The organism is Caballeronia glebae, assembly GCF_001545035.1.
GTDB classification, from domain to species: Bacteria; Pseudomonadota; Gammaproteobacteria; order Burkholderiales; family Burkholderiaceae; genus Caballeronia; species Caballeronia glebae.
The window spans coordinates 112710-170380 of sequence record NZ_FCOJ02000005.1; the positions used below are offsets into that span (position 1 = coordinate 112710).

Annotated in this window: 50 protein-coding genes and 1 tRNA gene (2 of these 51 cut by a window edge); 23 read left to right on the forward strand and 28 right to left on the reverse strand. The window is 63.8% G+C overall.

Annotation, left to right across the window (positions count from 1 at the left end):
* The 5 genes from AWB82_RS05265 to AWB82_RS05285 form a co-directional block, all read left to right on the forward strand.
* Positions 1-765, forward strand: partial view of a LacI family DNA-binding transcriptional regulator gene (locus tag AWB82_RS05265; protein WP_086966099.1) — the 3' portion only. 255 nt of this gene lie to the left of the window's left edge; only the last 765 of its 1020 coding nucleotides appear in the window; its start codon lies beyond the left edge, outside the window; it ends in the stop codon at positions 763-765.
* The gene (locus AWB82_RS05270) at positions 762-2039 is read left to right on the forward strand and encodes an AGE family epimerase/isomerase (protein ID WP_086966100.1); all 1278 of its coding nucleotides are present in this window, start codon (positions 762-764) and stop codon (positions 2037-2039) included. Before AWB82_RS05265 ends, AWB82_RS05270 begins: the two co-directional genes overlap by 4 nt.
* 5 nt (positions 2040-2044) lie before the next feature.
* Positions 2045-2956, forward strand: a complete 912-nt coding sequence (locus tag AWB82_RS05275; RefSeq protein WP_086966101.1) for a carbohydrate kinase family protein — start codon at positions 2045-2047, stop codon at positions 2954-2956.
* A 64-nt stretch (positions 2957-3020) separates the two neighbouring features.
* On the forward strand, positions 3021-3242 hold the full coding sequence (locus AWB82_RS05280; RefSeq protein WP_086966102.1) for a hypothetical protein: 222 nt from the start codon (positions 3021-3023) through the stop codon (positions 3240-3242).
* 58 nt (positions 3243-3300) lie between these two features.
* Positions 3301-3546 (forward strand): hypothetical protein, encoded by a 246-nt coding sequence (locus tag AWB82_RS05285; protein ID WP_086966103.1) that lies wholly within the window; start codon positions 3301-3303, stop codon positions 3544-3546.
* Here the strand turns inward: AWB82_RS05285 and AWB82_RS05290 are convergent.
* Entirely contained in the window at positions 3543-4193 is a 651-nt protein-coding gene (locus tag AWB82_RS05290; RefSeq protein WP_086966104.1) for a glutathione S-transferase family protein, read from the reverse strand. The genes AWB82_RS05285 and AWB82_RS05290 overlap by 4 nt on opposite strands.
* Before the next feature lie 245 nt (positions 4194-4438).
* Between AWB82_RS05290 and AWB82_RS05295 the strand changes: the two genes are divergently transcribed.
* On the forward strand, positions 4439-8008 hold the full coding sequence (locus AWB82_RS05295) for an indolepyruvate ferredoxin oxidoreductase family protein (protein ID WP_086966105.1): 3570 nt from the start codon (positions 4439-4441) through the stop codon (positions 8006-8008).
* A gap of 10 nt (positions 8009-8018) precedes the next feature.
* Here the strand turns inward: AWB82_RS05295 and AWB82_RS05300 are convergent, their stop codons facing one another.
* A complete protein-coding gene (locus AWB82_RS05300) occupies positions 8019-9338 on the reverse strand; it encodes an EAL domain-containing protein (protein WP_086966167.1) in 1320 nt (439 codons plus the stop codon).
* A gap of 380 nt (positions 9339-9718) precedes the next feature.
* Between AWB82_RS05300 and AWB82_RS05305 the strand changes: the two genes are divergently transcribed.
* Complete coding sequence (locus tag AWB82_RS05305) at positions 9719-11368, forward strand: Na+/H+ antiporter (RefSeq protein ID WP_086966106.1); 1650 nt, start codon at positions 9719-9721, stop codon at positions 11366-11368.
* Positions 11369-11428: 60 nt separating this feature from the next.
* Here the strand turns inward: AWB82_RS05305 and AWB82_RS05310 are convergent, their stop codons facing one another.
* From AWB82_RS05310 to AWB82_RS05335, 6 genes are all read right to left on the reverse strand, one after another.
* Positions 11429-13192 carry a YadA family autotransporter adhesin gene (locus AWB82_RS05310; RefSeq protein WP_159462556.1) on the reverse strand — a complete coding sequence of 588 codons (1764 nt, stop codon included), beginning with the start codon at positions 13190-13192 and terminating at the stop codon, positions 11429-11431.
* A gap of 693 nt (positions 13193-13885) precedes the next feature.
* The gene (locus AWB82_RS05315) at positions 13886-15187 is read right to left on the reverse strand and encodes a solute carrier family 23 protein (RefSeq protein ID WP_086966108.1); all 1302 of its coding nucleotides are present in this window, start codon (positions 15185-15187) and stop codon (positions 13886-13888) included.
* Positions 15188-15350: 163 nt separating this feature from the next.
* The gene (locus AWB82_RS05320; RefSeq protein WP_086966109.1) at positions 15351-16910 is read right to left on the reverse strand and encodes a methyl-accepting chemotaxis protein; all 1560 of its coding nucleotides are present in this window, start codon (positions 16908-16910) and stop codon (positions 15351-15353) included.
* A gap of 460 nt (positions 16911-17370) precedes the next feature.
* Positions 17371-17913, reverse strand: a complete 543-nt coding sequence (locus AWB82_RS05325) for a response regulator transcription factor (protein WP_086966110.1) — start codon at positions 17911-17913, stop codon at positions 17371-17373.
* A 46-nt stretch (positions 17914-17959) separates the two neighbouring features.
* On the reverse strand, positions 17960-19258 hold the full coding sequence (locus tag AWB82_RS05330; RefSeq protein ID WP_086966168.1) for an ATP-binding protein: 1299 nt from the start codon (positions 19256-19258) through the stop codon (positions 17960-17962).
* 131 nt (positions 19259-19389) lie between these two features.
* Positions 19390-19602, reverse strand: coding sequence for a cysteine-rich CWC family protein (locus tag AWB82_RS05335; protein ID WP_086966169.1), 213 nt, complete (start codon positions 19600-19602; stop codon positions 19390-19392).
* 144 nt (positions 19603-19746) lie between these two features.
* Here AWB82_RS05335 and argB point away from each other — a divergent pair, with 144 nt between their 5' ends.
* The 7 genes from argB (at position 19747) to AWB82_RS05370 (ending at position 26543) form a co-directional block, all read left to right on the forward strand.
* Positions 19747-20646 carry an acetylglutamate kinase gene (argB, locus tag AWB82_RS05340; RefSeq protein WP_014190130.1) on the forward strand — a complete coding sequence of 300 codons (900 nt, stop codon included), beginning with the start codon at positions 19747-19749 and terminating at the stop codon, positions 20644-20646.
* A 49-nt stretch (positions 20647-20695) separates the two neighbouring features.
* Positions 20696-21451: a pyrimidine 5'-nucleotidase gene (locus AWB82_RS05345; RefSeq protein WP_086966111.1), complete on the forward strand. Its 756-nt coding sequence runs from the start codon at positions 20696-20698 to the stop codon at positions 21449-21451.
* 265 nt (positions 21452-21716) lie between these two features.
* Positions 21717-22283 carry an HdeD family acid-resistance protein gene (locus AWB82_RS05350; RefSeq protein WP_159462557.1) on the forward strand — a complete coding sequence of 189 codons (567 nt, stop codon included), beginning with the start codon at positions 21717-21719 and terminating at the stop codon, positions 22281-22283.
* Between the two features lie 259 nt (positions 22284-22542).
* On the forward strand, positions 22543-23688 hold the full coding sequence (gene metX, locus AWB82_RS05355) for a homoserine O-succinyltransferase MetX (RefSeq protein ID WP_086966113.1): 1146 nt from the start codon (positions 22543-22545) through the stop codon (positions 23686-23688).
* The gene (gene metW / locus AWB82_RS05360; RefSeq protein WP_086966114.1) at positions 23685-24293 is read left to right on the forward strand and encodes a methionine biosynthesis protein MetW; all 609 of its coding nucleotides are present in this window, start codon (positions 23685-23687) and stop codon (positions 24291-24293) included. Before metX ends, metW begins: the two co-directional genes overlap by 4 nt.
* A gap of 43 nt (positions 24294-24336) precedes the next feature.
* Positions 24337-25623: an AmpG family muropeptide MFS transporter gene (locus AWB82_RS05365; protein ID WP_086966115.1), complete on the forward strand. Its 1287-nt coding sequence runs from the start codon at positions 24337-24339 to the stop codon at positions 25621-25623.
* Positions 25620-26543: a M48 family metallopeptidase gene (locus tag AWB82_RS05370; RefSeq protein ID WP_086966116.1), complete on the forward strand. Its 924-nt coding sequence runs from the start codon at positions 25620-25622 to the stop codon at positions 26541-26543. Before AWB82_RS05365 ends, AWB82_RS05370 begins: the two co-directional genes overlap by 4 nt.
* 1 nt (position 26544) lies before the next feature.
* On the opposite strand, the gene AWB82_RS05375 is transcribed toward AWB82_RS05370, so the two are convergent.
* From AWB82_RS05375 to gatC, 5 genes are all read right to left on the reverse strand, one after another.
* A complete protein-coding gene (locus tag AWB82_RS05375) occupies positions 26545-27333 on the reverse strand; it encodes an exodeoxyribonuclease III (protein WP_086966117.1) in 789 nt (262 codons plus the stop codon).
* A gap of 27 nt (positions 27334-27360) precedes the next feature.
* A complete protein-coding gene (locus tag AWB82_RS05380) occupies positions 27361-28200 on the reverse strand; it encodes a PPK2 family polyphosphate kinase (RefSeq protein WP_086966118.1) in 840 nt (279 codons plus the stop codon).
* An 88-nt stretch (positions 28201-28288) separates the two neighbouring features.
* Positions 28289-29758 (reverse strand): Asp-tRNA(Asn)/Glu-tRNA(Gln) amidotransferase subunit GatB, encoded by a 1470-nt coding sequence (gatB, locus tag AWB82_RS05385; protein ID WP_086966119.1) that lies wholly within the window; start codon positions 29756-29758, stop codon positions 28289-28291.
* Between the two features lie 2 nt (positions 29759-29760).
* Entirely contained in the window at positions 29761-31257 is a 1497-nt protein-coding gene (gene gatA / locus AWB82_RS05390; RefSeq protein WP_086966120.1) for an Asp-tRNA(Asn)/Glu-tRNA(Gln) amidotransferase subunit GatA, read from the reverse strand.
* 56 nt (positions 31258-31313) lie between these two features.
* Entirely contained in the window at positions 31314-31613 is a 300-nt protein-coding gene (gene gatC / locus AWB82_RS05395) for an Asp-tRNA(Asn)/Glu-tRNA(Gln) amidotransferase subunit GatC (protein ID WP_086966121.1), read from the reverse strand.
* Positions 31614-31989: 376 nt separating this feature from the next.
* On the opposite strand from gatC, the gene AWB82_RS05400 reads away from it, so the two are divergent.
* The 5 genes from AWB82_RS05400 (at position 31990) to rodA (ending at position 38404) form a co-directional block, all read left to right on the forward strand.
* On the forward strand, positions 31990-33033 hold the full coding sequence (locus AWB82_RS05400) for a rod shape-determining protein (protein ID WP_004189550.1): 1044 nt from the start codon (positions 31990-31992) through the stop codon (positions 33031-33033).
* Positions 33034-33226: 193 nt separating this feature from the next.
* Positions 33227-34348 (forward strand): rod shape-determining protein MreC, encoded by a 1122-nt coding sequence (mreC, locus tag AWB82_RS05405; protein ID WP_086966122.1) that lies wholly within the window; start codon positions 33227-33229, stop codon positions 34346-34348.
* Entirely contained in the window at positions 34345-34857 is a 513-nt protein-coding gene (mreD, locus tag AWB82_RS05410; protein ID WP_086966123.1) for a rod shape-determining protein MreD, read from the forward strand. Before mreC ends, mreD begins: the two co-directional genes overlap by 4 nt.
* An 80-nt stretch (positions 34858-34937) precedes the next feature.
* Positions 34938-37232: a penicillin-binding protein 2 gene (gene mrdA / locus AWB82_RS05415; RefSeq protein WP_086966124.1), complete on the forward strand. Its 2295-nt coding sequence runs from the start codon at positions 34938-34940 to the stop codon at positions 37230-37232.
* A gap of 23 nt (positions 37233-37255) precedes the next feature.
* Positions 37256-38404 (forward strand): rod shape-determining protein RodA, encoded by a 1149-nt coding sequence (gene rodA, locus AWB82_RS05420; RefSeq protein WP_086966170.1) that lies wholly within the window; start codon positions 37256-37258, stop codon positions 38402-38404.
* A gap of 63 nt (positions 38405-38467) precedes the next feature.
* On the opposite strand, the gene AWB82_RS05425 is transcribed toward rodA, so the two are convergent.
* The 5 genes from AWB82_RS05425 to queC form a co-directional block, all read right to left on the reverse strand.
* Complete coding sequence (locus AWB82_RS05425; protein WP_086966125.1) at positions 38468-39160, reverse strand: tetratricopeptide repeat protein; 693 nt, start codon at positions 39158-39160, stop codon at positions 38468-38470.
* Positions 39157-39939 carry an HpcH/HpaI aldolase family protein gene (locus tag AWB82_RS05430; protein WP_086966126.1) on the reverse strand — a complete coding sequence of 261 codons (783 nt, stop codon included), beginning with the start codon at positions 39937-39939 and terminating at the stop codon, positions 39157-39159. Before AWB82_RS05430 ends, AWB82_RS05425 begins: the two co-directional genes overlap by 4 nt.
* A gap of 181 nt (positions 39940-40120) precedes the next feature.
* On the reverse strand, positions 40121-40567 hold the full coding sequence (queD, locus tag AWB82_RS05435) for a 6-carboxytetrahydropterin synthase QueD (protein WP_086966127.1): 447 nt from the start codon (positions 40565-40567) through the stop codon (positions 40121-40123).
* A gap of 20 nt (positions 40568-40587) precedes the next feature.
* Positions 40588-41220 carry a 7-carboxy-7-deazaguanine synthase gene (queE, locus tag AWB82_RS05440; RefSeq protein WP_086966128.1) on the reverse strand — a complete coding sequence of 211 codons (633 nt, stop codon included), beginning with the start codon at positions 41218-41220 and terminating at the stop codon, positions 40588-40590.
* 37 nt (positions 41221-41257) lie between these two features.
* The gene (queC, locus tag AWB82_RS05445; RefSeq protein WP_086966129.1) at positions 41258-41992 is read right to left on the reverse strand and encodes a 7-cyano-7-deazaguanine synthase QueC; all 735 of its coding nucleotides are present in this window, start codon (positions 41990-41992) and stop codon (positions 41258-41260) included.
* Positions 41993-42704: 712 nt separating this feature from the next.
* Here queC and AWB82_RS05450 point away from each other — a divergent pair.
* Complete coding sequence (locus tag AWB82_RS05450; RefSeq protein WP_235023186.1) at positions 42705-43817, forward strand: lipopolysaccharide biosynthesis protein; 1113 nt, start codon at positions 42705-42707, stop codon at positions 43815-43817.
* 110 nt (positions 43818-43927) lie between these two features.
* Here AWB82_RS05450 and AWB82_RS05455 read toward each other — a convergent pair.
* From AWB82_RS05455 to def, 9 genes are all read right to left on the reverse strand, one after another.
* Positions 43928-44003, reverse strand: a tRNA-Phe gene (locus tag AWB82_RS05455).
* Between the two features lie 83 nt (positions 44004-44086).
* Complete coding sequence (gene esaR, locus AWB82_RS05460; RefSeq protein ID WP_086966130.1) at positions 44087-44797, reverse strand: response regulator transcription factor EsaR; 711 nt, start codon at positions 44795-44797, stop codon at positions 44087-44089.
* The gene (locus tag AWB82_RS05465) at positions 44798-47212 is read right to left on the reverse strand and encodes a sensor histidine kinase (RefSeq protein ID WP_086966131.1); all 2415 of its coding nucleotides are present in this window, start codon (positions 47210-47212) and stop codon (positions 44798-44800) included.
* A 22-nt stretch (positions 47213-47234) separates the two neighbouring features.
* The gene (locus AWB82_RS05470) at positions 47235-47831 is read right to left on the reverse strand and encodes a DUF4390 domain-containing protein (protein ID WP_086966132.1); all 597 of its coding nucleotides are present in this window, start codon (positions 47829-47831) and stop codon (positions 47235-47237) included.
* On the reverse strand, positions 47828-49246 hold the full coding sequence (gene rsmB, locus AWB82_RS05475) for a 16S rRNA (cytosine(967)-C(5))-methyltransferase RsmB (protein ID WP_086966172.1): 1419 nt from the start codon (positions 49244-49246) through the stop codon (positions 47828-47830). Before rsmB ends, AWB82_RS05470 begins: the two co-directional genes overlap by 4 nt.
* A gap of 151 nt (positions 49247-49397) precedes the next feature.
* Entirely contained in the window at positions 49398-50252 is an 855-nt protein-coding gene (gene htpX, locus AWB82_RS05480; protein ID WP_086966133.1) for a zinc metalloprotease HtpX, read from the reverse strand.
* Positions 50253-50363: 111 nt separating this feature from the next.
* Positions 50364-51011, reverse strand: a complete 648-nt coding sequence (locus AWB82_RS05485) for a LysE family translocator (protein ID WP_086966134.1) — start codon at positions 51009-51011, stop codon at positions 50364-50366.
* A 69-nt stretch (positions 51012-51080) separates the two neighbouring features.
* The gene (fmt, locus tag AWB82_RS05490; protein ID WP_086966135.1) at positions 51081-52055 is read right to left on the reverse strand and encodes a methionyl-tRNA formyltransferase; all 975 of its coding nucleotides are present in this window, start codon (positions 52053-52055) and stop codon (positions 51081-51083) included.
* A 3-nt stretch (positions 52056-52058) separates the two neighbouring features.
* Complete coding sequence (def, locus tag AWB82_RS05495) at positions 52059-52562, reverse strand: peptide deformylase (protein WP_086966136.1); 504 nt, start codon at positions 52560-52562, stop codon at positions 52059-52061.
* Between the two features lie 201 nt (positions 52563-52763).
* Here def and dprA point away from each other — a divergent pair, with 201 nt between their 5' ends.
* The 3 genes from dprA to AWB82_RS05510 all read left to right on the forward strand — a co-directional run bounded on the left by dprA (position 52764) and on the right by AWB82_RS05510 (position 57241).
* Positions 52764-53975, forward strand: a complete 1212-nt coding sequence (dprA, locus tag AWB82_RS05500) for a DNA-processing protein DprA (RefSeq protein ID WP_086966137.1) — start codon at positions 52764-52766, stop codon at positions 53973-53975.
* 74 nt (positions 53976-54049) lie between these two features.
* A complete protein-coding gene (locus AWB82_RS05505; RefSeq protein ID WP_086966138.1) occupies positions 54050-54427 on the forward strand; it encodes a thioredoxin family protein in 378 nt (125 codons plus the stop codon).
* A 171-nt stretch (positions 54428-54598) separates the two neighbouring features.
* The gene (locus AWB82_RS05510; protein ID WP_086966139.1) at positions 54599-57241 is read left to right on the forward strand and encodes a DNA topoisomerase III; all 2643 of its coding nucleotides are present in this window, start codon (positions 54599-54601) and stop codon (positions 57239-57241) included.
* 81 nt (positions 57242-57322) lie between these two features.
* On the opposite strand, the gene AWB82_RS05515 is transcribed toward AWB82_RS05510, so the two are convergent.
* On the reverse strand, positions 57323-57671 hold the final stretch of the coding sequence (locus tag AWB82_RS05515; RefSeq protein WP_086966140.1) for a LysR family transcriptional regulator. Its footprint extends 731 nt past the window's final position; 349 of the gene's 1080 nt are visible here — the last part of the coding sequence; the start codon falls outside the window, past its right edge; the stop codon is at positions 57323-57325.

The window sequence follows — 57671 nt, forward strand, 5'->3', positions numbered from 1 at the left end:
TGCCGCGAGCGGCGGCTCGTGCCGTCCGTGCTCACCGCCGGCCCGACACACGATCTCGCGCAGCAGATGCGCCTGCACGCGCCCGACGCCATCGCGGTTGCGGGCTTCGTCGAACCGGAACTGCTCGCGCATCTGCATTCGCTCGCGCGGCCCACCGTGCTGATCGATCTGCGCGCGCCGGGATTTCGCTCGGTCAATATCGACAACGTGAAAGGCGCGTCGCTCGCGATGCAGCATCTGTTCGCGCAAGGACGGCGGCGCATCGCGTTCATCGGTGGATCGCTTGCGCATTACAGCATCGCGCAACGGGCGCTCGGCTATCGGAAAGCGTATTTCGATGCCGGCCAGCTTTTCGATCCGACGCTCGAAATCACGACGCAGCCGGGCCTCTCCGCCGATCTCGCCGCCGCCGACGCGATGGAACGCCTGATCGCCGACGCCCGCGCGCAATCCAGTCCCCTGCCCGACGCCGTTTTCGCCTATAACGATGCAGCGGCCCTTGCCGCGATGCGCGTCTGTCTCGCGCACGGATTGCGCGTGCCGGACGACATCGCGTTCGTCGGTTTCGACGACATTCCGGCCGCCGCGCAAAGCACGCCGCCGCTCTCGACCGTGACCGTCGACAAGGAAGCGCTCGGTCGCCGCGGCGTCGAGTTGCTGTTGGAAGATCAATCGAGCCCGCCGAGCCAGGCCGACACGCTCGTCGCCGTCAATTTCGTTGCTCGCGCGAGCTCGGGCACGAAACAGGACATCAGCACGCCATGAACATGACTGCCTCACCTGCCATCGCGGAACCGGCGCCAGCCGAACGCGCGATCGATTTCCGCAGCCGCGACTTCCTGCTCGCCCACGTGCGCGACACGCTCGCGTTCTACGCGCCCAACGCGCGCGATCCGTCCGGCGGTTTCTTTCATTTCTTCAAGGACGACGGCAGCGTCTATGACCGCACGACGCGCCATCTCGTCAGCAGCACGCGCTTCGTCTTCAATTACGCGATGGCGTTCCGCCACTTCGGCGACGCCCGTTTTCAGGACGACGCGCGCCACGCTTTTCTGTTCCTGCGCGACGCGCACTGGGACGCCGTGAACCAGGGTTATGACTGGGAAATCGAGTGGCGCGACGGCCAGAAGCGCACGCTCGACGGCACGCGTCACTGCTACGGGCTGGCTTTCGTGCTGCTCGCGTGCGCTCACGCGGCCATGGCGGGCATCGACGAAGCCCGGCCGATGATCGACGAAACCTTTGCGCTGCTGGAAAAGCGTTTCTGGGATGCCGACGCCGGTCTCTACGCCGACGAAGCCACGCCCGACTGGCAGCTTTCGGACTATCGCGGGCAGAACGCGAACATGCACGCGACCGAAGCGCTGCTCGCGGCGTACGAGGCGACGGGTCACGTCATCTATCTGGATCGCGCGGAAAAGATCGCGGGCAACATCACGCTGCGGCAGGCGAAGCTGTCGCACGCAATGGTGTGGGAGCATTTTCATCGCGACTGGTCGGTCGACTGGCACTACAACGAATCGGACAGTTCGAACATCTTCCGCCCGTGGGGATTTCAGCCCGGCCATCAGACCGAATGGGCGAAGCTGCTGCTGATTCTAGAACGGCATCGCGCGCTGCCGTGGCTCGCGCCGCGCGCCGCCGAACTGTTCGACGCCGGTTTCAACCGCGCGTGGGACAGCCGTCACGGCGGCCTCTACTACGGTTTCGGACCGGACGGCACCATCTGCGACCACGACAAATACTTCTGGGTGCAGGCGGAAAGCTTCGCGGCGGCGGCGCTCCTCGGCGCGCGCACGGGGCGCGAGCGTTTCTGGGACTGCTACGACGAACTCTGGCGCTATAGCTGGGAACACTTCGTCGATCACGAATACGGCGCGTGGTATCGCATTCTCACGTGCGACAACCGCAAGTACGGCGACGAGAAAAGTCCCGCCGGCAAGACCGACTATCACACGATGGGCGCGTGCTACGAAGTGCTGAATGCCCTGGCCCCGAACCCGAATTCGACCTCGAATTCGACCTCGACTCAACGGTGACGCGAATGGCAAGCGTGCAAACTCCCTTCCCGCAATTCGTTTCGGCGGGCGACATTCTCACCGACATGATCCGCACGGACGTGTCGAGCTGGCTCTCGCGTCCGGGCGGCGCGGGCTGGAACGTCGCGCGCGCGGTCGCGCGGCTCGGCCTGCCGACGGCGTGCGCCGGTTCGCTCGGCACGGACAATTTCTCGGATGACCTGTGGAACGCGAGCGTCGCGTCGGGTCTCGACATGCGCTTCATGCAGCGCGTGGAGCGTCCGCCCTTGCTCGCGATCGTCCACAAGACGCAGCCGCCCACTTACTACTTCATGGGCGAGAACGGCGCGGATCTCGCGTTCGATCCGTCGCGGCTGCCGCAAGGCTGGATGGAGCGCGTGAAGTGGGCGCATTTCGGCTGCATCAGTCTCGTGCGTCAGCCGCTCGGGGCGACGCTCGCCGCGCTCGCCCGGCAATTGCGCGAGCACGGCGTGAAGATCAGCTTCGATCCGAACTATCGCAATCTGATGGAGCACGGCTACGAGCCGATCCTGCGCAACATGGCGAGCCTCGCCGATCTCATCAAGGTGTCGGACGAAGACCTGCACATGCTCTTCAAGGGCATGCCCGAAGCGGACGCGCTCGCGAAAATCCGCGCGATGAACACGCAGGCCACCGTGCTCGTCACGCGCGGCTCCTCGGAGGCCACGCTCTACGCCGGCGACGAGCAATACAGCGCGCGCCCGCCGAGCGTCGAAGTGGCGGATACGGTCGGCGCGGGCGATGCGTCCATCGGCGGATTGCTCTATAGCCTGATGGCGCGTCACGGCGAATGGCCCGATCATCTGAAGTTTGCGCTCGCGGCGGGCGCGGCGGCGTGCCGTCATTCGGGCGCGCATTCGCCTTCGCTGGAAGAGGTCGAGGCGTTGCTCGCGTAAGCGTCGCACGCGTTACATATCAGCGTGCTAGCATGGGTTCGTCCTTGCCTGGAGGCGAATCCACATGGAAGACACCACCTACACGAAAGGCATTTATACCGCGACGATCGGCGTGCGCGCCATCGACGGCGGGCAGTTCCAGGGCCTCGTCTCGCTCACACGCGACGACGGCGAGGATACCGAAGCGACGCTCTACGAAGTCGAAGCCGCGTCGGGCAACGAAGAAGAAGCGCTCAACGAGGCGCGCGCGCTCGCGCACCGCATCCTCGGGGAAATCGAACTATAGCCAGGCGGCGCTTGGCGTTCGGGTTGCGCGACGCCTTTCGGCTGCATCGGAGGACATCATGCCGGAGCAGATCTTCCTATACGGCGTCTACGCCATCCACGTGAGGCCCGTCGAGCTTCAGGGCGCGCGCTGGGACGCGGAGTACGAGATCCGTCATCACGACAAGGCGGTGCAGGCGTGGACGACCGTCGGCGGCGATGACGGTCTCGCCGACAAGGCCGAAGCCGTCGAGCTGGCGCATCGGCGCGCGGTATCCGACATCGAAGCCGGCGCGGGCATTCCGAAGCCGCGCGCCTTTCCTTAATGCTCTCTCGCTGAATGCGCGACGCCCGCGTGCGCATTCAGCGCCAGCCGCTCGGCCTCGCGACGATCGATCGCTGACGCGCGTTCGTAGCCCTCGCGCGCGAGCGAGCGCTCGACGTAATCGAAGAGCACGCCCTGCGGCTCGATCAGCTTCGCCTTGAACGCGATCTGCAGCGTGCTCGCCGCGAGAATGTCGGCGGCGGTGAACTGCTCGCCCAGCAGCCACTCGCCTTCTTCCAGCGCGTTTTCGATCGCGTGTTCGACGCGCGAAAGATCGCCCCATCCGAAACTCACCGTGTTGCCTTGCGCGCAGGTCACGCGCTCGGCCATCGCGGGTTCGAGACACGATCCGGTGAAAAACATCCATTGCAGGAAGCGGCCGCGCGAAGGATCGGAGAGCGGCACGCCGAGCGCGGTTTCCGGATAGCGATCCGCGAGATACAGCAGCACCGCGCCCGATTCGGCGACGCGCACGCTGCCGTCTTCCAGCGCGGGCAGCTTCGACATCGGATTGACGCGGCGAAAGTTCGGGTCGTTCTGTGCGCCCGCGCGAATGTTCACGAACGCCAGTTCATACGGCACGCGCATTTCTTCGAGCATCCACAGCGCGCGGAAGGCGCGCGTCTTCGGCCAGTAGAAGAGCTTCATCGGCGGGAATTTCGGTGGCTTTCGAGGCATTCAGGTTAGTCCCAAATCGACGCGGATCGCGCGGTGCATCGCCCCGGGGTTTACGCGTAGGCGCGCCGGATCGAGAAAATTCCTCTCGATCATCTCGAAATCAAGGCGGTTGTTTCTGGATGCGCGCGGAATCCGCACGAGTGCGCAAAAACATTCCGCATTTGTCGGCAAAGAATGTCGCATTGCCTCACATACAAAAATTGACCGGAGATTCCATGAACGCGCGCGTTCCCGCCGATGCATTTTTTCCTCCCGTGCTGTCCGACTATCAACTCGGCGACAACCTGAGCGCCACCAAGGGCCGAATCTTTCTCACGGGCACGCAGGCGCTCGTGCGCCTCGTATTGATGCAGCGCGAACTGGATCGCGCCGCGAAGCTGAACACCGCCGGCTTCGTAAGCGGCTATCGCGGCTCGCCGCTCGGCATGGTCGATCAGCAATTGTGGAAGGCGAAGAAACTGCTCGCGTCGCACGATGTGCGCTTCTTGCCCGCGATCAACGAGGAACTCGGCGGCACCGCCGTGCTCGGCACGCAGCGCGTGGAGTCGGACGCGGAACGCACCGTCGATGGCGTGTTCGCGATGTGGTACGGCAAAGGCCCGGGCGTGGATCGCGCGGGCGATGCGCTCAAGCACGGCAATGCCTACGGCTCGTCGCCGCACGGCGGCGTGCTGGTCGTCGCGGGCGATGACCACGGCTGCGTGTCCTCGTCGATGCCGCATCAGAGCGACCAGACGATGATCTCGTGGCACATGCCGGTGGTGAATCCGTCGAACGTCGCGGACATGCTGGAGTTCGGTATCTACGGCTGGGCGCTGTCGCGCTTTTCGGGCGCGTGGATCGGCTTCAAGGCGATTTCCGAGACCGTCGAATCCGGTTCGACCGTCGATCTCGACGCCATTCGCACGAACTGGCAAGCGCCCGACGAAGGGTTCACGCCGCCGGCGGGCGGCCTGCACAACCGCTGGCCCGATCTGCCGAGCCTCACGATCGAAGCGCGTCTCGCCGCGAAGATCGACGCCGTGCGCCACTTCGCGCGCGTGAACAGCATCGACAAATGGATCGCGCCGAGCCCGCGCGCGAACGTCGGCATCGTGACGTGCGGCAAGGCGCATCTCGATTTGATGGAAGCGCTGCGCCGCCTCGATCTCACCGTCGCCGATCTCGATGCCGCCGGCGTGCGCATCTACAAGGTCGGGCTGTCGTATCCGCTCGAAACGACGCGGCTGGAAACGTTCGTCGATGGCCTCTCCGAAGTGCTCGTGATCGAGGAAAAAGGGCCGGTCATCGAGCAGCAGATCAAAGATCATTTGTACAACCGCGTCGACGGCGCGCGTCCGATCGTGATCGGCAAGAACGCCCGCGACGGCGCGCAGCTACTTTCCGCGCTCGGCGAATTGCGTCCGTCGCGCGTGCTGCCGGTGTTCGCGGACTGGCTCGCGCGTCACAAGCCGGCGCTCGATCGCCGCGACAAGGTGGTCGATCTCGTCGCGCCGCGCATCCTCTCGAATGTCGCCGATGCCGTGAAGCGCACGCCCTATTTCTGCTCGGGCTGCCCGCACAATACGTCGACGAAAGTGCCGGAAGGTTCCGTCGCGCAGGCGGGCATCGGCTGTCACTTCATGGCGTCGTGGATGGAGCGCGACACCACCGGTTTGATCCAGATGGGCGGCGAAGGCGTCGACTGGGCTTCCCATTCGATGTTCACGAAAACGCCGCACGTCTTCCAGAATCTCGGCGACGGCACGTACTTTCATTCGGGCATTCTCGCGATTCGTCAGGCGGTCGCCGCGAAGACGAACATCACGTACAAGATTCTGTATAACGACGCCGTCGCGATGACGGGCGGCCAGCCCGTCGACGGCAGTATTTCCGTGCCGCAGATCGCGCGGCAGGTTGAAGCGGAAGGCATCGCGCTGCTCGTGGTCGTGAGCGACGAGCCGGAGAAATACATCGGTCACGAAGATCAGTTTCCGCGCGGCACGACGTTTCATCATCGCGGCGAACTGGACGACGTGCAGCGCCGTCTGCGCGATACGCCGGGCGTCACCGTGCTGATCTACGATCAGACGTGCGCCGCCGAGAAGCGCCGTCGCCGCAAGAAAGGCGAGTTTCCCGATCCGGACAAGCGTCTCTTCATCAACGAAGCCGTGTGCGAAGGCTGCGGCGATTGCGGCGTGCAGTCGAATTGCCTGTCCGTCGAGCCGGTCGAAACGGAACTGGGACGCAAGCGCCGCATCGATCAGTCGTCGTGCAACAAGGATTATTCCTGCGTGAACGGCTTCTGTCCGAGCTTCGTCACGGTCGAAGGCGCGAAGCTCAAGAAGGCCGAAGGCCACGCGTTCGATCCCGCCGAACTCGCGCGCCGCGTCGATGCGCTGCCGCCGCCGCAAGGTCGGCTCGACAACGCGCCGTACGACATCCTCGTGACGGGCGTCGGCGGCACGGGCGTCGTGACGGTCGGCGCGCTCATCAGCATGGCGGCGCATCTGGAAGGCAAAAGCGCGTCGGTGCTCGATTTCATGGGCTTCGCGCAGAAAGGCGGCTCGGTGCTGTCGTTCGTGCGTTTCGCCGCAACGGACGCGCTGCTCAATCAGGTGCGCATCGACACGCAGCAGGCGGATTTGCTGCTCGCGTGCGACATGGTCGTCGGCGCGAGCCCGGAAGCGCTGCAAACGGTGCGGCACGATCGCACGAAGATCGTCGTGAACACGCACGCGATTCCGAACGCGAGTTTCGTGCAGAACCCCGAGGCGAATCTTCATGCGGATGCGTTGCTCGACAAAATGCGTCACGCGGCCGGCCCCGGCGCGCACGACGCCATGCGCAGTTGCGACGCGCAGGCGCTGGCGCAGCGTTTTCTCGGCGATACCATCGGCGCGAACATTCTGATGCTCGGCTTCGCGTGGCAACTCGGCCTCGTGCCGCTGTCGCTCGCGGCGCTGATGCGGGCGATCGAGCTGAACAACGTCGCGGTCGCGGCGAACAAGCTGGCGTTTTCCATCGGCCGTCTCGCGGCGGTTGACATGGCCGCACTCGAAGCGCTGACGGCCCAGGTACTGGCCAAGCGCGTCACGATGGATCAGATGTCGTTGCCGGAACTGATCCGCGATCGCGAGGAACGTCTGCTCGCGTATGGCGGCGCGAAGTATGTCGCGCGTTATCGCAAGCTGGTGAACGCGGCGGCGGGCAACGAGGCCATCGCGCGCGCCATCGCGATTTCGTTCTACAAGCTGCTCGCCGTGAAGGACGAATACGAAGTCGCGCGCCTGCACGCGGACCCGGCGTTCCGCGCCGCGCTCGGCGCGCAGTTCGAAGGCGCGGCGGGCGAAAGCTATACGGTGAAGTTCAACCTCGCGCCGCCCGCGCTATCGCATGGCGCGCCGAAGAAGAAGGTCTTCGGCCAGTGGATGTGGCCCGTGCTCGGCGGTCTCGCAAAAATTCGCGCGCTGCGCGGCACGGCGCTCGACGTCTTCGGCAAGACGCTCGAACGGCGCATGGAGCGCCAGCTCGCCGACGACTTCGAGATCACGATGACGCGCGCTTTGGCCCAGATGAACCCCGGCCGCGCGAACGACGTGCAGGCGCTCGCCGCGCTGTTCGAACGCGTGCGCGGCTACGGTCACGTGAAGCTCGCGAACGTCGCGATGGTCAAGCGCGGCGAACGCGACATCGCGGCGCGCATCGGTATCGAAGCGGCGACGGGCGATGCGGTGCGCGCCTCCATCGATTCGATGAAGGGCGCGGCATCGCTGAAGGGGATTCCGGTCGTGGTCGCGAAGTAGCGCGTCGCGATCAGTCGGCGGCGTCGTCGGGCAACCAGTCGACGTCGCCGCACAGCACGCAGCGCTTGCCCTGCGCGCGCGTTTCCACGGAGAGCGTGACGCACGGCATCGCCTCGTTGATCGACAGATACGGCTTCGTCACATGCACGCGTTCGGGATCGCCGAGCGCCGCGCGGAAATACGGACGGCGCAGCCAGTTCGCGCCCTGCGCGTCGATGAGCGGCAGAAAGCGCGCCTCGTGCGCGGCGCGGTCGGCGCGCAGCACGACGTTGCGGCCGGCCTGCCTGCCGTTCTGATCGAGCAGGAAGCAGCGCGCGGCGTTATCGAGCGCGAGGAAATTCCAGCACACTTCTTCGAGCGGCTCGCCCGCCGCGAGCCGCTCGGCCGCACGCTCGAACGCGCGGATATACGGCTGAAGCCGCGTCGCCACGCGCCGTTCGCGTGCTTCGGTCTGCAACCGGTAACGCTCGGTCAGTTCGCCGATCACGTTCTGCGCGTGCACGCTGTCCGCGAGACCGGGATGCGGCCGCGCGAAGAAAAAGCCCTGCACGAAATCCGCGCCGCTCGCGAGCGCGAGTTGCGCTTCGTGCTCGGTCTCGACGCCTTCGATCAGCACGAGCTTGCCCGCCTCGTGCAGCAGCGACACGATCCCCGACAGCACCGCTTCCATGTTCTGCCGCTGCTTGAGCGAGCGCGCGGACAGCGGCGCGTGCACGTTATGGCCGGCGTGCGAAAGCATCACGCGGTCGAGTTTGACGATGTCCGGATCGAGCTGCCAGATGCGCTCGATATTCGTGTGGCCCGCGCCGAAATCGTCGAGCGCGATGAGAAAACCGTGATCGCGAAACTGCTGCACCGTGAGCGCGAGCCGCTCGATATCTTCCGCGCTCTGCTCCAGCACTTCCAGCACGACGCGGCGCGGTTCCAGGTTCAGGCGCTTCAGATTCGCGAGCAACGCGGCCGCGTGATACGGCTCGGTCAGCGCGCCCGGATGCACGTTGAGAAAGAGCCATTCGTCTTTCGCGCCGAGCATCTTGAAGTTTTCGAGATGCAGCGCCTGCGCGAGCCGGTCGATCTGCAACGCTTCGCCGACGCGCGATGCCTGCCCGAACACATCGAGCGGCGATACCGGGCGATCGAGCGCATCGTGCGCGCGCAACAAGCCCTCGTATCCGACCGCGCGCATGTGCGACAAACTGAAAACCGGCTGAAAGACGCTCGATAGCGTCCACTCGCCATGTTCGACCGAATAGCGATCGAAGCCCGATGTCACGCCTAGCTCGAAGCTGCGCGCGGAAACCGTCGTCTTCTCGGGATTTGCGATCATCATGCCGATACCCTCGCCCGAGCGCCCCGGCGAATCGCGCTCGATTGCTTCATGCTCCGCGGACCCGCGCCGGACCCGTGCCATACCGTTTTCATAAGAACCGCCCTCGGTGATCTCGCCGGGAGTCTCTCCGTCCCGTGGCTTTCGGTAAAGCAAGCTCCATGCGCAGAGCGCGCTGCGCCCAGCCGGTCTTTTGCGTCCCGCGTGCACCGCCGACAGGCGATTCCACGTGCATGCGCACCGTCATGGTGCGATAAGCCGAAGCCGCCATCGCTGCCTCCTTAGCACACACGGGCTAAACTTTCGGCTCCTCGAATCAATGCTAGACGCCGTGTGCGCCGGCCGCTCGCGCCCGTCGCGCGCCGTCGTGCAGTAGCGCACACATGGAAATCACTTTCACCGTCCTCATTCTTTTGCTGGCTGTCGCGCTCTCGGGACTCGGCGTGAGCCTGCTTCCGTTCAAGCTGCCGCTGCCGCTCATCCAGATCGCGATCGGCGCGTGCCTTGCGTGGCCGGGCTTCGCGCTACATGTCACGTTCGATCCCGAGCTTTTCATGTTGCTGTTCATCCCGCCGCTGCTTTTCGCGGACGGCTGGCGCATTCCGAAGCGCGAGCTCTACATGCAGCGCCGCGCGATCCTGATGCTCGCGCTCGGGCTCGTGTTCATCACCGTCGGCGCGCTCGGCTACTTCCTGCACGCGATGATTCCGGCGATGCCGCTGCCCATCGCCTTCGCGCTAGCTGCCGTGCTCTCGCCGACCGACGCCGTCGCGCTGACGGGCATCGCCGGACGCAACCGGATTCCCGCGAACCTGATGCACATTCTCGAAGGCGAAGCGTTGATGAACGACGCGTCGGGCCTCGTCGCGCTGAAGTTCGCGATCGCGGCCGCGCTGACGGGCGTGTTCTCGCTGCGCGACGCGACGATCAGTTTTTTCATCATCGCGGCGGGCGGCCTCGTGATCGGCGCGGCGATCAGTTGGGCCGTGACCGAGATTCCCTCGCGTCTGCTGAAATTTTCCGACGACGACGATCCCGCGGCGGGCGTCATTCTCACGATTCTGATTCCGTTCGCGGCCTATGTCGTGGCCGAGCATGTGGGCTGCTCGGGAATTCTGGCGGCGGTTTCGGCGGGCATGATGATGAACATCCAGAGCCTGCGCGAAGGTATTCCGAGCGCGGTGCGCGTGCGCATGACTAGCACCTGGACGATGATCGAGTTCGTCTTCAACGGCATGGTGTTCATCCTGCTCGGGCTGCAGTTTCCGCACATTCTCGGGCGGGCGCTGATCGAGGCGCATCACGACAGCAACGCGCAGGTCGGCCTGTTGATCGGCTATGTGTTCGCGACGTTGATCGCGCTTTACGCCTTACGCTTCGCGTGGGTGTATTCGCTGCGCTGGTTCGCGGCGCGCAAGACGGCCAAGCGCGGCCTCGACAGCGCCGCGCCCGGTTTTCGCACGCTCGCGCTGACGACCATCGGCGGCGTGCGCGGCGCCGTGACGCTCGCGGGCGTGCTGTCGCTGCCGGAAACGCTCGCCGGGCGCGATCTGGCGATTTTCATCGCATCGGCGGTGATTCTGGTGTCGCTGCTGATCGCGGTGGTCGGCTTGCCGCTGATGCTGCGCGGCATCGAGCGCGAGAAGAACCCGCACGCGGCGGAAGAGCGCGTGGCGCGTAGGCGCGCGGCGCAGGCCGCGATCCGCGCGATCGACGACACGCACGACGAACTCATCGAACAAATGGATGAAGCCGCGTCCGCGCGCTGCGCCGACTCGACCGCGCGCGTGATGGCCATGTATCGCAGACGGCTGGAATCGCTCGGCGATGAAGAAGCGCCGCGCAAGGCCGCGAAGAAAAGCGAAATGGTGGAGACGCGGCTCAAGATGGCCGCGTTGCGGGCCGAGCGGGCGGAATTGCTGAGGCTACGTTCCCTGCAGCACATCAACGATGAAACCTTGAACAAGCTGATGCGCGAGGTCGATCTTTCGGAGACCGCGATCGTGAACCGGAAGCGGGGAACGGGGGCGTGAGTGTGAGTGCGAGCCAAACGACGTCGGGCGCGCGGGTTGCCTCGCGCGCCCGAAGCTCGATCAGTTGAACGTGTAAGTGACGCCGACCGCGCCGCCAACATCCGGCGACGACAGCGTCGGCGACATCGTGAGGCCGCCATTGACCCGCCACACGCCATCGTTCGAGGTCCCGCCGATGCCGAGCGCGAGGCCCATCTGATTGTGATACCAGCCGGACGCAACGCCCGCCGAGATCTTGCCCGGACGGTCGTCATAGCGCAGACCGGCGATCGCGATGGCCGCGGCCGTGCCGCCGTACGACTTCTTGAGGTTGTCGTTCACCTGCGTCTGGAGGTTGTTCACCTGATTCTGAACGTGCCCGAGACCCGCGTTCATCTGGTTCACGTTGACGGCATCCGTCCCGTTCACGCCCGGCGCGACATTGGTGACGCGGCGCTCGTTGCCCGCCGAGCCGACCGACGCGGTGTTCGCCTCGTTCGCGACGGAGTTCGCGCCCAGCGCGACGGAATTGTCGGCGCTTGCATTTGAACCGCTGCCGATGGCCGTGCTCGACTGTCCCGACGCGGTGCTGCCCGTGCCGACCGCCGTGCTCGACTGTCCGGTCGCGACGCTCGCGCTGCCGACCGCGAGGGCGTCCGTGCCGGTGGCAACCGGTACCGTGTAGTTCGCCGGATTGCTGTCCACCCATGCCGTCGGGGTAATGGGCAGCACGTTCACGACCGCGGTGTTGATCGCTTGCGTGAGTTGCGCGACGTTGACCGCATCGGTCGCGTCCACGCCCTCAGCCACGTTGTGCAGCGAGACCGGCGCGTTTGCGTCCGCGCCGACCAGCGTGACGTCGTTCGAGACCGGCGCGCCATCGCCGAGACCGGTGGTGGGCGCATTCGCGCTCGAGTACTGAACCGGGGCGAAGCGCTGCAACGCGGTGAGCGCACCGCCGACGTCGCTGTACGTCTGGCCGTAGACGCCGTACATCGGCGCGCTCATTGCGCCCGTCGATGGATCGAAGGCCGCGCCGCCGCCCAGCGCCGTCGCGACGCCGCTACCAAACGTGTTCACCTTGAAGTCTTCCGCCGCGAGCGCGAGATTGGTCGCGTTCAGTTGCGAGCCGTTGACGGCGTCGGTGCTCGAAGCGCTGATGCGGCCCGCCGCGACGTTCGTCAGCGTGCGCTCTTCGCCCGCGCTGCCAATGCTCACGGTGCTCGTCGGCGCAGTGCCGCTGAAGCCGTAGGTCGCGCCGTTGATCTTGACGGATTTCGTCGCGACTGCCGCGGCCGCGGTGCTGTTCGCGCCGATCGCGACGTCGCCCGCATTGCTGGCCTGCGCGCCGGTGCCGAACGCGAGCGCGTTTTCCGCCCCGGCCGCGGCGTTCACGCCGAACGCGACCGCGGACGTCCCGGTGGACGACGCGCCGCTTCCGAACGCCAGGGCGTTTTCCGCCGAAGCGACCGATTGCGGGCCGAACGCCATCGAGTATTTGCCTGAGGCTTTCGCGCCCGAGGTGCCGTCGCCGCCAAATGCGAACGAGCCATAGCCCGACGCGTTCGACGAAGAACCGATCGACACCGAATAGTCGCCCGTCGCGGCCGTGCCGTTCTTGTAGGGATTGCCGCCGATGGCGATCGAGTTGGTGCCGCTCGCGGTTGCCATATCGCCAATGGCGACCTGCGAGCCCTGACCGCTCGCGTTGGCGTAAGGACCGATGGCTATCGGCGACGAACCCTTCTTCGAGGTCGAATCAGCGTGTGCGTTGGGGCCGAGGGCGACGCCGTGATTGGGATCGGCGCCCGGTTGCGTGTTGGCCGTAGCTCCGTTGCCTTCCACGATTTTTTGCTGCGCGTGGGCCGAGTTTGCAACGACCACGCCTCCTAGCGACAACAGCGCCACCACGATACGCGCAGCACGGCTAATCGCATTTTGATTCCACCGATACGACCTGAGCGCATCGACCCTCGGACGCAAGTTCTTTTTCATTTTCGAGCCTTTTGGCGGTTATTTAGGTTTCACCCGCGCGCCGTGTAAGTTTTCGGTGCGCGATTTATCTAAATTGGACTATATGGTTACTTCGTTATACGGACTAAATACAATGTCAATCTATATCGGCAACACAACTCATATGACGGAGCTATCTGTAAGAAGGCGAGACGTGTCCAGTTCAACTACGGGACTGTCTCGACGCGAGCACGAACGCGCGTCGGTGTTCGCCTCCCACCCGATCGCTACGACATTGTTGACGCCGCCGGGTGACGCTCGAAAACCTGTCTCCACATACTCATATTAATTTGCATTCCAGATTAATTATTCGCTGCTATCACCTCGCTACGACGTCATGAATCCGACGCCGAGCGCAGACTCTAGCGACAGCTTTTAAAACGCCATACCGGAAAAGTCCGAAAGACTTCGGCGAAATGCGGGCGAATAGTTGCCTGACGCGGCACACCGATGAGCCGCGTCAGTTGGTATCAGGAAGTGCTTGCTAAGAAGCGGGAGAAAGTCTGGAAAGGCTGGTGTAGGGCATCAAACTACGCCCGCTCCGCGCCTGCGCAACAAGGCATAAAAAATGATGGCGCCGAACGTCGCCGTCCCGATGCCGCCCAGCGCAAAACCGCCGAGCTTCAGCGTGAAATCGCCGGTGCCGAGCACGAGCGTGACGGCCGCGACGATCAGATTGCGGTTGTCCGAGAAGTTCACCTTGTTGACGACCCAGATCCGCGCGCCCGTCACCGCGATCAGCCCGAACACGACGATAGACACGCCGCCGAGAACCGGCCCTGGAATCGTCTGGATGACCGCGCCGAATTTCGGCGAGAAACCGAGGATGATGGCGAACAGCGCCGCGATCACGAATACGAGCGTCGAGTAGATCTTCGTGACGGCCATCACGCCGATGTTTTCGGCATACGTCGTCACGCCCGTGCCGCCAGCGAAACCGGAGGCGATCGTCGCCAGCCCGTCGCCGATGAACGCGCGCCCGATGTATTTATCGAGGCTCTTGCCCGTCATCGCGCCGACGGCCTTGATGTGTCCGAGATTCTCCGCAACGAGAATGATCGCGACCGGCGCGATCAGCGTCATCGCCGGGGCTTCGAACACGGGCGCGGTAAAGTGCGGCATGCCGAACCACGCGGCGTTCGCGACGATCGAAAAATCGATCGGCTTGCCCATGCCCATGCCGTTGGTCAGCGCCGCATAAATGAGGTACGCGATCGCGAGGCCGATCAGGATCAGAAGGCGCTGCGCCATCCCGCGCGCGAACACCGCGACGCCGCCCACGCACAGCACGGTAGCGAGCGCCATCCACGATTCGAAGCTGCTGCCCATCACGCCCTTCACGGCGATCGGCGCGAGATTCAGGCCGATCACGCAGACGATCGCGCCCGTGACGACCGGCGGCATCAGCGCTTCGATCCACTTCGTGCCGACCGCCGCGACGATCAGTCCGATGATCGTGTAAGCCACGCCGCACGCGATGATCCCGCCGAGCGCCACAGCAATATTCAAGTTCGGGCCGTGGCCGCCGTATCCCGTGACCGCGATCACGAGGCCGATGAACGCGAAGCTCGAACCGAGATAACTCGGCACGCGCCCGCCCACCAGCACGAAGAACAACAACGTGCCGATGCCCGACATGAAGATGCACAGATTGGGATCGAAGCCCATCAAAAGCGGCGCGAGCACGGTCGAGCCGAACATGGCGACGACGTGCTGAATGCCCATCGCGATCATCTGCGGCCAGGCGAGGCGTTCGTCGGGCGCGACGACGCGACCCTCCTGGGCGTCCGGCTGGACTGGCCAGCGCGGGAAATAGGAATCGGACATCGGCGGGGCTCCTTGGCGGCGGTGAGGCGCCGTCCGCGCGGCGCGCTCGATCTGAAAAAAATCAGGCGCGAGTGTACGGAGCGGGCTCTCGGGTGGCAAGCGAGCCGATATTACGACCGTTTGAGCGTCGCATGCCCGCGACGTGTCACACTTTTCCCGCCCTTCAGACGCCCCGCTCCAGCTCGAAAACCGCGACCGCGCTCTTCAACTGCTCGGCCTGATCGGCCATCGCGCCCGCGGCGGCGGCGGCCTGCTCGACGAGCGCCGCGTTCTGTTGCGTCACCTCGTCCATCTGCGCGACCGCGCGGTTCACCTGCTCGATGCCCGTGCTCTGCTCATGCGAGGCGGACGAAATCTGCGCCATGATGGCCGTCACGCGCTGCACGGCATGCGTGACTTCGGCCATCGTCGCGCCGGCGCGCTCGGCAAGCGCCGCGCCGCTGTCCACGCGTGCCGTGGACGCCTCGATCAGCTCCTTGATTTCCTTCGCCGACATCGCGCTGCGCTGCGCGAGCGAGCGCACTTCGCCCGCGACCACCGCGAAGCCGCGCCCTTCCTCGCCCGCGCGCGCCGCTTCCACGGCGGCGTTAAGCGCGAGAATGTTGGTCTGGAACGCGATGCCCTCGATCACGGCGATGATGTCCGTCATGCGCTTCGAGCCGGACGCCAGTTCGCGCATATTGTCCACGACCTCGCCGACGAGTTCGCTGCCGCGCGCCGACACCTCCGACGCGCCGCGCGCGAGCCCGTTCGCCTCGTCCGCGTTGCTCGCGTTCTGACGCACGGTCTGCGTGAGCTGCTCCATGCTCGACGCGGTTTCCTCCAGCGACGCCGCCTGCTCTTCCGTGCGCTGCGACAAGTCGGTGTTGCCCTGGGCAATTTCGCGCGATGCATACAGGATCGAATCGCTCGAATGCCGAATCCCGCCGACGATATCCGCGAGTTTCGCGCTCATGTTGCCGAGGCTCGCGAGCATGCTGCTGTCGTCGCCGGGACGCGTGGCGACGCGCGCCGTCAGGTCGCCGCGCGCGATGCGGTCGGCAATATCCGCCGCGTATGCCGGCTCGCCGCCGAGTTGCGCGGACAGACGCCGGCCGATCAGCACCGCGAGCAGCGCGCCCGCGACCATCGCGCCGAACACGAGCGCGAGCATGACGACGCGCATCGTTTCATATTCCGATGCCGCGTTGTTGCGCGCCTCGGTCGCGCGCGCGCGTTTGAAGTCGGCGAGACGTTCCAGCGAATCGCGGGCCGTCTCGCTCGCGGCGATCGCGCGCGCGATGAGGCCCATCTGGTCGACATCGATCGGCATGGCTTTCTTGCCCATCTGCATCAGCACGATGTCTTCCCACGCGGTGACGGACTTGCTCGCCGCATCGTAGAGCGCGATGCCTTCGGCGGAGCGCAACGTCGGGCGCATGCGCTCGAACGCGCGGTGCATGTTGTCGAGCGAGCCGGCCATGCCTTCCTTCAGCTTCTCCTTGCCGGCATCGTCGGCGAAGGTGAGATTGGCGGCGGCGAGGTCCGTGTTGAGCTTGTGCTTGTTGATTTCCTCGACCCAGTAGAGGCCGTCCATGTGACGGTCGCCGATCTCCTCGATCAAGCTGTGCATTTTCGCGAGCGAAACCACGCCGGTGGCGCCCACGCAGGCGGTAAACAGGATCACCACCGCGAAAGACAGCAACAGCTTGCTGAGCACGGACAGGCGGTCAAACCATTTCATCGATGTCTCCTCTTGCACGCCCCGCAGACGACGCCTGCGAACGGCGCGGCGCAAACTCCGATTCGCGCACAGAGGCTTTACGGCGCTCGTTTCGGGTTTCTTGAGCTCGTATGAAGGAGATAACGGCGTGGAAATGAACCGTGGAATGTGGACGAAAGACGTGTGAAAGCGAGTCTGAAAGAAATCCGTAGATTGCTGCTAAAAAGCAGACAAAGTAAGCGAATTCCTAATTGGGAATTTTCTTATTCGGGGGCGCAAGCGAGCGACGTATGCTTCTTACATGCGTGTTTCATGTAAGCGCATGTTGCAACTCTCCGATTCCCGCCCTTGGCCACCCGGCTTGGGCGGTTCTTTTTTGGGCGCCCGTTTTTGCGTCGATGCGTATTCTTCGCGCGTCGGTCGTCGCCCTTTCCCGTCGATACCAAATCGACGCCCGAGCTTCGCCCGGGCGTGTTCCGTCTTACTGCCGCACTGGCTTCTTCGCCAGCTTGCGCTGCAACGTGCGCCGATGCATGTTCAGCGCGCGCGCCGTCGCCGAAATATTGCCGTTGTTCTCCGCGAGCGCGCGTTGAATGTGCTCCCATTCGAGCCGCGCGACCGAGAGCAGCGTCGGATTCTCGATCGCTTCCTCGGCCGTCTGCTCGCTCGCCTGTTCGTGGAGGGCGGAAAGAATCGACTCGACGTTCGCCGGTTTCGCGAGGTAGTTATCCGCGCCGTCCTTCACTGCCTGCACGGCGGTCGCGATGCTCGCGTAGCCGGTCAGCACCAGAATGCGCGCGTCAGGTTGCAGGTCGCGCAGCGGCGCGACGAGGCGCAGACCGGAATCGTTGCCGAGATGCAAGTCGACCGTGACCATGCCGAATTTGTGCAGATTGGCGAGCTTCAGCGCTTCGTCGGCGTCGTGTGCCTGATGCGGCGTGAAACCGCGCCGCGTGAGGCCGCGGGCGAGAATGCCGGCAAAGACTTCGTCGTCGTCGATGATCAGAAAGTTGGTATCGCTCATAAGTTTTATTCTCCGTAATGCCGATCGCGTGCGCCTGAGTTCAAGTTCAGGCCGCGCCGCTTCGTTCAGTTTTCGCGCTTTGCCCCGGCCTCGCGACCGCGCCGCGGTTCGGCAGACGCAACACCGCGCAGGTGCCGCGCGGCTTGCCGTCGGTCAGTTCGATCGAACCGCCGAGCCGCGCCGCCGCCGCGAATGCCAGGTAAAGCCCAACGCCATGTCCGCCTTGCGTGCTGTCGACCGGCGCCGCGCCGAGCGCGCCGCGCAACGCGGGCGGAATGCCCGGGCCTCGATCGCACACGTAAAAGCGCACGTAATCCAGTTTGTCGATGGTCTCCGCCGACGCCTGCAGCGTCACCGATTCGCTGCTCGCGCGCGCGGCGTTGTCGAGCAGGATCGTGAGAATCTGCCCGACGGCGACCGCATCTTCGATCGACGCATCGGCGGGCGTCCGGTCGATCTGCGCGAATTTCACCTGCGGATGCCGCAGACGCCATTGGTCGATGAAACTCGACAACCATTCATCTAGCGCCTGGCGGCTCGACGGTCCCGTCGCGCGGCTACGCAGGCGCGCGAGCGCGGAAGTGCAAAGCGCCATTTGCTGTTCGAGCAGTTCGAAATCGGCCGCGTATGGCGCGAGATTGCGGTCGTGCGCGGCGGAGTCGCGCAATTCCTCCGACAGCATCGCGATGGTCGAAAGCGGCGTGCCCATCTCGTGCGCGACGGTCGCCGCCTGCACGCCGAGCGCGACGGCCCGTTCATCGCGAAGGTGACGTTGCTGGGCGTCGGCGAGCGCGGCGTCGCGCACACGCAGCGCCCGCGACATGCGCGCGACGAACCAGCCGATCAGCCCGACGCTCACCATGAAGTTGACCCACAGGCCGGTGCGGAAATAGTCGAAAAGATTGGCCGGATTCTCGATATTGAGCGGCACGTAGTTGAAGCTGAGCAGCGCGTAACAGGCGACGGCGAAGAGCGCGAGACAGGTCATCATCGTCCACGGCAGGACGGCGGCGGCGATCGCGAGCGACGGCAGATAAAGCGTGACGAACGGATTGGTCGCGCCGCCGGACAGGAACAGGAGCGCCGAAAGCGCCCCGAGGTCGACCAGCATTTGCCCGAACAGTTCGAGATTGCTCTCCGGCCGCGCCCGCGCGACGCGCATCCACGTGAGGCCGTTGAAGGCCATTTCCAGCGCGATGACGAGCAGCATCGCCGGCAGCGGAAGCTTGGCGCCGAAAACGATCTGCACGACGGCGATGGTCGTCAGCTGGCCGATGATCGCGAGCGAGCGAAGCCAGAAGAGATGACCGAGATTGACCCGTCCGGTATTGGTTATGCGATGCATCTGAATGAGTGCGTGACCGCGCATGCGCGCTTCGTGCGACATTATCCTGTTTGCATCCCGCCTGCGGCATCTGGCGCGATTTGTCGCACCTCGCCGCGCGAAACGGCCGCGTCACGCGATCCGCCGATCCGCTAATCCGCGCGGCTGGCTTGTGCGACGAGACAGGCTGGACACAGACAGCGCATGCCGGGCCGCAAGCGCTCGGCGGGCAACGCTGGCAACGACGCGCACCAGCAGGACGAATCGCCCGCGAGCATGCCGCAGCGAAACGCAGCGCCGCAGCGTTCGCAAACTTGCGCGCCCGGCGCTTCGGTCTCGTTCGTTTTCGGGGATGGGTTCATCATCTTGTCATCAATCTGTCGAAACGATGATCGCATGCCGGCACGCCTGCCGGAAAACGTGGCGCGAGCGCGGCAATTCGTCCTGCCGCGATGCGTCGGTCCTGTACAATTCGGCGTGTTTAAACGCTCCTCGCCTCAGTTGCCGCCATGTCCGAGCTACCCGACCTCACGCAAATCGCGCCTACCCTGAAGGCTGAAATCCTGGCCGAGGCGCTGCCCTACATCCGTCAGTATCACGGCAAGACGGTCGTGATCAAATACGGCGGCAATGCCATGACTGAAGAGCGCCTGAAGCAAGGCTTCGCGCGCGACGTCATTCTGCTGAAACTCGTCGGCATCAATCCGGTGATCGTGCACGGCGGCGGCCCGCAGATCGACCAGGCGCTGAAGAAAATCGGCAAGCAAGGCACCTTCATTCAAGGCATGCGCGTCACCGACGAAGAGACCATGGAAGTCGTCGAATGGGTGCTCGGCGGCGAGGTGCAGCAAGACATCGTCACGCTGATCAATCACTTCGGCGGCCACGCGGTCGGTCTGACCGGCAAGGACGGCGGCCTCATCCACGCGCGCAAGCTGCTGATGCCGGACCGCGATAATCCGGGCCAGTTCATCGACATCGGCCAGGTTGGCGAAGTCGAGGCGATCAACCCGGCGGTCGTGAAGGCGCTGCAGGACGACGCGTTCATTCCGGTCATCTCGCCCATCGGCTTCGGCGAAGACGGCCTCTCGTACAACATCAACGCGGATCTCGTCGCGGGCAAGCTCGCCGTCGTGCTGAACGCGGAAAAGCTCGTCATGATGACGAACATCCCCGGCGTGATGGACAAGGAAGGCAATCTGCTCACCGACCTTTCCGCGCGCGAGATCGACGCCCTGTTCGCCGACGGCACCATTTCGGGCGGCATGCTGCCGAAGATCTCATCCGCGCTCGATGCCGCGAAGAGCGGCGTGCGCTCGGTGCATATCATCGATGGCCGCATCGAACATTCGGTGTTGCTCGAAATCCTGACCGAGCAGCCGTTCGGCACGATGATCCGCTCGCATTGAGCTTTCTCCCGCTTCTCCAACGCCCGCCAATGCGCGGGCGTTTTCCCACATGACCGCGCATCGCCCGTCCCGCCAACGCCGCGTCAAGACACGCGGCCCCGTCTGGCTCTTCGATCTCGACAACACGCTGCATCACGCGTCGCACGCTGTTTTCCCGGCGATCAATCGCGGCATGACGCAGTACATCATGGATCGCCTTAACGTCGACGTCGACGAGGCGAACCGGCTGCGCGTCGGCTACACGGTGCGTTACGGCGCGACGCTGCTCGGGCTCGTGCGGCATCACGGCGTCGATCCGGCCGACTTTCTGCGCGAAGTGCACACCTTCGCCGATCTGCCGTCGATGCTGCGCGCCGAACGCGGTCTTACGCGGATGCTGCGCGCGCTGCCCGGACGCAAGATCGTGCTCACCAACGCGCCGACACTCTACGCGCGCACCGTGCTCGCGGAACTGGGCATCGCGAAGCTGTTCGAGCGCGTGATCGCGATCGAAGACATGCGCGCGGGCAACCACTGGCGCGCCAAGCCCGATGCGCCGATGCTCCGCCATGCGATGCGCCGCGCGCACGTGCGCCTTGAAGACGCGATTCTCGTCGAGGATACGCGCGGGCATCTGAAGTCTTATCGGCGGCTCGGGATTCGCACGGTGTGGATCGTCGGGCATCTGCCGGTCGCGAAAACGTCGAGCGGCGGTTTGTCAATTCGCAAGCCCGGCGCGGGGCGGCCGCATTACGTGGATCGCACGGTGCGTTCGCTGCGCGCGCTGACGCTCGGTTTGCGCGGCGGGGCCTTCAAGGGCGCGTAAGAGTCGAAATAGGCATCGCGTGAGGGTGTTCGGGGGAAGATTACTACGCGGCGCATCGACCAGCCGTTGACCGGCACGTTCCGACCACGGTCCGAGCCCGGCGCATATTCGTTACCGCGACAAAAATTGGCATGATCGAGGCACGGGTGCCGAAGCGGATCGCCTCTTTCGGATGCTAAGCTCAGCGAAGCAAAACTTACGTGTCCGGCATCGGCTTCCTGTGCCGATGCTCAGCGTGGCACATCATCGAAAGGAGCTTCACCTCATGAGTTCATCCATCCTCAAGCCGCTGCACGTCGACCTGAGTCACGCGCAATGGGGCTGGCTCGCCTATCGCGGCATTCTGGCCATTCTATTCGGCATTCTGGCGTTCGCGTGGCCAGGCGCGACGCTCGCGTCGCTTGCCATTGTGTGGGGCGCGTATGCCGTCGTGGATGGTCTGTTCGCGCTCACCTACGGCATTCGCAGCCAGTCGCGACGCTGGACCTTCGTTCTTTCCGGCGTCGTGGGCGTGGTAGCCGGTCTCGTCGCGCTGTGCTTACCGGCCCTCACCGCGATCGCCTTCGTCGCGATCATTTCCGTCTGGGCCGTCTTGACCGGCCTAACCGAAGTGACTTATGCCATTCAGCATCACGCAAGCAATAGCCATCGCGGGCTCATCGGCGTGTCCGGTCTGCTGTCCATCGCGATCGGTGTCATCGTTTTCTGTTATCCGGTCGCTGGCGCGATTTCGCTGGTCTGGCTCGTCGGCGTGTATGCCATCGCCTATGGCGTGGCCGTGCTCGCCGCCGCATACCGGCTGCGCGCGCTGCGTCACGCACACACGGTCTGACGCGAGGCCTTTGCACAGGCCATCCAGCACGCGGCCAGGCGGCGGCGTTATGACGTTTTCCGCTATACTTCACCACTAACGAGAATTTCTCGAACATGAACAGCGCGCCGATTTGCTGACTCGATTGCGGGCGCGCGAACTTCAGTGATTATTCACGGGCGTTCACTATAAATGCGGCTAAAGAGGTCGTCAGCCGCGCTCGATTCTCCAGGCAGCGCATCGCCGACACCGTTTAGCCGCTTGGTCAAAGGCGGAATGAATGGAATCGATCGGCATCGTCACTCCCCAAACACTTCGCTTCGCCGAGCCGCTCAAGATGCAGAACGGCTCGTCGCTCGGCGACTACGAACTCGTCGTCGAAACCTATGGCGAGCTGAACGCCGCGCGATCGAACGCCGTGCTCGTGTGCCACGCGTTGAACGCGTCGCATCACGTCGCGGGCATTTACGCCGATAACCCGAAAGACGTCGGCTGGTGGGACAACATGGTCGGTCCCGGCAAGCCGCTCGACACGAACCGCTTCTTCGTCATCGGCGTGAACAATCTCGGCTCGTGTTTCGGCTCGACCGGGCCGATGAGCATCGACGGCGCGACCGGAAAACCGTACGGCGCGAGCTTTCCCGTCGTCACGGTCGAGGACTGGGTGAACGCGCAGGCGCGACTCGCCGACCGCTTCGGCATCGAGCGCTTCGCGGCCGTTATGGGCGGCAGCCTCGGCGGCATGCAGGCGCTCGCGTGGAGCACGATGTATCCGGAGCGGCTCGCGCATTGCATCGTCGTGGCGTCGACGCCGAAACTGTCCGCGCAGAACATCGCGTTCAACGAAACGGCGCGCTCCGCGATCCTCTCCGATCCCGACTTCCACGGCGGCGATTACTACGCGCACGGCGTGAAGCCGCGTCGCGGCCTGCGCGTGGCGCGCATGATCGGCCACATCACGTATTTGTCGGACGACGACATGGCCGTGAAATTCGGCCGCGCGCTGCGTCGTGCCGAAGGCGCGCTCGACGCATACAACTTCAACTTCGACGTCGAGTTCGAAGTGGAATCGTATCTGCGCTATCAGGCCGACAAGTTCGCCGAATACTTCGACGCGAACACGTATCTGCTCATCACGCGCGCGCTCGATTATTTCGATCCGGCGAAAGCCTTCGAAGGCGATCTCACTAAAGCCCTCGCCAACACGCAGGCGAAATATCTCATCACCAGCTTCGCGACCGACTGGCGTTTCGCGCCCGCGCGCTCGCGCGAAATCGTGAAGGCGCTGCTCGACAACAAGCGCACGGTGAGCTACGCCGAAATCGACGCGCCGCACGGCCACGACGCCTTCCTGCTCGACGACGCGCGCTATCACAATCTCATGCGCGCCTACTACGAACGCATTGCCACGGAGATCGGCGCATGAACCAGCACACACTCGATTCCCTCGCGCTGCGCTCGGACTTTCGGGCGATCGCCCGCTGGGTCGAACCGCGCTCGACGGTGCTCGATCTCGGCTGCGGCGACGGTTCGCTGCTTTCGCTGCTCGGCGAAGAGCTCGAAGTGAAGGGCTACGGCATCGAAATCAACGATGCCGGCGTGCTGGCGTGCGCGCAAAAAGGCGTGAATGTGATCCAGCAGAATCTCGAAGACGGCCTGCGTCTGTTCGAAGACGACAGCTTCGATTTCGCGATTCTCTCGCAGACGCTGCAGACGATTCACCAGACCGCCGCGATCCTGCGCGAGACGGTGCGCGTCGGCCGACAGTGCATCGTGTCGTTTCCGAATTTCGGTTATTGGCAGCATCGGCTCGCGGTGATTCAGGGGCGCATGCCGGTGTCGAAATCGCTGCCCTTTCAGTGGCACAACACGCCGAACGTGCGCGTGCTCACGATCAAGGACTTCGAGGCGCTCGCACCGGAAGTGGGTATCGAGATTCTGGATCGCGTGGTGCTGCACGACGGGCAGTCGGTCCGTTGGGGCGCGAACTTGCGTGGTAGTCTTGCGGTCTATCGCGTGAAGCGCCGGTAACATCGACCGGCGCGTCACGCATCGACCACTGCCCGTACACGACATGCCCGACACGCCACACGAGGCGCACGATTTAACCGCTCACGAAGAACATCCCGGATGGCGCGCGTTTCTCAACAAGCGCATCCTCATTTGCGTCTTTCTCGGGTTCACATCCGGATTGCCGCTTTTCACGCTGTACAGCCTGTTGCAGGCGTGGCTCACGACCGCGCACATCAACGTGAAGGAGATCGGCCTCTTCGCGCTGATCGGGCTTCCGTACACGTGGAAGTTCGTCTGGTCGCCGCTGATGGACCGCTTCATTCCGCGCTTTCCCGGCTGGACTCCGGGCAGACGGCGCGGCTGGATGTTCGTCACGCAAGTCTTCACGATGATCGCAATCGGCTCTTTCGGGTTCTTCTCGCCTGAGCGGAATCTGTGGGCCGTCGCCGCGATCGCCGCGCTCGTCGCGTTCTTCAGCGCGAGTCAGGATATCGTCATCGACGCCTACCGCCGCGAACTGCTCGCCGACACCGAACAAGGGCTCGGCAACGCCGTGCACGTCAATGCGTACAAAGTGGCGGGACTCGTGCCGGGTTCGCTGTCGCTGATCCTCGCGACCGTCCTGCCGTGGAAGACCGTGTTTCTGATCACCGCTGCGTTCATGCTGCCGGGCATCATCATGACGCTCGTCGTCAAGGAGCCGAAGATTCACGGCGCGCCGCCGAGGAGTCTGCGCGAGGCGATCGTCGAGCCGTTTCACGAATTCGTCACGCGCGACGGCTGGCGCGCGGCGTTGCTCGTGCTCGGCTTCATCTTTCTGTACAAGCTCGGCGACACGATGGCGACCGCGCTCGCCACGAAGTTCTTCATCGACGTCGGCTTCTCGCTCGCGCAGATCGGCGTGATCGCGAAAGCAGTCGCGTTCTGGGCGAGCATCGCGGGCGGATTGCTCGGCGGGATCGCGCTCGTGAAGATCGGCATTGCGCGCGGCCTGTGGATCTTCGGCGCGCTTCAGATCATCGCGACGCTCGGCTTCGCGTGGCTCGCGAAAATCGGGCCGTCGCCGGCCGCGCTCGCCGTGCTGTACGGCTTCGAAACCTTCGCGACTGGCCTCACGCTCGCCACGTTCACCGCGTATATCGCGAGCACCACGGACCCGCGCTACACCGCGACGCAATTCGCGCTCTTCACGAGCCTCGCGGCCGTGCCACGCACCTTTGCGGCGGCGGGCAGCGGCTTCATCGTGAATGAAACGGGATGGTTTCCGTACTTCATGATCTGCGTCGCGTTGTCCATTCCGGGCATGTTACTGTTGCCCAAGATCGCGCCCTGGAGAACTCAACGATGACGGTTTCTTTCAAGCTTCGCGCCTTGGTTTGCGCATGGACATGGGCGTCGCTCGCGCCTTTGTCCGCGCAAGCCCAGGACGAACAGAAGACGCCGCCGCCGTACTCCGCACAGAGCACACAGAACAATCAGATCCGCTTCGGCAATACGGCGCTGTTTCGCAACCTGATCGCGCCCGCGACGCTCGAAGCGCAGGCCGCCGAGGAATACGCGCAGGTCATCCACGATGCCGAGCGCAACAAGACGCTGCTCCCCGATAACAACCCGCTCGTGAAACGCGTGCGCGATATCGCGAATCACGAGGTTCCTTTCGCGCTCAAATGGAACGATCGCGCGAAGAACTGGAAGTGGGAGATCAACGTCATCAAGTCGCCGGACGAGCGCATGGTGTGCCTGCCGGGTGGGAAGATCGTCGTGTACAGCGGGCTCATCGACAAGCTGCGTCTGAACGACAACGAGATCGGCATGATGATCGGCCACGAGATTGCGCACGCGTTGCGCGAACATGCGCGCGAGCGGCTCGGCCGGCAGCAGGCGGCGCAGCTTTCCTCGAACGGCATGCCGCAGCTCTTCGGCTTTTCGAATTACGCGTCGCAGCAGCCCGATATCGGCGATGAACTGCTGACGATGCGCTATTCCCCCGCCGACGAAACCGAAGCCGACGTGATCGGCAGCGAGATCGCCTCGCGCGCGGGCTACGATCCGCGCGCGGCCGTCACGTTGTGGAACAAGATCGACTCCGGCACACGGCGTGCGGATGACGGCTTCATCTGGCTGCATCCGTACGGGCCGGATCGCAGGCAGGATCTGTTGAAGCGCATGCCCGACATGATGCCGCTGTATGCGAAGGCGCTCGGCAAGACCACCGATCAGTTGCCGAATTACGCGGGAATGGGACGCTTCAAGAAGAGCGGGCGCTAGCTCACTTTTTCGCTTTCGCGATCTTCCAGTCGTAATCGATCGTGAGCGGCGCGTGGTCGCTGAACTTGATGTCCCGGAAAACCGACGTCTTCTTCGCGGTCGCGGCGACTTCCTTCGTCGCGATCTGATAGTCGATACGCCACCCGACGTTCTTCGCGTAAGCCTGGCCGCGATTGCTCCACCACGTGTACTGCTCCGGACGCTGATCGAGCGTGCGGAACACATCGACATAACCTACATCGTCGAAGAGCTTCGTGAGCCACGCGCGTTCTTCGGGCAGGCAACCCGAGTTCTTCTGATTGCTCTTCCAGTTCTTGATGTCGATTTCCTTGTGCACGATATTCACGTCGCCGCACACGATCACCTCGCGCTCTTTCGAAAGCGCGTCCAGATGCGGCATGAACTCGTCCATGAAGCGATATTTCGCCTGTTGACGCTCGTCGCCGCTGGACCCCGACGGCACATACACCGACACCACCGACAACTTCCCGAAGCGCGCTTCCACATAGCGCCCTTCCGGGTCGAACTCTTCCGAGCCGAAGCCGATGATCACGTCATCCGGCTCGTGGCGCGTATAGAGCCCCGCGCCGCTATAGCCCTTCTTCACAGCGTGCTGAAAGTAGCCCTGAAAACCGTGCGGCGCGAGAAATTCCGGCGTCAGGTCGTCCTGCGAGCATTTGATTTCCTGAACGCACACGACGTCGGATTTCTGCTCGCCGAACCAGTCGAAGAAACCTTTCTTGGCGGCCGAACGGATGCCGTTCAGATTGGCGGTGATCACGCGAAACATACGCTTCCTTTTTATTGAATATTGGGCTTACTCGACCTTCACGCCCTTGAGCGATTCCTTGGCCGGCGGGAATTCGAGCTTCATGTCCTGCATCGTGCGCAACAGCAGTTCCGCGACCATCACGTTGCGATGTGTCTTCGAATTGCCCGGAATGATGTACCACGGCGCGATTTCCGTCGACGTCGCGGCGAGCGCGTCCGCGTATGCCGCCTGATAGTCGTCCCACTCCTTACGCGCTTCGAGATCGGAGACGTCGAACTTCCAGTGTTTGGTCGGATCGTCGATGCGCGCCTGCAAGCGCTCGCGCTGCTCGTCCTTCGAAATATGCAGGAAGCATTTGACGATGGTCGTGCCGCTATCCGCGAGCAGCGATTCGAAGTCGCGAATATGCCGATAGCGCCGCTCGCACTCGTCGGCATCGATCGTTTTCAGCACGCGCGGCACGAGCACGTCTTCGTAGTGGCTTCGGTTAAAGATCGCGAATTCGCCGGCCATCGGCGCCTGCGCGTGCACGCGCCACAGGAAATCGTGCGCGGCCTCGCGCTCGGACGGCGCGCGAAACGGCACGATGCGCAGGCCGAGCGGATCGACATCGTGAAACACCGCGCGCACGGTGCCGTCCTTGCCGCTCGTGTCCATGCCTTGCAGCACCAGCAGCACGCGCTGGCGACGCTGCGCGTGGAGCTTCTCCTGAAGGTCGTCGAGTTGCACGCCGATCGCCGTGAGACGCTCGCGATCGATGTCCTTCGTGCCGCTGGAAAACGGCTTCGCGGACGGATCGATCGCGCTCAGGTCGAACGGCTTCAGCTTTTTGCCGGCGTCGACGAAAGGAACGCGAAAGTCGTCCAGTTCAGGTTTCTTTGCCATGTCTTTTTTCACCTTCGCAAATGAAAACGGGCTGCCGCCAAGTTTAATCGGCAGCAGCCCGCGAGTCTCGCACGCGCGACTCAGGCGTTCACGCCAGCTTCTTCTTCAGCAGTTCGTTGACCTGCTGCGGATTCGCCTTGCCCTTGGTCGCTTTCATCGCCTGGCCGATCAGCGCGTTAAACGCCTTCTCCTTGCCCGCGCGGAATTCCTCGACCGACTTCTGGTTCGCGGCGAGCACCTCGTCGATGATCGATTCGAGCGCGCCGGTGTCGGAGATTTGCTTCAGACCCTTCGCGTCGATGATGCGATCCGCGGCGGCGTCGTCGGTCGCCTTTTCTTCCCAGATCGTCTGGAAAATATCCTTCGCGATCTTGTTGGAAATGGTGCCGTCGGCGATGCGTTGAACGATCAGCGCGAGTTGCGCGGCCGACACCGGCGATTCGCCGATATCCAGCGATTCGCGGTTCAGTTGCGCGGAGACGTCGCCCATGATCCAGTTCGCGCCGATCTTCGCTTGAGCCGCGCCCGCTTTCTGCACGAGCGCCTCGAAGTACGACGCCATCGCCTTCGAGGACGTCAACACGCCCGCGTCATACGGCGTGAGGCCGTAGGTATCGGCGAAACGCTTCTTCATGTCCGCGGGAAGCTCGGGCAGTTCGCCCTTCACGCGCTCGATCCACGACGCATCGATGACGAGCGGCATCAGATCCGGATCGGGGAAATAGCGATAGTCATGCGCGTCTTCCTTGCTGCGCATCGAACGCGTTTCGCGCTTGTCCGGATCGTAAAGGCGCGTTTCCTGAACCACCGTGCCGCCGTCTTCGATCAGCTCGATCTGACGGCGCACTTCGTACTGAATCGCTTCTTCGAGAAAGCGGAACGAGTTCAGGTTCTTGACCTCGGCGCGCGTGCCGAATTCATTCTGGCCGACGGGACGCACCGACACATTCGCGTCGCAACGGAACGAGCCTTCCTGCATGTTGCCGTCGCAGATGCCGAGCCATACGACGAGCCCGTGCAGCGCCTTCGCATACGCGACCGCTTCCGCCGCGCTGCGCATTTCCGGCTCCGTGACGATTTCGAGCAGCGGCGTGCCCGCGCGGTTCAGGTCGATGCCCGTCATGCCCGCGAAGTCTTCGTGCAGCGACTTGCCCGCGTCCTCTTCGAGGTGCGCACGCGTCAGGTTGACGGTCTTCTCATAGGCTTCCTTGCCGGCCTTCTCGTTGGCGGGAACCTGAATGGTGATCGTCCCGCCCTGCACGACCGGAATCTCGTACTGGCTGATCTGATAGCCCTTCGGAAGATCCGGATAGAAGTAGTTCTTGCGCGCGAAGATGCTGCGCGGTGCGATGTGCGCGCCGATCGAGAGACCGAAGCGGATCGCGCGTTCGACGGCGCCGCGGTTCATCACGGGCAACACGCCGGGCAACGCGAGATCGACGGGACTCGCCTGCGAATTCGGGCTCGCGCCGAATTGCGTGGGCGCGCCCGAGAAAATCTTGGAGACGGTGGAAAGCTGCGCGTGCGTTTCCAGACCGATGACGACTTCCCACTGCATGTTCACACTCCCGATGCCGATGGTGCCTTGCGGTGCCAGTCGGTCGCGCGTTGATAGGCGTCGGCGACCTGGAGCATCCGGGCTTCGTTGAAATAGTTGCCGATGATCTGCAGACCGACCGGCCGATTCGCGTTCGCGCCCGCGCCGAAGCCGCACGGCACGCTCATGCCGGGCAGGCCCGCGAGGCTCACGGACAGCGTGTAGATATCGGCGAGATACATCTGCACGGGATCGTCGGCTTTCTCGCCGAGATTCCACGCCACCGACGGCGCGACCGGTCCCATGACGACGTCGCACTGCTTGAACGCTTCCTGAAAATCGCGCGCGATGATGCGGCGAATTTTCTGCGCCTGCAGATAGTAGGCGTCGTAATAGCCGTGCGACAGCACGTAGGTGCCGACGAGAATCCGCCGCTTCACTTCCGGCCCGAAGCCTTCCGCGCGCGACTTCTTGTACATGTCGAGCAAGTCCTTGTACTGCGCCGCGCGATGCCCGTAGCGCACGCCATCGAAGCGCGACAGGTTCGACGAAGCCTCCGCCGGCGCGATGACGTAGTACACGGGAATCGAAAGCTCGGTTTTCGGCAGCGACACTTCGACGAGCGTCGCGCCGAGCGCTTCGTATTGCTTCAGCGCGGCGTCGATGGAAGCGCGCACGTCGTCCGCCAGACCTGCGCCGAAATACTCCTTCGGCATGCCGATGCGCAGGCCTTTCAGCGGCTTGGCGGCGTCATCGCTGCCGTTCCACGTCTTGCCGAGATAGCGCGTGTAGTCTTCGTTCTCGCGTTGCAGGCTCGTGGAATCGCGCTCGTCGAAGCCGCCCATCGCGTTGAGGAGCAGCGCGCAGTCGTGCGCGGTTTGCGCCATCGGGCCGCCCTGGTCCAGCGACGACGCGAACGCGATCATTCCATAACGCGAAACGCGGCCATACGTCGGCTTGATCCCGGTGATGCCGGTAAACGACGCGGGCTGGCGAATCGAGCCGCCGGTGTCGGTGCCGGTTGCGGCGGGCGCGAGACGCGCGGCCACGGCAGCGGCCGAACCGCCCGACGAGCCGCCCGGAACCGCCGTCAGGTCCCACGGATTTTTCACCGCGCCGAAGTACGAATTCTCGTTGGACGAGCCCATCGCGAACTCGTCCATGTTGGTCTTGCCGAGCGTGACCATGCCGGCATGTTTCAGACGATCGACGACGGTCGCATCGAACGGGCTCGCGTAGTTTTCGAGCATGTGCGAACCGGCCGTCGACGTCCAGCCGCGCGTGACGAACACGTCCTTGTGCGCGATCGGCAGGCCGGTGAGCGCGCCCGCGTTGCCCTGCGCGATGAGCGCGTCGGCGGCTTTCGCTTGTTCGAGCGTGAGCCCGGCGTCGACGCCGATGAACGCGTTCAGCTCCTTGGCGGCTTCGATGCGTTGCAGATACGACTGCGCCAGTTCGACCGCGGACACTTTCTTCGAGTCGAGCGCGGCGCGCAGTTCGGTCAAGCTTTTTTGATGCATTGCAGTTTCCTGATGAGCGCGATGTGAATCGCGCGCTGACGCTGAATGTTTGATGCTTATTCGATGACTTTCGGTACGAGATAGAGCCCGTCTTGCACGGCAGGCGCGGATCGCTGGAACTCTTCGCGCTCGATACGCTCTGAGACTGCGTCGTCACGCAGACGCAGCGCGACTTCCTCGATCTGCTCGATCGGGTGCGCGAGCGGTTCGATGCCGGTCGTGTCGACGGCCTGCATCTGCTCGACGAGTCCGAAAAAGTCGTTGAGCCGCGTGAGCGTGGGCTCGGCTTCGTGGTCGGGCAATTCGAGGCGCGCGAGGTGCGCGATGCGTTTTACGTCGGTCAGGGTCAATGACATGGATTCACCGGAGAAAGCGTGGACAGCCTCAATCTCGAAAACTTTCGCTGTGACAGCCAGTTACGATCTTGATAGGAGCACTCGGAAACAGGTCTGGCGATGGCAAAAACTGCCGTCCTTTTCCTATAGATACCCGCAAATTATAAGGTATCATTACACGTTCGACTCACCTCTGGAACGGCTTGTGGGCGGCTTTCTCCCTGAATTAGCGGTTAGTGAGAAACGTTTGCGTACAGCGTTCCGTTCTGCGTTAGATTTGTTCCCGGATTTGCCCTCCCCGGCGAGCGTTCGTCGCTCCGGCAAACCGTTATTTTTTCCGCTGCCGTCCCCGGCGCTCTTTGCGACGAACGGCCACCAAGCGAGACAGGATTTTTGAATGTTCGGTTTTTTGCGCAGCTATTTCTCCAACGACCTGGCGATTGACCTCGGCACCGCCAACACGCTGATCTACATGCGCGGCAAGGGCATCGTCCTCGACGAGCCATCGGTCGTTTCGATTCGCCAGGAAGGCGGCCCCAACGGCAAGAAGACGATTCAGGCGGTCGGCAAGGAAGCCAAGCAGATGCTCGGCAAAGTGCCGGGCAACATCGAGGCCATCCGCCCGATGAAGGACGGCGTGATCGCCGACTTCACCGTCACCGAGCAGATGATCAAGCAGTTCATCAAGACCGCTCACGAATCCCGCATGTTCTCGCCGTCGCCGCGCATCATCATTTGCGTGCCGTGCGGCTCCACGCAGGTCGAGCGCCGCGCCATCAAGGAAGCGGCACACGGCGCGGGCGCGTCGCAGGTCTATCTGATCGAAGAACCCATGGCCGCGGCAATCGGCGCGGGCCTGCCGGTTTCGGAGGCAACGGGTTCCATGGTCGTCGACATCGGCGGCGGCACGACGGAAGTCGGCGTCATCTCGCTGGGCGGCATCGTGTACAAGGGTTCGGTGCGTGTTGGCGGCGACAAGTTCGACGAGGCTATCGTCAACTACATTCGCCGCAACTACGGCATGCTGATCGGCGAGCAAACCGCGGAAGCCATCAAGAAGGAAATCGGCTCGGCGTTCCCCGGCTCCGAAGTGAAGGAAATGGAAGTCAAGGGCCGCAATCTGTCGGAAGGCATTCCCCGCAGCTTCACCATTTCGAGCAATGAAATTCTCGAAGCGCTGACCGACCCGCTGAACCAGATCGTGTCGTCGGTGAAGATCGCGCTGGAACAGACGCCGCCGGAACTCGGCGCGGACATCGCCGAGCGCGGCATGATGCTGACGGGCGGCGGCGCGCTCCTGCGTGACCTCGACCGCCTGCTCGCGGAAGAAACCGGCCTGCCCGTGCTCGTCGCCGAAGATCCGCTGACCTGCGTGGTGCGTGGCTCGGGCATGGCGCTCGAACGCATGGACAAGCTCGGCAGCATCTTCTCGTACGAGTGATCTCCCAACTTTCGCCCTGCTTCTTCCGGGCGTAATGATCTTCGACGCGACAGCCATCAGCACCCGCGTAACGCGACGCGCGCACGGCCCGGCATCTGTCCGGGCCGTTGTCGGAACTGCGTAGGGCAGGCTTCGCCGCCGGCGAAATGACCTGCAGCATCGAACCATCCGTTCACGGCCCTCGGCGCCGACCATGGAATACAGTCCGCCGCCTCTTTTCAAGCAAGGCCCATCCGCGCTCGCGCGCCTGATCTTCTTCGTGGTGCTCGCCATCGCGCTGCTGGTCTCGGACGCTCGCTTCAGCACGCTGGAAATCGTTCGCGGAATGCTCGGCGCGGGGCTTTATCCGTTGCAGCGCGCGGCGCTGGTGCCGCGCGACATCTTCATGGGCGCCGCGGATCTCGCCGTGACGAGCGCAACGCTGCGCGGCGAAAACAAGACCCTCGCCGACAAGAACCTGGAACTTTCCGTGAAGGCAGGCGACGCGGCGCAACTCGCCACCGAGAATGCGCATTTGCGCGCGCTGCTCAATCTGCAATCGCGCGCGACCACGGACGAAACGCCTGCCGAAATCCAGTACGACACGCGCGATCCGTTCACGCAGAAAGTCGTGATCGGCAAGGGTTCGCAGCAGAATATTCAGGACGGCGCGCCGGTCGTCACCGAAGACGGTGTGATCGGTCAGGTCACGCGCGTGTTTCCGTTGCAGTCCGAAGTCACGCTGCTCACCGACAAGGACCAGGCCGTTCCCGTGCAAATCGCGCGCACCGGCTTGCGCAGCGTGATCTACGGCACGCCGAAGGGTGACACGCTCGATCTTCGCTTCGTACCGATCAGCGCCGACGTGCAGGCCGGCGACGAACTCGTGACGAGCGGCCTCGACGGCATTTATCCGCCGGGCCTGCCGGTCGCGAAGGTGCTGCGCGTCGACAAGCAGGCGGACACGGCGTTCGCGCGCGTCGTCTGCGTGCCGATCGCGGCGGTGCGCGGCGCGCGCCAGTTGCTCGTGCTGCACTACAACTTGAATCAGCCGCCGAATCCGATCGAAGTCGAAGCGGCCGCTGCCGCCAGGGACGCGAAGGAAAACAAGGGCAAGAAGAAGCCCGCGCCGAAGGCGGCGGTCGCAGCGGGCGCGAGCGGCGCATCGGCGGCGGCGGGCGCGTCGGCTCCCGCGCTGGCGGCAACCGTGCCGGCCAAGCCCTCGGAAGCGTCCGCGGCCAAGGCGACGCCGCCCAAGGCGGCATCGGGCGCGGCGGCGAAGTCGTCGAAGAAGGCGCACGCGCCGAAACCCGCATCTTCGGGAGCCGCGCGATGAACCGTCCGCAATACATCCTGCAGCCGGTCAACCCGTACTTCATCACGTTTAGCCTGGCCGCCGGGTTCCTGCTGAACCTGATGCCCTGGGGACGGCTCATCGGCGTGCCGGATTTCGTCGCGCTCGTGCTGCTGTTCTGGAACGTGCACCAGCCGCGCAAGGTCGGCATGGGCATCGCGTTCATGCTCGGCATCCTGATGGACGTGCACAACGCGAATCTGCTCGGCGAACACGCGCTGGCTTACACGCTTCTTTCGTACGGCGCGATCACGATTCATCGCCGCGTGCTGTGGATGACGCTGCCTGTGCAGACGTTCGTCGTCGCGCCGCTGCTCGTGGGCGCGCATCTCGTGCCGTTCGTCATCCGCCTGATGACGGGCGCCGCGTTCCCCGGCTGGAGTTATCTGGTCAACGGTTTCGTCGAAGCGCTGCTCTGGCCGATCGCAAGTTTTCTGTTGCTGATGCCGCAACGCCGCGCCGCCGACCCGGACGATACGCGTCCAATCTGAGTCTTGCCACGCGGCGCCGGATCACGGAATAAACCGCCGCGCGAACTACACTTGAATCGCGAGCACACCGCGAAAGCTGCATGACCGAAATAAAGAACACCGAGCAACAGTTGTCGAAGTTCCGCCTGCGCGTCGCGGCGGCGGGACTGTTCGTGTTCATCTGCTTCGGGCTGATCGGGCTGCGTTTCCTCTATTTGCAGGTCTGGCATTTCAGCAAATACTCGTTGCAGGCGAACGAGAACCGCATTTCAGTCGCGCCGATCGTGCCGAATCGCGGCATCATCACCGACCGCAACGGCGTCGTGCTGGCGAAAAACTATTCGGCGTACACGCTCGAAATCACGCGCTCGAAGATCAACGGCACGCTCGACGAAACTATCGACGAACTCTCGCAGGTCATTCCGATCGACGCGCGCGACCGTCGCCGTTTCAAGAAACTGCTCGAAGACTCGAAGAATTTCGAAAGCCTGCCGATCCGCACGCGTCTCACCGATGAGGAAGTCGCGAAGTTCACGGCGCAGCGTTACCGCTTTCCCGGCGTGGAAGTGCGGGCGCGCCTGTTCCGCCAATATCCGCTCGGCGCGACTGCCGCGCACGTGATCGGCTACATCGGGCGCATTTCGCAGCGCGATCAGGAGCGCATCGACGACGCGAGCGACGCCAACGACGAAAGCTCGGATCACTACGATCCGCGCCTCGACGCCAACAACTACAAGGGCACGGATTACGTCGGCAAGATCGGCGTCGAACAGAGCTATGAAACCGAGTTGCACGGACTGACCGGTTTCGAGGAAGTGGAAGTGACCGCGGGCGGCCGTCCGGTTCGCACGATGTCGCGCACGCAGGCGACGCCGGGCAACAATCTCGTGCTTTCGCTCGATATCGGGCTGCAGCAGGTCGCCGAGCAGGCGTTCGCGGGCAAGCGCGGCGCGCTCGTCGCGATCGAGCCGTCCACCGGCGACGTGCTCGCGTTCGTGTCGGCGCCGAGCTTCGATCCCAACTCGTTCGTCGACGGCATCGACCAGCAGACCTGGGATGCGCTCAACAACTCGCCCGATCACCCGCTTCTGAACCGGCCGCTGCACGGCACGTATCCGCCGGGCTCCACGTACAAGCCGTTCATGGCGCTCGCCGCGCTCGCGCTGCACAAGCGCACGCCGGGCTGGGGCTTTCAGGATCCGGGCTACTTCACGTTCGGCAACCACACGTTCCGCAACGACGTGCGTTCGGGCCAGGGCTGGGTGGACATGAACCGCGCGATCGTCGTCTCGAACGACACGTATTTCTACATGCTCGCGCGCGATCTCGGCGTGAACGCGATGGCCGGCTTCATGAAGCCGTGGGGCTTTGGCCAGATCACGGGTATCGACATCGCGGGCGAGGCGCGCGGCATTCTTCCGTCGACGGAATGGAAGCGCAAGGCGTACCGCAAGCCCGAACAGCAGCGCTGGTACGAAGGCGAAACGATCAGTCTCGGCATCGGTCAGGGCTACAACTCGTTCACGATCCTGCAGCTCGCGCACGCCACCGCGACGCTCGCGAACGACGGCGTCGTGATGAAGCCGCACCTCGTGCGCGACGTCGAGAACCCGATCACGAAAGACATACGCGTAACCGTGCGCGACGCGAGCAGCAGGATTCCGGTCAGGCAACAGGACATCGATTTCATCAAGCACGCGATGCAAGGCGTCGTGACGAACGGCACGGCGAACAAGGTCTTCGCCGGCGCGCCGTATTCCGCGGCCGGCAAGACAGGCACGGCGCAGGTCTATTCGCTGCAGGGCTCGAACTACCGGGGCCACGGAGGCACCGCCGAGCATCTGCGCGACCACGCGCTCTTCATCGCGTTCGCGCCGGCCGAGCAGCCGAAGATCGCAATCGCGCTGATCGTCGAAAACGGCGGGTGGGGCGCGGAATCGGCCGGCCCGATCGCGCGCAAGGTGCTCGACTATTATCTGATCGACCGTCTCAAGCCGGGCGCGCAAGCGGCTGCCGTCGCGGCGGCGGCGTCGGCCACGGCCGATGTCGGTCTGCCGATGATCGGCGGCACGCAATCGCCCGCCGCCGCCGCGTTGCCGGCGTCGGTGGCGAATTCGTCGCCGGCATTTTCGCCGGCGGCCGCGTCGAATCCGGATGTCGCGAAGGCAGTCTCCCCGCCCGCGCTGGCTGCTTCGGCCCCGAAAGCCTCGAAGCCGCGCGCCGCATCGGCTGCGCCCGCTGCGCCCGCGGCGGCGCTGCCCGCGCTGCCGGCTTCCACGCCCGGCCGCGCGCCCGCGCCGAAAAAGCGCGCGACCGAGCCGACGCCCGCCATGGTGCGCGGCAATGAAAACGACGGTGTGCGCGTTCTCGCGCCGTCCGGCGGCATCGACGAGTAAAGGAAACCGCCATGCAACTGCACATGCAATTAGACAAGCGCGAGCTGCTGGACCGCGCCAAGCGCATGTTCGCGGGCTTCGACAAGCCGCTCGCGCTGATCGTGTTCCTGCTGCTCTGCGTCGGAATCGTGACGCTCTACAGCGCCAGTCTCGATATGCCGGGACGTGTCGAAGACCAGTTGCGCAACATCATGCTGACCTTTGGCCTGATGTGGGTGCTCGCCAACATCCCGCCGCAAATGCTGATGCGCTTCGCCGTGCCGCTCTATACGGTCGGCGTCGCGTTGCTGATCGCGGTCGCCGCGTTCGGATTGACGCGCAAGGGCGCGAAACGCTGGCTCAATGTCGGCGTGGTGATCCAGCCATCTGAAATCATGAAGATCGCGATGCCGCTGATGCTCGCGTGGTACTACCAGAAGCGCGAGAGCAACATCCGCTGGTGGGATTATCTGGTCGGCTTCATCATTCTTCTGCTGCCCGTCGCCCTGATCGCGAAACAGCCGGATCTGGGCACGGCGGTGCTCGTGTTCGCGGCCGGCATGTTCGTCATCTATTTCGCCGGATTGAGTTTCAAGCTGATCGTGCCGGTGCTGGTCGCGGCGGTCATCGCGGTGGCGAGTATCGCGACGTTCCAGGACAAGATTTGTCAGCCCGAAGTCGTCTGGCCGATGATGCACGACTATCAGAAGCATCGCATCTGCACGCTGCTCGACCCGACTTCCGATCCGCTCGGCAAAGGCTTCCACACGATCCAGGCGGTGATCGCGATCGGCTCGGGCGGCACGTTCGGCAAAGGCTGGCTGAAGGGCACGCAGGCGCATCTCGAATTCATTCCCGAGAAGCACACCGACTTCATTTTCGCCGTGTTCTCCGAAGAGTTCGGGCTCGCGGGCGGGCTCGTGCTGCTCTTTCTCTACATGGCGCTCATCGCGCGCGGGCTGTTCATCGCGGCGAACGGCGCAACCTTCTTCGGGCGATTATTGGCCGGATCGCTCACGCTCGCGTTCTTTACTTACGCGTTCGTCAATATCGGCATGGTGAGCGGGATTCTGCCGGTCGTCGGCGTGCCGCTGCCGTTCATGAGTTACGGCGGAACCGCTCTGACGACGCTCGGCGTCGCGGTCGGGCTGATCATGAGCGTCGCGCGGCAAAAGCGCTTGATGCAGAGTTAGCCGGCTGTTGTTTCAAGCATGAGCCGCGGCTTCGTCCGCGGCTTTTTTTATCGGCGCGCGCCGTTACTGCGGCTTCTTCTGTTCGAGTTCGGCGCTCAACTGCAGATACTTGAGCTTGGCCGCCGGATCGCCCTGCGCGGCGGCGGCGGCGTAATAAGCGCGCGCGACGTTCAGATTGCGCTCGACGCCATCGCCGCCGCGTTCATAGAACGATCCCGCGACGTACTGCGCGGTCATGTCGCCGCCTTCCGCAGCCTTCTTGTACCAGGTGAACGCCTGCGTGTTGTCGCGCGCGGTGCCGCGTCCGTCGAGGAACTGGTTGGCGAGCGCGAGTTCGGCCTGCACGTGGCCCTGATTCGCCGCGCGCAAGAACCAGCGATGCGCCTCCGCCGGGTCCTTCTCGACGAACTGGCCATCGTCGTACATCTTGCCGTAGACGTATTGCGCGTGCGTCATGTTGGCGTCGGCGGCGCGGCGCAGCCATTTCTTGCCTTCCTGCACGTCCGCCGGGCCGCCTTCGCCGTTGAGCAGCATCATCGCGTAGTTGAATTCGGCGAGACGGCTGCCCTTTTGCGCCGCGCGCCGGAACTCCGATCGCGCCGCGACGAGATTGCCCGCGTTGTAATCAGCGACGGCGTTTTGCGTCGTGATATCGGTCAGCCGGGGCGCGTTGTCGGCGTAGGCCGCGCCAATCGGTATCGACAGCGATATCGACAGGCTCATCGCGGCGATCACCGACGCCATGGCGGTTTTCATGATCTCGCCTCCTGTAACGCCTGACGCGTCGCCTTCAACAGCCACATCACATCCGCGCCGATCGCGACGAGCTTGATGCCCGCCTGCGCGTACTGCTTCGCGCTCGCGGCATCGAGCGCGAAAATGCCGCTCGCGATGCCCGCGCGATTCGCCGCATCGACGATCTTCGTGATCGCCGCCTGCACGTCCGGATGTTTGCCGTCGCCGAGATGACCGAGGCTCGCCGCGAGGTCCGCCGGGCCGATGAAGAGGCAATCGATGCCGGGCGTCGCGGCGATTTCGTCGACGGCTTCGAGCGCCGCCACCGATTCGATCTGCACGATCGTCGCGATCTGCGCATTCGCGCTCGCCATGTAGTCGCGACGCATACCGTATGCCGCCGCGCGCACCGCGCCCGCGACACCGCGCAGGCCGTGCAGCGCCGCTTCGGTCGGATATTGCGTGAGCCGCACGATGCGCGCCGCCTCCTCCGCCGATTGCACGTTCGGGAACATCAGCGTGCGCGCGCCCGCGTCGAGCGCGCGCTTGACGAGCCAGCCCTCGTTGGCCGGCACGCGCACGATTGGCTCGCTCGGCAGATGCGCGGCGGCGATCGCGCGCAACTGGGCGACGACGTCGGCGCTATCGTTCGGCGAGTGCTCCATGTCGATGCATAACCAGTCGAAGCCCGCGTGCGCGAGCGCTTCGGCGGCATCGGCGCTGCCGAGCGACAGCCACAGGCCGAACAAGGTGCCCGGTTCGGAAAAACGCTGCTTGAGGGGATTGGTGAAACTGCTCATCGCGCGTCTCCTTCGAGGGTTTGAAGGATGACCGCGCGCGGCCGCTTGCGGAACGGAAGAAGTGACGGCATGCGTGCGCTCCGTGTCTCGCCGCCTCGGAGGATGGGCGACTCATCGGACGATCATACCGTGACAAAAGCGCGCGCGCCGGAGCGGTTCCCAGCGGCACGCATGCGCGAAATCAGTCGCGCTCGACGTCGGCCCAGCAGTTCGGCGTTTCGAAAAGACGCAAGCGCTTGAGCTTGAGATTGACGCCGTAGTGGGCGTCGTACACGTCCGCGAGAATGTTGAACGCGACGGCCGCCAGGTTCTCGACGGTCGGAATGCGATCCAGCACGACGGTCTTGTGATCCGGCAGCGTTTGCAGGAACTCGCGCACCTTGACATCGCCCTCGTAGACGATGAACGCGTGATCCCACTTGTTGACGAGATGCTCCATCGCGAGCGCTTTCACGTCGGCGAAGTCCATCACCATGCCGCGGTCGGGCGCGCCTTCCACGTCGACGAGATCGCCTTGCAGCGTGATTTCGAGCACGTACCGATGCCCGTGCAAATTGCGGCACTGGCTGCGGTGATCGGGGATGCGGTGGCCCGCATCGAATTCGAGTTTTCGGGTAATCGTCTGCACGTCGGCTGACCGTTTTCTATTCAGGGGATGTTCAGGTATTTGTGCGTCTGCATCGACAGGCGCCACTTCGGATGTCGCTTGCACCAGTCGATCGCCAGCTTCGTGTTGATGTCGCGCGACGGGCCGTCCATCGGTTGCACGAGGAAATAGTCGAAGTCGAGCTTCTCGTAGTCCGCGAGACGCTGGTTGTCCTGCGGCACTACGACCTTCAACTCGTTGCCTTTTGTCACGACGAGCGGCGCGTCGGCCTTCGGGCTCACGCAAATCCAGTCGATGCTATCGAGCACCGGCAGCGAGCCGTTCGTCTCGATCGCCATTTCGAAGCCGGCTTCGTGCAGGGCATCGACGAAAGGCTGGTCGATCTGCAGCATCGGTTCGCCGCCCGTGCACACGACGAACTTGTGCGCCGCGCCTTCCGGCCACAGCGATGCGATCTTCGCGACGAGATCCGCAGGCGTCTTGTACTTGCCGCCGTTCTCGCCGTCCGTGCCAACGAAATCTGTGTCGCAAAACTGGCAGACGGCGTCCGCCCGATCTTCCTCGCGTCCCGACCACAAGTTGCAGCCCGCGAAACGGCAAAACACGGCCGGACGCCCGGCATTGGCGCCTTCGCCCTGCAACGTGTAGAAAATTTCCTTTACCGCATACGTCATGACTGCCCTGTCTGCCTCGTAAAACCCGTCGTAAATGTCAAACCGGTGCGGTATCGACCTGCTCGCCCGCGCGATACGCCTCATAGCCACGCTTACGCAGTTTGCATGCCGGGCACTGGCCGCAACCGAAGCCCCAGTCGTGCAGTTCCGCGCGCTCGCCGACATAGCACGTATGCGTCTCGACGCGGACCAGTTCGACGAGCGCTTCGCCGCCGAGCGTTTCAGCGAGCCGCCAGGTATCGGCTTTGTCGAGCCACATCAGCGGCGTTTCGAGCGCGTAGCGCGTTTCCATGCCGAGATTGAGCGCGACCTGCAGCGCTTTCATCGTGTCGTCGCGGCAATCCGGATAGCCGGAGAAGTCCGTCTCGCACATGCCGCCGACCAGCACCTTCAACCCGCGCCGATACGCCACTGCCGCCGCGATCGTCATGAACAGCAGATTGCGGCCCGGCACGAACGTGTTGGGCAGGCCGTTCGCGGTCGCCTCGATTTCGATCTCGCGAGTCATCGCGGTATCGCTGATCGCGCCGAGCACGGACAAGTCGACCGTGTGATCTTCGCCCAGGCGCTCGGCCCACTGCGGAAACTCGCGCACGATCGCGGCGCGAAAACCCTCGCGGCACTCCAGTTCCACGCGATGGCGTTGTCCGTAGTCGAAACCGAGCGTCTCCACCGTCTTGTAACGTTCGAGCGCCCAGGCGAGGCACGTGGCCGAGTCCTGGCCGCCGGAGAACAGCACGAGTGCGCTGTCTTTAGCGTCTATCCGAGTCACCGTGAAAGCTCCGTACTCCGTGAATGTGATGGGCGTTGCACGCCGCACAGGCAGTCGGAGTGACCGGACTTCGCGACGCGCGGCGCGGGCGAGACGCCCGCGAGTCCAGTATAGGCCGGCGGCCTTCGCCCGGACGCGCACGCCTTTTATGCCGCCGATAGCGGAATGCGAGACGGATGCTGAAGTACCGGGCGATTGTTCCGGCGCATTGCACGAGCGATTCAGAGCGCCGAAAAGAAAAGGACTTGCGGGTCCGAGGACGAGGCAAGTCCTTAATTCGGCGCGAATTTTAACACGGAGCACGGTTGCTCGCCGAGCTCGGCGCTTTCCGGCGTGTCCTCGGGGCTGGTGCTACGGCCGAGCCGGGTGATTCGGCAATTAATGCCATCATCAGAAGAAATAAATCGGCAATTCCGGGGAACTGGCTAAACCCGGCACTCGCCACGCCGATATACATGTAACAGGATGGCGCATTCTCGTTACATCCACCGGCACCTTTTACCTTAGCCCGCTGGACAAAGCTTCGCGCCACTTCGAACCCGGTCGAGCCACGGCCGGCCTTAATTCGTAGTTCGAACTTATTTCGACTTTGAGCCCTCCCGCAGGGTTACGCCGGGCCGTAGGTCCGTTTTCCGATCCGCCCTCGTTCGCGACGCTCCGGAAGCCGTGCCTACTTCACCGACACACAACACTTCGATTAGTAGTACACACGATGAAAAAATACATTAAGACCAATTCACGCGTCATCGACCCGTTGTATGCACCCAAGGCAGGCCTCATCGCCATTGCAGTCGCGACGAGCCTGCTGATCGCAGCCTGCGGCGGCGGCGGCAACGACGCCCTCGACACAGCATCGACCGCAGCGGCGGCAAGCCGCAAGACGGCGGCGGCGACCGTGCCGGCCGTCAGCACGATCTTCTACGGTGCGAACGGCCACAACAACGAAGGCGGCGCCTACGACATCTCCAGTCCGGCGCTGCAACTCTCCCAGTTGCAGGATCTCGGCGTGAAGCTGTATCGAAACGAGGTGTACAGCCAGGGCTCGGCCAACAAGCTCGCGGGCATCGCGAAAACGATGGCGGCGGGCGGCGTAACCGTGTACCCCGTAATGCTGATGAGCATCGACTTCAACAACGAGACCGACGCCTATAACGCCGGTTATCAACTCGGCGTCTGGACGGCCACCGCTTACCACTACCCGTACTACGAAGTGTCGAACGAACTCGACGCGATGACGCTCACCGGCAACGTGGACGGCGTCTACCCGCAGCAATTCGACAACACGAAGTTCGAGATCGCGCGCGGCGTGATTCGCGGCATGATCGCCGGCGTGAAGTCGGTCGATACGAGCGGCAAGATCGTCATGGGCGGCGGCACGTGGATGCATTACGGTCTGGACCAGATGCTCGCCAACGGCACACAGCCGGACGGCACGACGGGACATCCGGTCGTGAACTGGGACATCACCGCGTGGCACTGGTATTCGGATATGGGCGACATCACGAACGCGTGCGGCGGCACGGGTTGCCATGACGTGCTCGCGACGCTGCAGCAACTCGGCAAGCCGATCTGGATCAACGAATTCGGCGTGCGTCCGTGGCTGGGCTCGGATCAGCAGATCGCGTCCTATCTCGTCGGCAACAAGATGATGGCGGAGTTCGCCGCGGTGGCATCGAAGTACAACATCCAGGCGATCCAGACGTACCAACTCTACGACGATCCCGCAAGCGGCGAAGGCGCGTACGGTCTTCTGAAGAACGACGGCAAGACGCAGAAGGCAGCTTACACCGCGTTCAAGAACTTCGTCGCGGTCAATCCGAAGTGAGCGTCGGGTAGCTGAAAAGAACGCGCGGTCGGCTTGCACGAACTGCGCGTTTTCTTATGCGGAAATTGAAAAAGCCCGAGAGCGATAACACTCTCGGGCTTCTTGCATTCTGGTGGCCTGGGACGGAATCGAACCATCGACACGCGGATTTTCAATCCGCTGCTCTACCAACTGAGCTACCGGGCCAACGAAGAGGTGAAACTATAGCAGAGACTATCGCGCCCCTCAAGTCCCTTTGCGCATTTTTCTAAAAATGCTCACGACCATGCTCAAACGTCATTCTTGTTCTTTCCGAGATCGACGCCTAGCTGCTTCAACTTGCGATACAGGTGCGTGCGCTCCAGTCCCGTCTTCTCGGCGACGCGCGTCATGCTGCCGTTCTCGCGCGCCAGGTGATATTCGAAGTACGCGCGCTCGAACGCGTCGCGTGCGTCGCGCAACGGAATATCGAACGAGATGGATGCCGTCTGCCCCGTCTGGTTCTGCATTGCGCCGCTCGCCGCCGCATCGTTCGATGCGTTCAGCGCCGACGCCGTCGGCAACGCTGCCGCGACAGGCACGCCCGATGCGCTCGCGCTCGACGGAGGCTTCGCCGCCGCCGCTGGCGCCGCGGCCGAGCCGTGCGCGAGGCCCTGCTCGACTGCCTTCAGCAGCTTCTGCAGCGCGATCGGCTTTTCGAGGAAGTTGAGCGCGCCGATCTTCGTTGCCTCGACAGCCGTGTCGATGGTCGCGTGCCCCGACATCATGATGACCGGCATCGTGAGCTTGCCCTGCGCGGCCCATTCCTTGAGCAGGGTGACGCCGTCGGTGTCGGGCATCCAGATGTCGAGCAAAACGAGATCGGGCGTTTGCCGTAGACGGTAGTCGCGCGCGAACTGCGCGTTTTCCGCCACATCCACAACATGGCCTTCGTCGCTCAGGATCTCGGAGAGCAGTTCCCGGATCCCCATTTCATCGTCTACCACCAGGATGGTTGCCATTTACGCTGCCCTTGTCTGCACTGTTGCTTTTGTCGTTCCCTGATTCGCTGCCGTACCCGCGCCGGGCGCTGCGGTATCGTCCGCGAGTTGTAGAAACAGAATCGATATCTGCGCGCCTTCGATCACATCCGCTGTTTTCGAGCGGTTGCGTATGTCGATGCGCGCGCCGTGCTCGTCGACGATCTTCTTCACGGTTGCAAGTCCCAGACCCGTGCCTTTCGCTTTCGTCGTCACGTAAGGCTCGAAAGCACGCGAAAGAATACGCGCCGGAAAGCCCGAGCCGTTGTCCGACACAGTCAGGCGAACCGCGACACGCGCATGACCCGAAGCATCGGGCTCGCCATATTCTACTGTCCTCGTTTCGAGCAGCACACGCGGCTCCGCGACTTCGGCCACCGCATCCTGCGCGTTCTGCAGCAGGTTATGGATAACCTGGCGGATCTGCGTCGCATCGCCGCGGATCACCGGCAGCTTCGCGAGATCGATCTTGATCGGAGTCTTGCCGTCTTCTACGCCGTACAACGTCAGCACTTCCGCGACGAGATCGTTCAGTTGCAGATGGCCGAGCACCGCGGGCGGCGTGCGCGCGTATTCGCGGAAGTCGTCGACCATCTGCTTCATTGCCTGCACCTGATTGACGATGGTTGTCGATGCGCGCTTGAGCACGTCCGCATCCGCCGGCGCGAGTTTATCGGCGAGCTTCATCTGCAGGCGCTCCGCGGAAAGCTGAATGGGCGTGAGCGGATTCTTGATCTCGTGCGCGAGACGTCGCGCGACTTCGCCCCACGCGACCGAACGCTGCGCGGAGATCACATCGGAGATATCGTCGAACACGACGACATAGCCGGTCGTTTCGGCGTCCTCGGTGTCGCTCTCGGTGAAGCTCAGCAATTGCGTGCCGCGCACGAGCAGCGTGAGCGGCTCGCTCTCGCCCGGCACCGTCACCGCGACCTGCTGCTGCCAGTGGCCGCGATCGCCGATCGGATGATCGCTGCCGACCGCCGCCGCATCGCGCTCGGCGAAGGCTTTTCTGACCATCGTGCCGAACTCGGCGAGGACATCGATCTGGTCGAGCGAATGATTGAGCAACGCGGCGAACGGCTGACGGAAGATGCGCTCCGCGCCGCGATTCGCGGTGGAAAGACGGAACTGCCGGTCGAACACGAACACGCCCGCCGTCAGATTCGCGAGAATGCTTTCGAGATACGCCTTCGAATGCTCCAGCGCTATGCGATTGTTCTCCACCGCCGCGCGCGCCTCGGAAAGCTGGCGCGTCATGGCGTTGAAGGACTGCGTGAGAAAGCCGAGTTCATCGCGCGAATTGATTTCGCGCTTGGGCGTGTAGTCGCCTTCGGCCACCTCCTTCGTGCCTTGCGCGAGCAGGAACAACGGCCGCGCGAGCTGATTGCCGAGCGCGAGCGCGAGCATCATCGCGATGAAGGTCGCGAGAAAGAGCGCGAGCGTCAGCGTACCGATATACATCTTGCGCAAACCCGTGCGCCCGAGCCGCTTCTCCTGATATTCGCGATACGCGCGCTGCACGGCATCGGCGTTGCGCGCGAGTTCCTGACTCACGGGCTGCTCAAGCTGCAGGAAACGGTCGACGTGCTGGAATTCCGTGGTCGTCGTCGGATCGGGAATCTTCGTGAGCACCCGTAATCGCAACGCGCCCTTCGGCCCGTTCGATTTCGGATCGCCGTCGATCTCGCCTTCGATCGCGCCATACGGATGATCCTGCGCCTCCCGCAGCATCGTGCCGGTCGGCTCGTTGGCCGGCAGAAGCGCATAGTAGTTGGCCGACGCCTGCGCGACCGTGCGAAGTCCCGGCACACGCTGCGAACTGTTGTTCGACGCGAGATCCTCACGGTTGTATTGATCGCGCGGCCGCTCGAACACGACCGCGTCCTGCACGCCGTATTGATCGCGCAGGCGCAGGAGCGACAGCGTGAGACTTGACTGATCGGCGCTTGCGAGCTGATCGCTCATCTGCCGGCCGCGATTCTTGAAATCGGCGAGCGAGCTTTCGAGCATGCCGCGCCCGAGCGTCAGACCCGAGGTGAGCGCGGTTTCGACATTCACGTCGAACCAGGACTCGATGCTGCGCGACACGAACTGATACGAAACCACATAGATGATCCCGCCCGGCACCACGCCCACGAGCGCGAAGATGAATGCGAGCTTGGCGAGCAGTCGCGTGCCGAAGCGCCCCTGCCTCACCCTCGTCACGATGATGATGAACAGGCCGATGACGATCAGCATGAAGACCAGCGCCACCGCGACGTTCGCCGCGTAAAGCCAGCCGTAATAGCGGTCGAAGAACTCGGTGTTCGCACTGGCGAGCGCGAGCATCACGAGCAGCACGACTGCCGTGAGCGCCACCGTGGAGACCAGCAAGCGGACGACGAAACTCTTCATGTCCGTGCGGCCGCGTCGAAATCTATTTCGCACGTTCCGCCGCCGTAAAATTAAAGCGCTTCCAATCCGAGGAAAGGTTCCAGTCGCGATTGTTCACCGCGTCGATCTGGAACGGCTTGGGCATCAATGCGATGTCGAGTTGCATGCGCACCGATGCGGTATAGGTTTCGCCGCCATGCACCTGATTCCGGTCGATGACATGCCACGAGGTCACGTGCCTGATGACCGCGAGCGCCTCGTTCAGCGATGAAAAACGCAACTGCAGGCCGCCCGTCGATACGCGATATTCGTTCGTGAGCGGCTGATAGGAAAGACGGATGCTCTGCGACACGTTGACCGGCTCTTCATCGAACCAGTACCAGCGCGGCCTCGACAGATTGAAATCGACCGTGAAATAGAGCGGCACGCTGCGGTTCACGGCATCTTCGAGGCTGTTGTTCAGGTCGAAGTCGAAATGCGCGTCGAGACTCCAGCCGGCATTGTCCGCTTGCAGCGACGCGCGCTGCACGGAGATCGTCTCGGCAAACGCGGGGTTGGCCGCGGCGAACGTCAGCCAGAGCGTTAGCGCAGTCCAGATGACGGCCGCGAGCCGAAGCGGAAAAAAGCGTTTGATCGTCACCGTTTCTGAAAGCGCGCGTAGAAGAATCCGTCGTGGTCCGCGAAGGTTTCCGCGTCCCGATGAGGGCTCGCGAGATTTGTACCGTCCGGTGAGTCTTGCGCCGCGCCCGCGTTCGCGCGCGCCGCTGTCGGCAACAATTGCCCCGGCGCGTCCAATCGTACCGCATCTTCATGTGCGGTTCCAAACCAGCGGGCCTGCTCTTCGCCCTCCTCGGGAAAGATGGAACACGTCACGTAAAGCAACTCGCCGCCCTTCGCGACGAGCGGCCACAGCGCGCTCGCGATGCGCCGCTGCTCGGCGACGAGCGCCTCGATGTCCGATGCGCGCCGCAGCCAGCGGATATCCGGATGACGCCGCACGATGCCCGACGCCGAGCACGGCACGTCCGCGAGAATGCGATCGAAGCTCGTGCCGTCGAACCATTGCGCGGGATCGCCCGCGTCGCCCACTTTGATTTGCGCGTCGAGTTTCAGGCGCCGCAGATTCTGTCCAATGAGCCCCGAGCGCTCGGCGTCGCTTTCGAGCGCGATCAGATCGACGTTCGCGAGTTCGAGAATGTGGCCCGTTTTGCCGCCCGGCGCGGCGCACGCGTCGAGCACGCGCATGCCGTCTTTCACGTCGAGCAATTGCACGGCGAGTTGCGCGCCGGCGTCCTGCACCGAGACGACGCCTTCGTCGAAACCCGGAATGCGATCGACGGGCATCGGCGTTTTCAGGCGCACCGCATGCAGACCCGCGGCTTCGGCTTCGATATGCGCTTCCGCGAGGCGCGCGAGATATTCGTCGACGGTTGCGTGCCGTGCATTCACACGCAGCGTAAGCGGACCCTGCGCGTTGCCCGCTTCGAGGACGCGCTCCCATGCATCGGGCTGGCCGCGCTTCACCGCGTCGATCCACCATCGCGGATAGTTCCAGCGCGCGACGGGATCGTTACGCGCTTCGCCGACGAGCGTGTCGCGCTCGCGCAGGAAATTGCGCAGCACCGCGTTCACGAGGCCCTTCGCGAACGCGAATTCACGGCGCGCGGCGATCGCGCTCACCGCCTGATCGACCACGGTGAAGGGCGCGTAAGCGGCGTGCGCTTCGTCGTCGGTCAACAGCGTGAACGCGCAGACGAGCACGTTCGCCACGTGCGGCGGCGGCGCCTTCTTCACGAGCTTGTGCAGGAGCGCGTCGGCGAGCGCGAGACGGCGCATCGCGCGAGACGCGATGTCCTGCACCGCGCCGCGCGCCGTCGGTTGCTTCGCCGACGCGATGACCGTCTGCAACGCCGCTGGAAGCGCGGAACCCGCGCGCACCGCGCCGACGGCATGGGCCGCGCAGTCGAGCGCGAACGCCAGCGAGTCGGGCGCGAGATGCAGTGCGTCCAGACGGGAATGCGCGGCGGCGGGCCGGCGGGATGGCTTGTCGGTCATGGCGAAACGGGAACGGTCGAACGGCAGGCGGAGCGCTTGCGCGAACGGGGATTGTAACTTGCGCAGATCGCGCACCCTGACGGGCGGCCGAGAGCGAAGAAAAAGGCCGTTCCGGCGAACCGGAACGGCCTTCGTTACCACATCAAAAGTTTCAGAAGCGGCCGTTGCGCGCCATCTCCATTAGCCGCGCGACGCGCTCTTCCGTTGCCGGGTGCGTCGAGAACAGGTTCGCGATGCCGCCGCCCGACAGCGGATTCATGATCATCATCTGCGCGGTCGCCGGGTGCGCTTCGGCCGTCGGGAACGGCACGCCGGAAGCGTACGCGTGGATCTTTTCGAGCGCGCTCGCGAGCGCTTGCGGATCGCCCGAAATTTCCGCGCCGCCGCGATCGGCCTCGAATTCGCGCGCGCGGGAAATCGCCATCTGGATCAGCGCGCCCGCGATGGGCGCGAGAATCGCCACCAGAATGCTCGCGATCGGATTCGACGGGCGGCCTTCGTCGTCGCGCCCGCCGAAGAACATCGCGAAGTTGGCGAGCGCGGAGATCGCGCCGGCCATGGTCGCGGAGATCGTCGAGATCAGGATGTCGCGGTGCTTCACGTGCGCCAGTTCGTGCGCCATCACGCCGCGCATTTCGCGCTCGGAGAGCACGCGCAGGATGCCCGTGGTCGCCGCGACCGCCGCGTGCTCGGGATTGCGCCCCGTGGCGAAGGCGTTCGGCGCGTCTTCGTTGATCAGATAAACGCGGGGCATCGGCAACTGGGCGCGCGTGGAAAGCTCGCGCACCATGCGATAAAACTGCGGCGCGGTGGTCTCGTCGACTTCCTGCGCGTTGTACATGCGCAGGACCATCTTGTCCGAGAACCAGTACGAAAAGAAATTCATGCCGAGCGCGACAATCAGCGCGAGCATCATGCCCTTCGATCCGCCGATCATTCCGCCGATCACGACAAAGAGGGCCGTGATCGCAGCCATCAGCATCGCGGTTTTGACCCAGTTGAACATGTCCGGAGCTCCTCTCCCTGATTGCAATGCGCGAAGTGCGCGGTGACAACGATTGTAAGCAAAATGTTAGATAGAGGCGACCGGCAATAATTCAATCCGCGACAGCGCGATTTATCGATGTGTCGTCGCGAGCTTGATGCCGAGCCCGACGAACGCGCCGCCGACGCCGCGATCCAGCCACTTCTTCACGCCCGACTTGCCCGCGAAGCGCTCCGTGACGCTGCCCGCGATCCACGCGACGAAGCTGTTCCAGACCGTGCTCATCGCAATGAACACGATGCCGAGCGCGAGAAAGGCGAGCGTCTTGTGCTGGCTGTCGGCCGCGACGAATTGCGGGAAGAACGACACGAAGAACAGCACGACTTTCGGATTCAGCACGTTCGTGACGAAGCCTTGCGCGAAAAGCTGACCCAGCGATTTCGGTGCGGCTTTTTCTTGCGCCGGCTTTTGTTGCGCGGTGTCCGTGTCGTCGTGTTTCGCGAAAATGAGGCGCATGCCGAGATAAATCAGATAAATCGCGCCGGCGATCTTGATGACGGTGAACGCCGTTGCGGATGCCGCGAGGATCGCCGTCAATCCGAACGCGCACGCGAGCGTATGGACGATGCAGCCCGCAGAAATGCCGAGCGCCGAGACGATGCCCGCGCCGCGCCCCTGAGCGACGCTGCGCCCGACGATATAAGCCGTATCGGGGCCGGGCGTGACGTTGAGCAGAAAGACGGCGATGAGAAAGAAGGTGAAACCGGTAATGCCGAGCATCGGGAACTCCAGACAGACAGGGCGCGTTGACAGCCGTTTATTTTAGCGCCGCGCCTGCTCTGGCGTCCTTCATTGCACGGTGAAACGCTGGCCCTTCGCGAGCGGCGCGCCCGCGAGGAATTCGCGCACGGGAAGGCGTTTGCCGCCCGGTTTCTGCAGCTGCGTGAGTTTCAGCGCGCCGCTGCCGCACGTCACGACGATACCGTCCGAGGAAACTTCGGCGATGGTGCCTGGCTGCGCGTCCGACGAAACATCGACCGGCTGCGCGGCCCATATCTTGATTGCGGCGTTGTCGATCGTGCCGTACGCGCCGGGGAACGGATCGAACGCGCGAATCTGGCGCGCGAGTTCTTGCGCCGGGCGACGCCAGTCGAGCGCGGCTTCGTTCTTCGCGATTTTTTCGGCGTACGTGGTGCCTTCGCTGGGCTGCGGCGTGGACAGCAGCGCGCCATCGCGTTCGAGATCGCGCAATCCCGCGACAATCAGCTCCGCGCCCATGTGCGCGAGCCGGTCGTGCAGCGTGGCCGTGGTGTCGTCGATGAGAATTGGCGTGCGAGCCTCGCGGATCATCGCGCCGGTGTCGAGGCCGGCGTCCATCTGCATGAGCGTGATGCCGGTTTCGGCGTCACCCGCTTCGATCGCGCGATGGATCGGCGCGGCGCCACGCCAGCGCGGCAGCAGCGACGCGTGGATGTTGATCGCGCCGCGCGGCGGGATATCGAGCACTTCCTGCGGCAGGATCAGACCGTACGCGGCGACGACCATCACGTCGTGCGGCGTCGCCTTCAGGAGGTCGATGGCTTCCGCCGCTTCCTGCGGATATTTGCCGGCGCGTCGCAGCGAAGTGGGTTGCGCGACCTTCATGCCATGCTCGACGGCGAAGCGCTTGACCGGACTCGCCGTCAACTTCATGCCGCGTCCGGCTGGCCGGTCGGGCTGCGTCAGAACGAGCGGCACGGAAAATCCGGCCGCGTGAATGGCCGCGAGCGCGGCGGCAGCGAATTCAGGCGTTCCGGCGAAAACCACGCGCAACGATTGGGTCATCGGTTAGAGCGCCTTTTCCAGCTTTTTCATCCGGCCGCGAATGCGCGTCTGCTTGAGCTGCGAAAGATATTCGACGAAAACGTGGCCCGCCAGATGATCCATCTCGTGCTGGATGCACACCGCGAGCAGGCCGTCGCAATCGAGCTCGTAGGTTTCGCCCTTCTCGTTCAGCGCCTTCACGCGCACCTTGTCCGGACGCTCGACGAAATCGTAGATGCCCGGCACGGAGAGGCAACCCTCTTCCCATTCCTTCTTCTGCTCGCTCGTCCAGACGAGTTCCGGGTTGATGAAGACCATCAACTGGTCGTGCGCGTCCGAGACGTCGATCACGATCACGCGTTCATGCGCGTCCACCTGTGTCGCGGCGAGCCCTACGCCGGGCGCGGCGTACATTGTCTCGGCCATGTCGGCGACGAGCTTGCGGATGCGGTCGTCGACCACGGCGACGGGTTTCGCCACCTTGTTCAGACGCTTGTCCGGGTAGTTGAGTATCTTGAGCAGGGCCATGATTCGGATTGTCTACGCGCACCGCGACGCGTGTAAATCGGCCATTCGGCCAGGTTGCGGGTAATGCGGCCGCATGCCGAAGATATGCGGGTGAATCCAGTGGATTCAACGCCGCCGGCAAGCGGCCGATGGGTGTCGCTTCGGGCTTTCAAAATAGCCTGAACGACCTTTCTTTATTTGTTCCGGATCAAAAATCTTAACATGACGACCGCCGACCTGCCGACCGAGGAAGCCGCCTCCACACTCGATTTCGACGAACTGCGCGCCTGGCTGCGGCTCGCGCACGCAAAAGGGCTGCGCCCGCTCGCGCTGCGCACGTTACTCGGTGCTTTCGGCGGTCCGCTCGAAGTTTTATCGGAGAGCTTTGCGACGCTTGCCGAAACCGCCGACGCCCGCGCCGCCGAAGCCGTGCTCGCGCCACCAGGAGACATCGAAGGCGTTCCCTTCGACCACTATATTGAAGCGGCTCTGGCGTGGGCGTCTGAACCGGGCAACCACGTCCTGACACTCGCCGACGCAGCCTATCCGCAAGCGCTGCTCACGATGCCCGATCCGCCGCCGTTGCTCTATGCGAAGGGCAGGCTCGATCTGCTGCAGGCGCGCGCGGTGGCCATCGTCGGCAGCCGGCACGCGACGCCGCAAGGTCTGGAGGACGCGCGCCGCTTCGCCCGCGTGCTGTCGGATGCCGGGCTCGCGGTCGTGTCGGGGCTCGCGCTCGGCATCGATGCATCGGCGCATCGCGGGGCGCTGGAGGGCGCAACGGGCACAGTGTCGGTCATCGGCACGGGCGCCGATCTCGTGTATCCCGCCGCGCATCACACGCTCGCCCACGAAATCGCCCGCGACGGCGCGATACTCTCCGAATGGCCGCTCGGCACGCCCGCGCGCTCGGCCAATTTTCCGCAGCGAAACCGGCTGATCGCGGGATTGTCGGGCGGTGTGCTGATCGTCGAGGCCGCGATGCGCTCCGGCTCGCTCATCACCGCGCGACTCGCCAACGAAATGGGGCGCGATGTTTTCGCGATGCCCGGTTCGGTTCACGCGCCGCTCTCGCAGGGTTGTCATCGGCTGATCAAGCAGGGCGCGAAGCTGGTCGAAACACCGGAGGAGGTGCTCGAAGAGTTCGGTTTTTCGCCAGCGAAGGCAAGTGCGGCGGCCTCTGCGGCGAAGCGCCGGAAACTGCGTCCGATCAGCGCATCGTGGGCATCGGCGAACTTGCATGCCGTGCCCGCGAGCGATGACGCCGAACGCGTGCTCGGCGCGCTCGGCCACGCGCCCGCGACGCTTGAAATCCTCGCCGCGCGTACCGATCTGAACGGCGCGGCGCTTCAAGGCGCGCTGTTGCAGCTCGAATTGTCGGGCCGGGTGGCCGCGCTTGGCGGAGGTCGCTACGCGGCGGTGGAGCGCTCGTGATGCCGCGTCGTGCTACATTCGCGGAAAAATGAGCCGTCCCCGCAACGCATACCCACAAGGATTTCGCACTCGTCATGCCCGCGTTGAATCTCGATACCGATGCCGATCGCATCGCGGAGCGCATCGCCGTGCCCGGCACGCTGTTCGTCGCCTGCCTGTGCGCGCAATGGTGCGGGACCTGCCGCGAATATCGCGAAGGGTTCGACAGGCTGGCGGACGCGCATCCGGACATCTGCTTCGCGTGGATCGACATCGAGAATCACGCCGACCGTTTAGACGACCTCGACGTCGAAAATTTTCCTACCATCCTGATCGAGGACTCGATCACGACGCGATTCTTCGGCACGGTGCTGCCACAGGTGTCCATTGTCGGCCGGATGCTCACCGACCTGACCGCGCTGCCGGGCATGGTCGGTGCGCCGAAACTGCGCCCGGTACTCGTTGCCGCCTGATTGCGACGCGCGCGAAACGTACTTTTCGCGCCTCTCGCAACGCGCTCCGCGAGCCGGAAATCGAAACGCCCGGTTTCCCGCTTCGACGCCCCCCGCGCAAAGCGTGTGCTATAAAGCGGTCGTTAAAGCTGTCCAAACCGGGCCGCTGCCAGTTACCAACTCTTTTTAGTCATGTCCAAAGCCCTGATCATCGCTGAGAAGCCTTCCGTCGCGAACGACATCGCGCGTGCGCTGGGCGGCTTTACCAAGCATGACGAGTACTACGAGAGCGACGACTACGTGCTCTCGTCCGCGGTCGGCCACCTGCTCGAAATCGCGGCGCCCGAGGAGTACGAGGTCAAGCGCGGCAAATGGAGCTTCGCCAATCTGCCGGTCATTCCGCCGCATTTCGATCTCAATCCGATCGCGAAAAGCGAGTCGCGCCTCAAGGTGCTGACCAAGCTGCTGAAGCGCAAGGATATCGACCGACTCATCAACGCATGCGACGCGGGGCGCGAGGGCGAGTTGATTTTCCGCCTGATCGCGCAGCACGCGAAGGCAAAGCAGCCGGTTCAGCGCCTGTGGCTGCAATCGATGACGCCCGCCGCGATCCGCGATGGCTTCGCGCATCTGCGCAGCGACGCCGACATGCAGCCGCTCGCCGATGCCGCGCGCTGCCGCTCGGAAGCGGACTGGCTCGTCGGCATCAACGGCACTCGCGCGATGACCGCGTTCAACAGCAAGGGCGGCGGCTTCTTCCTGACGACCGTCGGCCGGGTTCAGACGCCAACGTTGTCGATCGTCGTCGAACGCGAAGAGAAAATCCGCCGATTCGTTCCGCGAGATTACTGGGAAGTGCGCGCTGACTTCATCGCCGCGAAGGGCCTGTACGAAGGCCGCTGGTTCGATCCGAAGTTCAAGCGCGTCGAAAACGATCCCGAGCAGCGCGATTCGCGCCTGTGGAGTCTCGCGGCGGCGGAAACGGTAGTCGCGGCGTGTCGCGGCAAGACCGGCACCGTGACCGAAGAATCGAAGCCGTCGACGCAAATGTCGCCGCTGCTGTTCGATCTCACGAGTTTGCAGCGCGAAGCCAACGGCCGCTTCGGTTTTTCGGCTAAGAACACGCTCGGCCTGGCTCAGGCGCTGTACGAAAAGCACAAGGTCCTCACGTACCCGCGTACCGATGCTCGCGCGCTGCCCGAGGACTACTTGAGCACGGTCAAGGACACGATGACCATGCTCAAGGAGAGCAACAACTATCTGCCGTTCGCGAAGCAGGTGCTCGACAAGGGCTGGGTGAAGCCGAACAAGCGCATCTTCGACAATTCGAAGATCAGCGACCACTTCGCCATCATCCCGACTCTGCAGGCGCCCAAGTCGCTGTCCGAGCCCGAGCAGAAGCTCTACGACCTCGTCGTTAAGCGCTTCCTGTCGGTATTTTTCCCGGCAGCCGAATATCTCGTGACGACGCGCATCACCGAAGTCTCCGGGCATCACTTCAAGACGGAAGGCAAGGTGCTGGTCGAGCCGGGCTGGCTGCAGATCTACGGCCGCGAAGCCGCGGGCGATGAAGCCAATCTCGTGCCGGTGCAGAAGGACGAAAAGGTCGATGTCGAGAAGGTCGAAGCGCACGGTCTCGTGACCAAGCCGCCCGCGCGCTACAACGAAGCGTCGCTGCTCTCGGCGATGGAAGGCGCGGGCAAGCTCGTCGAAGACGAAGAGTTTCGCGACGCGATGGCCGCGAAGGGCCTCGGCACGCCGGCGACGCGCGCGGCGATCATCGAAGGACTTCTCGGTGAAAAGTACATGGTGCGCGAAGGCCGCGAGCTGATTCCGACGGCGAAGGCGTTCCAATTGATGACCTTGCTGCGCGGTCTGGGCGTCGAAGAACTCACCGCGCCCGAACTGACGGGTCAGTGGGAGCACAAGCTTACGCAGATGGAACGCGGCAGCCTGCATCGCGATGCGTTCATGCAGGAAATCGCGCGCATGACGCAGACCATCGTCAAACGCGCGAAGGAATACGATTCCGACACGATCCCCGGCGATTACGCGACGCTCGAAACGCCGTGCCCGAATTGCGGCGCGCAGGTGAAGGAGAACTATCGCCGGTTTGCGTGTACGAAGTGCGAGTTCTCGATATCGAAAATCCCGGGCGGACGTCAGTTCGAGATTCCCGAAGTCGAGGAATTGCTGCGCGAGAAAACCATCGGACCGCTGTCGGGCTTTCGGAGCAAGATGGGCCGTCCGTTCTCGGCGATTCTCAAGCTCTCGCTCGACGACGAGATCAAGAACTACAAGCTCGAATTCGACTTCGGTCAGGACTCCGGCGGCGAGGACGGCGAACCGCCCGATTTCTCCGAGCAGACGCCGGTCGGCGCATGTCCGAAGTGCCAGTCGCGCGTGTTCGAGCACGGAATGAGCTACGTTTGCGAAAACTCGGTGTCGAATCCGAAGACCTGCGACTTCCGCTCGGGCAAGGTGATTCTTCAGCAGGAAATTGCGCGCGAGCAGATGGAAAAGCTGTTGGGCGCAGGCCGCACCGATCTGCTGACGAACTTCAAGTCGTCGCGCACCGGTCGCAACTTCAAGGCATTTCTCGTGAAGCAGCCGGACGGCAAGATCGGCTTCGAGTTCGAGAAGAAGGAAGCCAAACCGGGGGCGAAGACGGCGGCGAAACGCGGCGCGGCGGCGGAAGCTCAGTCCGACAGCGACGACAGCGGCGATAGCGATGTCGCCGTGGCTGCCAAGACCACGTCCGCGAAAACCGCGGCCAAGAAGGCTCCCGCGAAAAAGGCCGCAGCGAAGAAAGCCGCGGCGAAGAAGGCGAGCTAATCGTTTTCCAGGTCGGCTAGAAAGAAAAACCCCCGCGAATCGCTTCGCGGGGGTTTTTTATTTGCGCCTGGCGCGAGCCTTTCAGAACGGCGATGCGGCCGGCAAACGCCCTCGCGTACGCGACGGTTTCGACAGCTTCGGCGCGAGTTCGCCATCGATCGGGCGCGAGCGCGGCGCGGGCGTCGCCGGTTCATCGGCGTGCTCGTAGTGCGGATGCGCCGGCGGTCTGCCGCGGCCATCGCGAATCCACTGCTCGCCAAGCTGATGATTCGGCGTCTGGCTGAAATGCTCGACGAGGTGATCGATGAACGTGCGCACCTTCGCCGGCAAATGACGGCGGCTCGGATAAGCGACGTTGATCTCGACCTGCGGCAATTGATAGTCGCCGAGCAGACGCACGAGCTGGCCGCGCGTCGTATCGTTGCCGATC

Bases quoted from the DNA above. Each gene is read 5' to 3' on its own strand.
- AWB82_RS05290 (WP_086966104.1), bottom strand. From the start codon at position 4,193: ATGAAGCTCTTCTACTGGCCGAAGACGCGCGCCTTCCGCGCGCTGTGG.
- AWB82_RS05465 (WP_086966131.1), bottom strand. From the start codon at position 47,212: ATGAAGAGTTTCGTCGTCCGCTTGCTGGTCTCCACGGTGGCGCTCACG.
- queE (WP_086966128.1), bottom strand. From the start codon at position 41,220: ATGACGTATGCGGTAAAGGAAATTTTCTACACGTTGCAGGGCGAAGGC.
- AWB82_RS05370 (WP_086966116.1), top strand. From the start codon at position 25,620: ATGACGGTTTCTTTCAAGCTTCGCGCCTTGGTTTGCGCATGGACATGG.
- fmt (WP_086966135.1), bottom strand. From the start codon at position 52,055: ATGACCCAATCGTTGCGCGTGGTTTTCGCCGGAACGCCTGAATTCGCT.
- rodA (WP_086966170.1), top strand. From the start codon at position 37,256: ATGCAATTAGACAAGCGCGAGCTGCTGGACCGCGCCAAGCGCATGTTC.
- AWB82_RS05505 (WP_086966138.1), top strand. From the start codon at position 54,050: ATGCCCGCGTTGAATCTCGATACCGATGCCGATCGCATCGCGGAGCGC.
- AWB82_RS05510 (WP_086966139.1), top strand. From the start codon at position 54,599: ATGTCCAAAGCCCTGATCATCGCTGAGAAGCCTTCCGTCGCGAACGAC.
- AWB82_RS05335 (WP_086966169.1), bottom strand. From the start codon at position 19,602: ATGATGAACCCATCCCCGAAAACGAACGAGACCGAAGCGCCGGGCGCG.
- AWB82_RS05365 (WP_086966115.1), top strand. From the start codon at position 24,337: ATGCCCGACACGCCACACGAGGCGCACGATTTAACCGCTCACGAAGAA.
- AWB82_RS05295 (WP_086966105.1), top strand. From the start codon at position 4,439: ATGAACGCGCGCGTTCCCGCCGATGCATTTTTTCCTCCCGTGCTGTCC.
- esaR (WP_086966130.1), bottom strand. From the start codon at position 44,797: ATGGCAACCATCCTGGTGGTAGACGATGAAATGGGGATCCGGGAACTG.
- AWB82_RS05300 (WP_086966167.1), bottom strand. From the start codon at position 9,338: ATGATGATCGCAAATCCCGAGAAGACGACGGTTTCCGCGCGCAGCTTC.
- AWB82_RS05400 (WP_004189550.1), top strand. From the start codon at position 31,990: ATGTTCGGTTTTTTGCGCAGCTATTTCTCCAACGACCTGGCGATTGAC.
- metX (WP_086966113.1), top strand. From the start codon at position 22,543: ATGGAATCGATCGGCATCGTCACTCCCCAAACACTTCGCTTCGCCGAG.
- AWB82_RS05450 (WP_235023186.1), top strand. From the start codon at position 42,705: ATGAAAAAATACATTAAGACCAATTCACGCGTCATCGACCCGTTGTAT.
- AWB82_RS05430 (WP_086966126.1), bottom strand. From the start codon at position 39,939: ATGAGCAGTTTCACCAATCCCCTCAAGCAGCGTTTTTCCGAACCGGGC.
- AWB82_RS05330 (WP_086966168.1), bottom strand. From the start codon at position 19,258: ATGCATCGCATAACCAATACCGGACGGGTCAATCTCGGTCATCTCTTC.
- rsmB (WP_086966172.1), bottom strand. From the start codon at position 49,246: ATGACCGACAAGCCATCCCGCCGGCCCGCCGCCGCGCATTCCCGTCTG.
- gatC (WP_086966121.1), bottom strand. From the start codon at position 31,613: ATGTCATTGACCCTGACCGACGTAAAACGCATCGCGCACCTCGCGCGC.
- AWB82_RS05350 (WP_159462557.1), top strand. From the start codon at position 21,717: ATGAGTTCATCCATCCTCAAGCCGCTGCACGTCGACCTGAGTCACGCG.
- gatA (WP_086966120.1), bottom strand. From the start codon at position 31,257: ATGCATCAAAAAAGCTTGACCGAACTGCGCGCCGCGCTCGACTCGAAG.
- mreD (WP_086966123.1), top strand. From the start codon at position 34,345: ATGAACCGTCCGCAATACATCCTGCAGCCGGTCAACCCGTACTTCATC.
- AWB82_RS05375 (WP_086966117.1), bottom strand. From the start codon at position 27,333: ATGTTTCGCGTGATCACCGCCAATCTGAACGGCATCCGTTCGGCCGCC.
- AWB82_RS05320 (WP_086966109.1), bottom strand. From the start codon at position 16,910: ATGAAATGGTTTGACCGCCTGTCCGTGCTCAGCAAGCTGTTGCTGTCT.
- gatB (WP_086966119.1), bottom strand. From the start codon at position 29,758: ATGCAGTGGGAAGTCGTCATCGGTCTGGAAACGCACGCGCAGCTTTCC.
- AWB82_RS05280 (WP_086966102.1), top strand. From the start codon at position 3,021: ATGGAAGACACCACCTACACGAAAGGCATTTATACCGCGACGATCGGC.
- AWB82_RS05275 (WP_086966101.1), top strand. From the start codon at position 2,045: ATGGCAAGCGTGCAAACTCCCTTCCCGCAATTCGTTTCGGCGGGCGAC.
- AWB82_RS05345 (WP_086966111.1), top strand. From the start codon at position 20,696: ATGACCGCGCATCGCCCGTCCCGCCAACGCCGCGTCAAGACACGCGGC.
- AWB82_RS05425 (WP_086966125.1), bottom strand. From the start codon at position 39,160: ATGAAAACCGCCATGGCGTCGGTGATCGCCGCGATGAGCCTGTCGATA.
- mreC (WP_086966122.1), top strand. From the start codon at position 33,227: ATGGAATACAGTCCGCCGCCTCTTTTCAAGCAAGGCCCATCCGCGCTC.
- AWB82_RS05325 (WP_086966110.1), bottom strand. From the start codon at position 17,913: ATGAGCGATACCAACTTTCTGATCATCGACGACGACGAAGTCTTTGCC.
- AWB82_RS05380 (WP_086966118.1), bottom strand. From the start codon at position 28,200: ATGGCAAAGAAACCTGAACTGGACGACTTTCGCGTTCCTTTCGTCGAC.
- dprA (WP_086966137.1), top strand. From the start codon at position 52,764: ATGACGACCGCCGACCTGCCGACCGAGGAAGCCGCCTCCACACTCGAT.
- AWB82_RS05285 (WP_086966103.1), top strand. From the start codon at position 3,301: ATGCCGGAGCAGATCTTCCTATACGGCGTCTACGCCATCCACGTGAGG.
- AWB82_RS05485 (WP_086966134.1), bottom strand. From the start codon at position 51,011: ATGCTCGGCATTACCGGTTTCACCTTCTTTCTCATCGCCGTCTTTCTG.
- htpX (WP_086966133.1), bottom strand. From the start codon at position 50,252: ATGTTCAACTGGGTCAAAACCGCGATGCTGATGGCTGCGATCACGGCC.
- AWB82_RS05315 (WP_086966108.1), bottom strand. From the start codon at position 15,187: ATGTCCGATTCCTATTTCCCGCGCTGGCCAGTCCAGCCGGACGCCCAG.
- mrdA (WP_086966124.1), top strand. From the start codon at position 34,938: ATGACCGAAATAAAGAACACCGAGCAACAGTTGTCGAAGTTCCGCCTG.
- metW (WP_086966114.1), top strand. From the start codon at position 23,685: ATGAACCAGCACACACTCGATTCCCTCGCGCTGCGCTCGGACTTTCGG.
- argB (WP_014190130.1), top strand. From the start codon at position 19,747: ATGTCCGAGCTACCCGACCTCACGCAAATCGCGCCTACCCTGAAGGCT.
- AWB82_RS05305 (WP_086966106.1), top strand. From the start codon at position 9,719: ATGGAAATCACTTTCACCGTCCTCATTCTTTTGCTGGCTGTCGCGCTC.
- AWB82_RS05270 (WP_086966100.1), top strand. From the start codon at position 762: ATGAACATGACTGCCTCACCTGCCATCGCGGAACCGGCGCCAGCCGAA.
- def (WP_086966136.1), bottom strand. From the start codon at position 52,562: ATGGCCCTGCTCAAGATACTCAACTACCCGGACAAGCGTCTGAACAAG.